Origin of the sequence: Flavobacterium sp. 3HN19-14 (genome assembly GCF_051373205.1) — a bacterium.
In the GTDB taxonomy this organism is placed as follows: domain Bacteria; phylum Bacteroidota; class Bacteroidia; order Flavobacteriales; family Flavobacteriaceae; genus Flavobacterium.
In genome coordinates this window covers 865073-922743 of the sequence record NZ_JBPPZT010000001.1, presented here as the reverse complement: position 1 = coordinate 922743, position 57671 = coordinate 865073, and the positions used below count along the sequence as shown (strand labels likewise).

Below are 57671 nucleotides of genomic sequence, written 5' to 3'. Positions count from 1 at the left end.
ACAGCACTTTTGTATGGCTTTTTATAAACCACTTTTCCGCTTTTATCAATTCGATCGTTTCCCAGGTTATCCTTTGCCGGTATTAATTCCCCGTAAACAGAAACATTTCTTTGCTCAAATGATAATAATTCGTTTCGCTCTAAAATTGAGGAGGACAACATTTGAACGATAAGTTTTATATAGTCGAGCAAAATTATATCTTTGAAATGTTTTGCAATGCTTTGTAAAACGAACTTTGAACACTCGGGGAGCGTGAACAACTCCCCTTTTTCATTTTTTTCATTTTCCAAATCATACGTTTAAAGGCTTCAAACTTTCTTCAATATCTGAGCGTAGAAAATAAACTCTTGAACCAAGTCCCAGGGGTTTAAGTTTTTTGTTTTTGCACCAATTGTGTATCGTTGACAAATCCACATTAAACATTTTCGCCACTTCTTGACGCGTTAAATATTCGTTTGGTTGCTTTGGCGTGAAGTTTTTTAGAAAGTCGTCCAGTTGACTTTTTATCCCGGCTGAAATTTCATTTTGTAGTTCCTCCGGGGTAGTTTGAATAAATTGTACAGTTGCCATATCTAATATTTTTTACAAATATTTAATTATGGTAGTACCGTTAGAAGTCCGAAATTGTACTGTTTACAATACAAGTTTATTTTTGTGATTTAAGCCAGTCTAATGCGTTAGAATAGTGTTTATCGCGATCTGCGTTTTTGATGTTGTCTAAAGTCTTGATTTGCCCTAAATCCTCATTATACACTTCGAAGAACCAAGTTGAAAAAGCTACCGGGCGAACAACAATATATTTATCGAGGTGCAATTTCCAGTAGTAAAATGCTATTTGGGTTAATCGCCCACGACCGCCAATTGGCTTAACATTATTTGTCAGCAAATATTCAAATAATTCAAACCCATCAGAACGAAAAATATGATTGTGTAAAGCGGACTTATTTTCACTCAACACTATTTTGCTCTCTATGCCAAAAACATAGCTAAAGAGTGAATCTATTTTCTTTTCAATCGCATTTAATTCAATCAATGTTTTGTTTGTGGCGACTAATTCACGCTGTAAATTTGCCATTTCTGCCAACTTTTCCAGTTTGTCTTTTATTTGCGCGAATGCTTTTATTTTGTCGTACTCTTTTTCAGTTGGTAAGAATATAGCATAGAAACCTTTATCATCATACCCTTGTGATATTACATAGCCATCTTTACGCTCATTGGGATATTGATATTTTGGGCTGTTTTTTAAAACTTCCTCACGATTTCCCCGAACTTCATAAGGCTTGTATAATTCTCTAAGGTAATCGGCTCTTTTTTGAACTGAAAATATTTTATATCTATTTTCAAAGGTCATTTCAACTTCCTGGTTTTCTTCATTTATCATTTGACTTCAATTAAAGTTATGCTTTCTTCAAAACAGTTAATTGAGGATCTTTTTTATGTATATCTTCATAAAACTTCATAAACAAATCGGCATTGCTGTCTTTGTCCTCACGCTTATTTATGTACGCCAAAAACAGGCTTTCTTTTGAATGTCCGGTAATATTTATCAGAATCGGGGTTGGAATCTTTTTATAATAATTCGTGGCAAAGGATCGCCTAAAACTATGGGTAGTGATTAATTCGTGCTTTGGATAAAATTTTAATTCCTTTCGATTTGTTTTAGCATTGAGTTTTTTGCCCTCAATAACCTCATCAATTTTAGCAATTTCACAAACCTTTTTTATGTACTCATTAAGTTTTTGAGTACTAATTTTATAAGGAAAATCATTTTCGATTATGTCTATAACGTGAGGTGCTATTATTCCAATTGTCACGCTCTTCTTTGTTTTTTGCTGTATAAGATCCAAATATATATTTCCCGACTTGTAGCGAATATTTTCTTTAGTTATATCTAATAAATCTCCGCCCCTTTGTCCAATCTCACAACCAATTAAAATCCATTTCCGCGCATTGTTATAAGCATCGGACTTTATTTCAGCCTCTTTAATCTTTTCTAACTCATCGAATGATAACGTAACAATAAATTTATCCTCCTCACTTTCTGAAAAACTTTGAATATGCTCAACAAAAGGGTTTGTTGGAATTTCATTCCTCTTTGCGTCAACGCAAACCGTTTTTAAATTATCAATATGTTTACCGGCGTAATTTGTCGCAAAGTTTTTAGTGTTAATAAGCCAATTGGTAAATCTATCTACAAAGGATTTATTCACATCTAAAAAGTGAATTTTCTTTTTTATTACTGCCTCATATTCTGCAATAACATTTTTAAAAGTAACATAACTTTTTACCCTGCTTTCAGATAACCCTAAACTTTTACGCCCTTTAATTTTACGGGTGTTTGCATTATCGATAATATATTGAATATGATTTGACAATAACCCAACATCATTTTTCTCAATGCGTCCAAAACAATCTGAAATTTGGGTTTCGAGCCAAAACGAATCGACCAGGATGCCTTTAGACAAATCTTTGTTGAGGTTATCAAAGACAAATGTTTCTAACTTTTTGAGGTTGTTATATAATTGTTTGTTTTCGGTCGCGTTTTGCTTTGGAAGATGGGTTTTGTCACTCCAACTATTCGGATTGATTGTAAAGCCTGTATTTAACTCTAAATCATTGTTTCGACCAAGAGAAACGCGAATTTTTACGGCAACATTTTTGTTTGCCTTACTTCTAATGCGGAATTGAACGGATGCCATTTTTTGAACTTTTGAACTTTGAACAATCCAAAGATAAATAAATTATGCACCACTTTTTAAAGTTGCCCAACATCTGCCCAACATTTATACTATATCATTCCACTTTAATCAATAATATTCAGTAAGTCATACCTACGCTAAAAACCCTCGTAATAGTTGAGTTTATTAATGAATTTGGTTTAAATATTCAATTTTAAGAACATTGCAAAAATCGTCAAATGGAGGGGTTTCAACTCCGGCTCCGGGTACTTGAAAAGCCTCTTCAAACGAAGAGGCTTTTTTTATTTCTATTTATAAAATTAATCCCGTATTTAAATTTTAGCCAAAAAAAACCCGTCGTAAACGGGCTTTCATTCGTGCTTGATTTTAAATCTTATAAACTCTCCAGTGTCGGCTCGCCTTTCGAGTCGAACCTCATGGTGTTCATTTCGCCATCAAGGCTAACTTTTACCTGATAACCGATTCCGTTACCACTGATTTCTTTGCTTACTGATCTTACCTGACGCATTGAGAAATTTTCTCTGATGTATTGTCTTGTAAATTTTGGCAATCTTGTGATTGTGATTTCCTCAGTATAGTAACCGCCTTTTTTAGCTGTTGCTTTTGTGGCTTTTGTAGCTTTCGCTTTTCCAACAATTGCAGTTTTGGTTACTTTTTTTACTGTGGTCGTTTTTACTTCTTTAGTGTAAGAAGTTCCATTGGTTACCGGAATATCGCCTATTCCTGAACCGTTTTCTGCCCAACCGAATGTCGATAGGCCGAAAATCATCGCGATGGTGAATAGCTTTTTCATTTTTTCAGGATTTTAAATTAATTACAAACTGTGTTTTGATATTTGTAAAATTACTTCAATCCTGAGCCGAACGTCTTATATAGTTTTCAGATTGTGTTGTAAGATTCCTATTGTAATGTTTTGGAAACCACTATAATGACTTTCTGATAATCAACGTCGATTTGTTCTCAACCTGCTTCTTCTCGCCTTTCCTGATCATCTGCGCGGTAATTTTTCCCATGGCGGTAAAGTCGGTTGATATGGTCGTGATGCCATTTGCCACTACTTTTTTCAATGGCGTTTCATTGTAGGAAATGATTCCGAAGTCTTCGCCCAGTTTTAACTGCTGTACTTTCGATTTTTCGATGACACACACCAGATCGCGGTCGTTCGGAATGACATAAACTTCGCCTTTGCTGATATCGCGTGATGTAAATTCTGTAATCACTTCATGTTCCATATTAAAGTCTGTACAAAATTTCAAAAATCCTTCTTTCATGCCCAAAGGCTCGCGGAAACCCGGAAAAATCATCACGAGTTTTTCGTATTCGCCAATCCTCGAAATGCCTTTTTTCATCGCATCATAAATATCATTAACGAAATTCTGGTAAACCGCAGGATATGATTTCAAATCGGGATTGGTCTGGTCTAAAATGAAAACGTCGCCAACCGGTAGGGTTTTAATGACGTTGGCCGCGCCGGTTAAATTGGTAGGCATGATGATATATTTGGTATAATCGCCGTTGGCTTCCTTAATCATCTTCCGAAACGTATCATTATTGAAGTGATGAAAGAAAATATCAACCTGCACATCATTGCCAATATGTTCCAAAAACGAATTATAAATGTCTTCTTTAAAGATATTGAGCTCGTCGAAAAGCAGGAAAATCTTCTGCCTGATAGAGACTTCTGTGCTTTTTACATAGTAACCTTTTCCGAGAATGGCGAAGATAATGCCGCGTTTTTTGAGTTCGTCATAAGCCAGCAAAACTGTGTCTCTTGACAGTGAAAACTTCAGGCACACTTTATTTACTGAAGGTAATCTGTCGCCTTTTCGCAGGATTTGCGTCTCGATTGCTTTTTCAACCGAAGCTATTATTTGCCGGTATTTCGGAATTCCGAGGTTATTTTGTATCGAAATGATTTTCATCGACAGGAAATTTTTGGCAATATACAAAAACCGGTAGGTACTGGTATGGGTTTGATGGAAATATTTTTACTTTTGAATTTCATATTTGATAAAAAAGCAGTGGAAATTAAGCACATATCGCATTTTAACGGTATTCCGAATGAGAATATATCGGGATTTTCACCAAACGATGAAGCGGTATTGCTATATCGCCTGACCAACAGAAATGGGTATTCCTTAGCAGTAACCAATTATGGCGCAACGGTAACTTCGCTGAAAGTCCCACTTGAAAACGGCAAAATGACCGACATCGTTTTGGGTTTTGACAGTCTCGAATCATATATCGACTCATTCAATCTTGAAAGTGCGCCTTATTTAGGAGCAACCGTCGGGCGATTTGCAGGACGTGTCAATAATGGCAATTTTTCCTTAAATGGCGAAAATATTCAGCTGCATCAAAACAATGGCAATCATTCGCTGCACGGCGGGAATATTGGATTCAGCCAAAAAATATGGAAAGTCATCAATATTAATGAATGCAAAAATCCCTCGATAACTTTAGCCTTGCTGAGTCCGGATAAAGACGAGAATTATCCGGGCGCGCTGGCTATCGAGCTCACCTATACCTTAACCGAAGAGAACGAATTCAAAGTTGAATATAAGGCAACAACTTCTGAAGATACAATCGTCAACCTGACGCACCACAGTTATTTCAACCTTGACGGCCATGAAAATAACATCTGCAATCAGGAACTTTTTATCAATGCATCTAAAATCCTGGAGATGACTGATGAAAATATCCCGACCGGAAGGTTTTTACATTTAGCTAATTTTCCATTCGATTTTACAATCCCGAAAAAATGTCCGCTTAAAATCGACAATACTTTTGTACTCGATAAAAAAACGGAACTTGCGGCTTCGTTATACAGCAAGAAAAATAACCTGAAAATGTTGGTTTACACCAATCAGCCTGCGGTTCACATTTATGTCGGCGGCAATTGCTTTAATCGTATCAAAGGGAAAGAAAACGTAAATTACCACACATTGAGTGGCATTTGTTTTGAGACGCAAAACTTTCCGGATGCCCCGAATCATGCGCATTTTCCGAGTGCAATTTTAAAGAAAGGTGAAGTTTACCACCATAAAACGATTTATAAATTTCAACCATTATGAAAAAATATGTATTGCTTGGCATTTTAGCACTTGCGGCGTTTGCTTTTTCCTGTTCGAAAGATGACAAGGAAACAACAGAACCACCGGCAGCAACCGATGATTTCCTGCGTGGCGCCGACGTTTCCTTCCTTCCTGAAATTGAAAGTGCCGGTACCATTTATTACAACAATGGTGCAGCAGAAGACGTACTGACAACGCTTAAAAATGCCGGTTGCAATGCCATCAGGATCCGACTATGGAAAGATCCTGCAACGCCGCATTCCGGTTTAGCAGAAGTAAAAGCATTGGCACAACGCGTAAAAGCTGCCGGAATGAAAGTTTGGCTGACCGTTCATTATTCAGACACCTGGGCCGATCCGGGCAATCAGACCACGCCCGCTGCATGGCAATCGCTTTCTTTTGCAAACCTGAAAACAGAGGTTGCCGCTTACACGACATCAGTCATCAACGAAATCCACCCCGATATTTACCAGATTGGCAACGAAACCAACGACGGTTTTCTGTGGCCACAGGGAAAAATCACAACCAATGAGGCGCAGTATTTAGAACTTGTAACAGCCGCAAGTGCAGCAATCCGAACAGCAGCACCAGAGACAAAAATCATGTTGCATTTTGCAGGAATGGAAGGCGCCGACTGGTTTTTCAACAAGGTAAGCAACATCGATTATGATTATATCGGACTATCGTATTATCCCGTTTGGCACGGAAAAAATCTCACAACAGTTAAAAATACAGTTGATGCTTTGGGCGCAGCTTACAACAAAAAAGTAATTATTGCAGAAACGGCGTATCCCTTCACTTTAGGCTGGGATGATTACACAGATAACATTGTCGGGTTAGACAGCCAACTGATTCCTGCATTTTCTGCCACTCCGGAAGGACAAAAAAGTTACCTCACAACCTTAAGAGCCGTTTTAAAAACAAGTACATCCAGCTACGGATTTTGCTATTGGGGAACGGAATGGCTGGCGTTCGAAAGGGCAGACTGCAACCGACGGTTCAAGTTTTGAAAACCAGGCTTTGTATGATTTTGACCATAAATCGCTTCCGGCTATGGATGCGTTTGAGAAGTAAACAGCAAAAATCAATCGCAATATCAATTTCAAAAAACAAATTATAATCAATACCAAGTAATTATTTAAAATATGGACTGGCCACTTTTGAATTTGAGCCTGATATTGAACTTGAAAATTTCCAAATGAACGACGTACTCATACACAAAACCATTGCACTTTTTGAGCAACAATTCAATCAGTCACCTGCAAAAGTGGTGCTTTCTCCAGGCAGGATTAACATCATCGGCGAACATATCGATTATAACGATGGCTACGTTTTGCCGGCGGCTATTGATAAAATCATCTGTTTCGCTTTCGAAAAAAACAATTCCGATACAGCGCAGATTGTCGCTATTGATCTGGATGACAGCATCGAAATAAACCTTAAAGAACCTGCACAACAACAGGAAAAAGTTTGGGCAAATTATCTTTTAGGCGTAATTAACGAACTTCAGAAAACCGGACTTCCATTTCAGGGATTCGACTGTGTTTTCAGCAGCAATATTCCGGTTGGCTCCGACTTTCATCGTCTGCAGCTTTGGAATGTGGCTTTTTATATGGCATCAATACGCTTTTCAATATCGGCATCCAGCCGCTTGATATCGCTTTAATGGGACAAAAAGCAGAACATTGGGTTGGTATCAATTGTGGCATCATCGAGCAGGTTTGCGAGCGTTTTCGGGTTTGAGAATAAAGTTATCAAAATTGATTGCCGGAGTTATGATTTTGAATACCACAACGCCGATTTCAGCGATTATTCATTAATTTTATTCGACAGTAACGTGAAGCATTCGCATTTCACATCTGCCTACAACACAAGGCGTAAGGAATGTGAAGCGGGTTTTTCGATGATACAATCGGCTTTTCCTGAAATCAAGAGTTTCCGCGACTGCGACGAAAGCCATATTCTTGCCTTAAAAGACAAAATGCCGGACAATGTTTTTCGCCGTTGTCATTTCGTGGTGAAGGAAATTGACCGCGTCAATAAAGCCTGCGATGCTTTAGACGAAGGCGATATTGAATTACTGGGACGATTACTTTTTGAAGGCCATGACGGCATTTCAAAAGAATACGAAATTTGCTGCCCTGAAACCGATTTTATTGTCGATTGGGGAAAAGCCAGGACGCCATTGTAGGCTCAAGGCAAATGGGCGGCGGTTTTGGCGGATGTGCAATCACATTGGTAAGAAAAGGAAAAGAAACCGAAACCAAAGAAAAATTATCATCGCTTTATTTCGAAAAATTCGGAATCGAATTGAAAATCTACGACGTAAAAATCGGCAACGGCACTTCGCTTTACACAGGAAAATGAAGAATTTCGACATCCATACAGATCCGCACAGGCGCTATAATCCTTTGACTGACGAATGGGTTTTGGTGTCGCCGCACCGCTCCAAACGTCCGTGGCAAGGGCAGACTGAAGCCGTTGTTAATATCGATTTGCCTGCTTACGACCCGGAATGTTATTTATGTCCGGGAAATATCCGCGCCAACGGAATGCAGAATCCTGATTACGAAAATGCATTTGTTTTTGAAAATGATTTCGCTGCTTTGAAACAGGAAGACATTTATTCTGAAGAAGAAAAAACGACGACTTTCTTTAAGTCGAAACCTGAAAGAGGGATTTCGCGAGTCGTTTGTTTTTCGCCGAATCATAACCTGACGTTGCCTGAAATGACGATTCCAGCAATCGAAAATGTCATTCACACATGGCAGAAAGAATATACAGATCTGGGCAATATCGATTACATCAACCATGTGCAGATTTTTGAAAATAAGGGCGCGATTATGGGTTGCAGCAATCCGCATCCTCATGGGCAGATTTGGGCGCAGTCGTCACTTCCAACCCAAATCGAAAAAACACAAAAAAGCCTCAAGGCCTATTTTGATAAGAACAACAGCAGTCTTTTGAAAGATTATCTTGCAGAAGAATTAAAAACCGGCGAGCGCATTGTTATTGAAAATGAACATTTTGTCGCGCTCGTGCCATTCTGGGCGATTTGGCCTTATGAAACGATGATTGTCAGTAAACGCCATTTCGGTAAAATTACTGATTTTACAGCAGAAGAGACTACGGCTTTTGCTGAAATCCTGAAGCAAATTACGATACGTTACGACAATCTTTTCAATACTTCATTCCCATATTCATCAGGAATTCACCAATCGCCGACCGACGGAAATCTGCATCCTGAATGGCATTTCCATATGCATTTTTATCCGCCGTTATTGCGTTCGGCTACGGTTAAGAAATTTATGGTCGGTTATGAGATGATGGCAGAATCCCAGCGCGATATTACACCTGAAAGCAGTGCTGCGGTTTTGCGGGAACTTTCGGATGTGCACTACAAAAGCTAATAGATTTTCATTAACTTCGTCAGGAACAAATCAAATCCGGGCATGATAAATCTATTTTTGAGGGCGAAGCATTGGCAGTTATTCCTGCTAACATTTGTATTGCCAATTGTATCGCACATCATCCTTATGGCAATGCTTTTTTCTGAGCTGATTAAATATCAGACGCCGCCCAATCCTGAAGTAATGGCACCTTTCTTTAAGATTTTTCCGTTGATAATGCTGCTTTTCACTATCTTTCAATTTGGTTGGATTTGGTCTGTTGTCATCGGATTGCAGAAAAAATTACCAGCCGGAATTATTATGAAAGTGAGGCGTTTTAAGATTTTGTTCTTTATTCCGCTTTTTTATATCGTATTTCTTTGTGTTTTCATGTCTTTTGTTTTTGATGGAATTTTACAGCTTCAACATTCTCAAATGCCCAACCCCGCACTTTTTATAGGCGTGTTCGTCATTTTCATTCCGCTGCATCTGGGTTCAATGTTCTGCATTTTCCACAACATTTATTTTGCGGCAAAAACGATTAAAATCGCAGAATTGCAAAGACAGCCAAAAGGCGATGAATTTATAGGAGAATTTTTCCTGACGTGGTTTTTTCCGGTTGGCGTTTGGTTTTTACAACCGAGAATCAATCGGTTGTCCGAAGAAATTCAAGAATAGGTTAACGAAGTTTCTTAACGACAAAAGTCACAATGCCCCAAATAGTAAACTGGTTGTCATCAGTGATTTTTATGGGTTCGTATTGTTCATTTTCGGGCATCAGGTAAATGCCGTCCTTCTTAATTTTCAGGCGTTTTACGGTAAAATCCCCATCAATAAAACAGATTGCAATATTGTTGTCTTCAGGCACGAGTGTTCGGTCAATGACAAGCAAATCATTGTTTCCGATACCGGCATTGATCATCGAATTCCCGCTTACACGCGCATAAAAAGTCGTCAGCGGATGTTTTACCAGCAGATCATTTGCATCAATTTTTGACTCCATGAAATCCATCGCCGGAGAAGGAAATCCAGCCGAAATTCCAGCATTTGCCAATGGCAGTTCCAGTTTATTCTCTGTCGATGCCTGAAAAAATTCCAAAGAGAGGGATGGTTTATTTACTGGCATTTGACAACAAGGAGTTCGTTAATATTGGTCGTATAACGCGGCGATTTAAGGTTTTGTTTCATGTTCCAGGTTTTCTCATCCTGCGCGCCGAGCCTGACTTTTCTTTCTCCTGCCTTTTTATTGATGGCGTCCATCGCTTTCATGATTGAAAGGTGGCGCGGATCTTCCTCTTCGAATAGGCTGAATTGCTTTTCGTCTTCGCGGATGAGTTGCGTAACGATTACACCTGCTTTATGAAAGCGCAGTCCTTTGTTGTGCCTGTATATCTTTTCGAGCAGGCCGATGGCTGTATGAGTGATGGTTAAGGTCGAATTGGTTGCAAACGAAATTGTTGCCGCATCCTGATAATACATTTTGGAATGGGCGGTCTTATGTTCCATCGTGCCGAGCATGACGATAATGGTCTGGCAGCAGTATTCCTGCTTGCGGAGTTTTTCGGCACAGACCGAGGCAAAAGTGGCTACTCTTTCGCGCAAGTCGTTGTATTCTGTTAGCTTCTTTGGAAAACTTCTGGTGATGGCGATGCTTTTTTTCTTTGGATTGTCTTCGAGTTTTAGTACCGGTTCGCCTTCGAGCTCCTTTTTCAATCGCAAACCAATAACACCCATCTGGCTTTTGATCCAGGCTTCGTGCATCGGGTCGATGAAGTCTAATGCCGTGTTGATCTTTCGCAGTTTCATTTTCTTTTTCATGCGGTAGCCGATACCCCAGACGGCTTCGATTGCCTGTCGATTTCAGGGCTTTGAGGCGCTTTTCATCGTTATCGATTACATAAACACCTTTGGTGTGGTCAGGAAATTTACGTGCGATTTTATTGGCGATTTTTGACAGTGCCTTTGTTGGTGCAATGCCGACGCAAACGGGAATACTCAGTCCTTTCTTGATTTGGGATTTCATTTGGATGCCACAATTGTAGAAATCGAAATCTTTACCTTTTTTAAATTCGAGGAAGGCTTCATCAATACTATATACTTCGACGTCGGGCGTGAATTCCCTGAGCGTATCCATCACGCGTTCGCTTAGATCGCCGTACAATTGGTAATTGGAGGAAAATACCGTGATTCCTTTTTGCTTCAGTTCATCGCGTACTTTGAATTCGGGTGCGCCCATTGCGATGCCGAGCGCTTTGGCTTCGTCGCTGCGGGAGATAATACAACCGTCGTTATTGGATAGCACCACGATAGGCTTGCCTTCCAGATCGGGGCGGAACAGGCGCTCACAGGAAGCGTAAAAATTATTACAGTCGACTAAGGCATACATGGTGTAAAATTACAAAAAACAAAATCCAAAAGACAAAACGCTACAGACTTTGGAACGAGTTTAACAAATAAGCTATGAGCAGAAATTTGTTTTTTTACTTTGGTATTTATTTGTAATTTGGAGATTGTATATTGGAATTTTAAACTATGGATGCAGTTTGTAAAAATTGCGAAGCTGAATTGCTTCCCGAATATAATTTCTGTCCGGCCTGCAGCCAGAAATCAAAATTGCACCGGCTCAGCATGCATGAGGTTTTGCAAGAGGCAGTTCATTATTTTACGCATGCCGATAAAGGTTTTTTTCAGCTGATAAGAGATTTAGCTTTGAAAAACGGGCGTGTCGCAAGAGAATATATGGATGGGAAGCGAAAGAAATATTTCCCGCCTTTGAATTTCTTTTTATTGTCGGCGGCGATTTATGTTTTCGTGGCTACATTCCACCAGCATGCACCGGAAGCGCTGACTAATAAAGACATTCCTGCTTCAATCCTTAAAATTAAAGATGCGGCTGAACGGAGCTATAACATTTTGGTTTACCAGCGCAAGCTCGAGGCTGACTGGTTTATGTATAAATACTCTAATATTGTAGCGCTGTTTGTCTTACCGCTGACTGCTTTCGTATTTTTTATATTTTACAGGAAAGCAAAATACAATTATACCGAGCATTTGGTCGCGAACATGTATCTGGGTGGGTTTACGATTTTGACAAGCGCAATTATAATCACGCCATTGACAAGGCTTTTGGGAATTACCGAAATTGGTATTGCAGGCGTTTATTATTTATTTGAGCTCGTTTTCTTTACTGCATTTTATTATAACTTTCTCTCTAAAACGAAAATCAGTCAAGGCCTGAAGGCATTTCTGGTGAGCTTTATGGCGATTTCTTCGTGGTATGTGATTTCATTTGTTGGGTTTTCTGTTTATATGTTTACAGGATTTTGGGGGATTTTTGGTTGATCTGAAAATGACCCTGCCATAGCCCGGATGGGCAGCGTATCCTTTTTCCCGCTTCTTTAGCGGGAAAAAGATAAAGCAGACAGCCGGATTAGCTTCCGAAAAGAAAACTTATTGCTTTATTGATAATTTGTCAATGCGGTGAAAATTACCTTTTTCGGTTGCATCCAGTAAATCAACATTCAATTTGATGGCAGCGGCAGCAGCAAATTGAAAAGCAGGTTCTTTTTCATCGAAAACAAACATTTTATAGTGTTTGCTGCCTTGATACCAAAGATTGACCTGATACCATTCCCGGGCATCCAGAAATACAGAAATATATTCAAGTTCGGGAACTTTTGATTTAATATCGCGTGAAAACGGTCAGTACAAAAAATCTGGAAATCAGAATATCTTTATCGACATCAATTAAAACTGTCTTCACGACCGAAAAAGAAATTCCCGCAGAAAGCGACAAGGCAATTAATTCGATATAATCAGCCAGTAGTTGGCCAGTGTAAACGCACATTCCGATAGTATAATACATGAGCGCAATACTGTAAATACAATAGCAGGTGACTGTAAAAAACATGGCTGCAAAAATTATCTGCCAGATAGCACGTTTTCCTTCAGAGACCACCAATTCATATTCATCTTTTACATCCATATCTCAAAAATAAAAAAAGCCCGACAATTACGTCAGGCTTTTCAAATTTATTTAGAATTGTCTTAGTCTGCTAAAACAATTACTTTGTTGTCTTTCATTTCGATAGTACCAGAATTGATCGGAAGAAGGTAGGTGTTGTTGTCGACTTTTGCGAAACGATGCGCTACTGTTGATCCGAAATTAAAGCTATTGGCTACAATCTTCACTTCGCCTTCTTTCAGGATAGAAACGATTGGCGCGTGGTGGTTCAATATCTGGAACGAACCGTCAACACCAGGCAAAGTAATCGAGGTTACTTCTCCTTTGAATAATGTTGCTTCGGGTGATACGATTTCTAATGTCATATTTATAAGTGTTCAGTGGTATGTAATCAGTGATCAGACCGAATGCTGAACACTGATTACTGCCAACTATTTTTAAGCTTCTGCCAACATTTTTTGTCCGGCTTCGATAGCGTCTTCTATGGTTCCTTTCAGGTTGAAAGCAGCCTCAGGAAGGTGGTCTAATTCTCCGTCGATAATCATGTTGAAACCTTTGATGGTATCTTTAATATCAACCAATACACCAGGAATACCTGTAAATTGCTCGGCTACGTGGAATGGCTGAGACAAGAAACGTTGTACACGACGGGCACGTGATACGGCGAGTTTGTCTTCTTCTGACAGTTCTTCCATACCCAAGATCGCGATGATATCCTGTAATTGTTTGTATTTCTGAAGGATTTCTTTTACTCTTTGTGCACAGTCGTAGTGCTCGTCGCCCAAGATGTGCGGCGTAAGGATTCTTGAAGTAGAATCGAGTGGATCTACCGCTGGGTAAATTCCAAGCTCGGCAATCTTACGTGACAATACGGTTGTTGCATCAAGGTGGGCAAATGTTGTTGCCGGTGCCGGATCCGTTAAGTCATCCGCAGGAACGTAAACCGCTTGTACAGATGTAATGGAACCTTTGTTTGTTGATGTAATACGCTCTTGCATCGCACCCATCTCTGTTGCCAATGTTGGCTGGTAACCTACCGCAGATGGCATACGACCTAAAAGTGCCGATACCTCAGAACCTGCTTGTGTAAAACGGAAGATGTTGTCAACGAAGAAAAGAACGTCTTTCCCTTGGTCTGAACCAGCTCCGTCACGGAAATACTCAGCGATAGAAAGTCCAGACAAAGCGACACGTGCACGTGCTCCAGGCGGCTCATTCATTTGTCCGAAAACGAAAGTCGCTTTTGAATCGCGCATTCCCATTTTGTCAACTTTGGTCAAATCCCATCCGCCTTCTTCCATAGAATGCATGAAAGCGTCTCCGTATTTGATAATTCCTGACTCCAACATCTCACGAAGCAAGTCATTTCCTTCACGTGTTCTTTCACCTACTCCAGCGAATACAGAAAGACCACCGTGACCTTTTGCAATATTGTTGATCAACTCCTGGAATCAATACGGTTTTACCTACACCTGCACCACCGAACAAACCGATTTTTCCTCCTTTTGCATAAGGCTCGATAAGGTCGATTACTTTGATACCTGTGAATAAAACCTCAGAAGAAGTTGAAAGATCTTCGAATTTTGGTGCCGGACGGTGGATTGAAATTCCGTTGTCGCCGTCTTTTGGCAATTCACCAAGACCGTCGATTGCATCTCCGATTACGTTGAACAAACGTCCGTAAACATCTGCACCGATTGGCATCTTGATAGGATTTCCTGTACCTGTTACTTCATAACCTCTGCTCAAACCATCAGTTGAGTCCATCGAAATGGTACGAACTGTGTTTTCACCGATGTGCGATTGTACTTCAAGTACAAGCATTGTTCCGTCTTTTTAGTGATTTCTAATGAATCATAAATTTTTGGAAGTTCAACATCCTTACCGTTGAATACTACGTCCACTACCTGGACTGATGATTTGCGCAACTTTTCCTATTACTTTTGACATTGCTTATGTATTTATTAAATAGCTATTTAGGTTCGAGAAATGACAGGCGAAAAACACCTCTTTTTCCGAGTGCAAAGATAATTTTTTAAAATATAAAATCAACAATATTTGAATAAAAAAATACTGAAATTTTGCAGAATTGTCTGTCACGCTAATCCGAATCCAAAGAATACGGCATAAAAACAAAAAAGCCAACACGTTTCCGTATTGGCTTTTTATCAATAATCTGGTTTATTTTAGAATGTAGTTGAATCCATCGGATATAAGATACGATAATCGCCCAGATTCACTTTTGGAAGGTTTGAACCGTATTTTGTATTGATGGCCTCTGCAAACATATTGGCGATGAATGCATACCCGCGCGGACTCGGATGCACGCCGTCAAGCGAGAAAGTACCGCCTGTTACGTAGGCTGATGTTAGCGTAAAACCGCTATCAACAATTCCGCCTGTGCCTAATTGACTCAAAATTGTTTTTGTGTCAACGAAAGCCAGTCCGTTTGCCTCAGCAACTGTCTGAATTGCTGCATTATAAGCATCTGTTGCTGTTTTAACCTCAGCAATTTCTTCTTTAGAAAGCACCCAGTTATCAGCCAAAGGCACAGAAACACCATTTATTTGAGCAGGATTGCCGCCTATCGCAGTTCCGATGAAGGCCCTTGCCGGTAAAACGATAAGATCTTCTGCGGTGGCTTGTCTGTAGGACGGATTCCGTAAGCGGTAAGATTTGTAAGATAACTGTCTACCATTACCACTGCGTTTCCTGCACCGGCGTGGAAGGTGATGGTTCTTTTTGCCGCTTCAGCCGGCGTAATCAAATTTAAAGAAGCCGCATAAAGCAATCCGTTATTATACGCTGTAAAACCGGCAGTCAATTGTCCAACCGCAGCGTCACTCAATGGAACCGGGTTATAAGGTACTGTTGTAAAAAACGGCAATGCCGTAATGTAAGGAAGATTGGCAACAACTCCTTTAGCACCTCCGCTCGTAAGTTGGGTCACCAATGCAGAATAAGCACCTGCAAAAACCTGCGGGTCAGTGATATCACTTGAGCCATAAGTCGCCGGATTTAAATTTCCGGTCTGGTTAACACCGCTTCCACCTGAAGTAGCATAACCCAACACGTCATTTCCGCCAATCCATAAAGAAAAGAAAGTTGGCGATTGTGCGGTAGCGTCTGCAATAACGGTAGCTGCCGGTGAAGAAGCGAATCTTCCGAAATACGGATTCAAAGTACCATAACCAGGTGCTTAACAAATGAAAACTTTTTGCGCCGGGAATTCCCATATTGTTGAATGGGCGGTCAATACTTCTCCATACACTGTTGCCGAAACACCCGATACGTTTACAGGCGTATTATTAGCAGTATTAAGATACAAACGTGTCGGGAATTGCGGGATTTGGTTGCCTGCTGCTGAAAATCCACCGATGTTGTCTGCCATAAAAGGAATCTTGAATTCGCCGCCGCCTGCCAAGGCAAATTGTTGTGCAAGGATATTTGGGTAAGAATTTTCCTGTCCGCCTTTAAAAAGTGCGTTGTCGCTGTAGCCTGCGGCAAAAGAATCTCCGAGCGCCACATATTTCGAGAAATCGGCAGAACCGGAAGTGATAGGCACTTCAGTCGATCCTGAATCATCGTCGCTGTTACATGCTGCAAAGGTCAACGAAACCAGTAACAGCCATTTGAAATTTTTTATCATCGTCTTATTTTTTATTTTTATTGACTATTAATTATGGATTAACTGTCCATGAAGCGAACCATTGTTGCCCGATTGCACCTGCTCCGATTACCTGGATATAATCTTTTCCTCCTAAGTTTGTTGCTCCTAATTTGAAAACAGATTTCATTGCAGGAACAGCGTAGTTGATCTGCGCATCGAAAACGGTATTTTCAGGAACGGTTCCGTCTGCGAAAGATGATTCCCAAAGATAGGCTGTGCTCCATCTTACGTTCATGTTGAAACCGAAGTTTTTGAAGAGTTTCGCATTTCCGAATGTCGCTTTGATTCTGTGTTTCGGCGTATTGAAACCAGGAATGAAGCTTGGATCTTTAGAAGCATCATACTTGAGTGTCAATCCGTCAAAATCATTTCCGAAAAAAGCGGCGTTGTAATTTACACCCAATTCGAAATCTTTGTATACCTTTTTAGAAACACCGATTCCGAAACCAATAGAAGTGATCTGCGCGCTTGAGTTCGAATAGATTTGGTAAACCCTTCTGTCTTTGTATTGAAGCGCATCAAGTACATCATCACCGCCAACTTTTACATCACCATAATAAGGTGTGTAAACTCTTGCCTGATTCAGGAAGTCATTGTAGATATTGTAGTAACCGTTGATGTCGATAGAAAGATCGTTGTTGATTACAGAACGATATCCTAATTCGAATGCCTGAACTCTTTCCGGTTTTACCAATGGAATTTTAGCTACTTCAAGTAATCCGGCAGCCTGGTCACGCGTCTGACCACTTGCGATAGCAGCGTCGAACGCTGTAACCGACGGAATTGTATAAGAATTGTTGTATGCTTCGACACCACTCAAACTTACTGTTGCCGGATGATTGTCAGCCTGTCCTTGCGCACTTACATTTCGAGTTTCAACAAAGCGCGACAAGTTATCCGGTGCAGAACCAATCAACGCGAAAGGCTGCCTAAATCCAGTCCGATGTATTGGTCTGGGTTGTTGGATTTCTGAAACCTGTCTGGTAAGAGACCCTGAAATTGTGTTTCTTTTCTGCTCCTGCAGAATAAACGAAAGAGATTCTTGGCGAAAAACTTCCATCAAAATTCTGTGATTTGTCATAACGTACAGAACCAGTAAATTTCAATCTGTCGTCGATGAATTTCTTCTGAACCTGGCCGTAAACGCCGAATTCGTCATAAGTAATTGGGCCGTCATAATCAGTAAAGATTGTTCCTTCTGAATTCATTTCGTATCTTCTGACAGAACCACCTAACTGAAATTCGGCCACTTTTATCAAATCCTTGAAATTATAGTTCAAATCTGAATGATACAATCTTGAATGGTCGATGAATTTCGCGCCTTGTGTCAAATCCGGATTGTTCGTCACGGTCTTCAAAGCGGCGATATATTCAGGTGAACCCGGCAAATACCTTCCTGTATCAGCAGTATTTCTTGCAATAGCGTGTGCCGTTGTCGGGTCTTGTCCGGCTAAAGTTGCCTGGATGTATGCGCCGGCGTATTGGCCGAACCAGGTGCTGTCGTCTTTCCAGGCACGGTTTACGTTCCATGCAGCGAAACGCATATCATAAGAATCTCCGGCGTCTTCGTCGGTCATATAAAATCTGGCGAAGAAATTCTTTCCTTTAAATTCTAATTTTGTCTGGTTCATCGAGAAATTTTTCAATGAATACCTGTTAGCGCCTTGGTAGATTGTATTTCCAAAGCCTAATTTATGCTGAAGGATGATTTCAAACTCACTTTTGAATGGACGGAAGTGCAAAGAAAAATCGGCTTTTACACTTGAAATCTTATTGTCAGTCAAATCCTGCTCCCTGTAGCCTGTCCTTGCTACATTGTAATCCGGTAATAAATTAACCGCACTTGCAGGAATAAGTCCTAAATTGGCAAGGCTTACACCAACGCCTTTTAGGTTTGTTGAAACTTCGTCTCCGTATAAATTCAATCCGTCATAATTCGGGCTTGGGTTAAGTCCCTGAACGTTTGTTCCGGTATCTCTTGTATCAGAAGCAATCCATTCGTAGCCTTCCATATAGGTGAAATTGGCTTTTGCAGCGAAAACATCGCTGAATTTGTATGCGGCTCTTACGCCCCAATCCCAGAATGCGTGGGCTCCGGCAGTTTCCTGATACGTTTTTCCTCCTTTACATAAGCGCTGATACCAGGGCTTGTAAACGGGTTTTTACTGTTCATGAACAATATTCCGTTGAAGGCATTCGCGCCATAAAGTGCAGAAGATGCTCCCGGCAGCAACTCAACATTTGAAACATCAAGCTCGGATAATCCGATAAGGTTACCAAGCACAAAATTCAGTGCCGGTGAGGAGTTGTCCATACCGTCTACCAATTGCATGAAACGGGTGTTGGCAACGGTCGCAAAACCACGGGTGTTGATTGATTTGAACGAGGCGCTACTGGTATTAAAATGCACCTCTTTTAAATTTTCGAGTCCGTCATAATAAGTCGCAGCCGTTGTGTTTTTAATGTCCTGAAGCCCCATTCTCTCAATGGTCACAGGCGATTCGATTACACGCTCCGGCGTTCTCGAGGCAGAAACCACGATTTCATTGAGTTTGGTTTCTTCTTCTGAAAGCTTTACACTAATAACCTGATTCTGGCTTGTGACCGAAACTGTTTGTGAAGTAAAGCCCACCATCGAAAACTGCAGCGAATAAGGTGGCTTTTTAGATGTTGACAGGGTAAATTTACCATCAGCATCTGTTACTGTCCCGGCAGTTTCACCTGCGATGCTAACATTTACACCCGGAAGCGGTAATGTATTGGCATCTGTGACTTTTCCGGAAATTGAATTCTGGGCAAAAGTTATACCGCAGAAAAGCAATGACAAAATAAATAAATAGAGTCTCATTTTTGGTTTGATTTTGTTAGTTTATCAAGCCAATGTACAAATATTTTTGACATTTATAAAAATGCCCAATAAAATTCAGGATTAATACAATCTGCCACAGCTATAACGTTATAGTAGAATATTGCTTTTTTTTAAACTTTTATTAACGTTTTAGGAAGTAATTCATATTAAATACTATGCATACATATAAAATTGAGGAATCGTTGAATTTTTTACAAAAAGAACTTTTTAAAAAAAATCTCACTTTATCACATAAAAAAAGCGGGGTACAACCCCGCTTTGGTATATAATGAGTAAAATCTTAGCTTATTCTACCGTAACTGATTTGGCCAGATTTCTGGGTTGATCAACATTACAGCTACGCATCACGGCAATGTGATATGAAAGCAATTGAAGCGGAATTGTAGTCAACAAAGGCGATAATGCATCGGCAGTATCCGGAATCTCAATTACATAATCTGCAAGGTCGCGAACCTGTGTATCCCCTTTGGTTACAACCGCGATGATTTTCCCGCTTCTCGATTTGATTTCCTGAATATTGCTCACTACTTTGTCATAATGGCCTTGTTTTGGCGCAATTACGATACATGGCATCAATTCATCGATAAGCGCTATCGGACCGTGTTTCATTTCTGCAGCAGGGTAGCCTTCAGCGTGTATGTAAGAAATCTCTTTTAATTTTAAAGCGCCTTCCAAAGCTACAGGAAAATTATAACCACGGCCTAAATAGAGGCAATTCGGCGCATCTTTGAAAACAGCAGCGATTTCTTTGGCCTTATCATTCGTTAATAAAGCTTCAGCAACTTTTTCAGGAATAATCGTCAATTCCTGTAAATAACGGTGGAAATCTGTATGCGAAAGCGTTCCTTTTGCTTTAGCCAAACGAAGCGCGATCAAGGTCAGGATTGTAATCTGTGTTGTAAATGCTTTAGTCGATGCAACTCCAATTTCAGACCAGCATGCGTGTATGCACCCGCGTGCGTTTCCCTTGAAATCGAAGAACCAACGACATTACATACACCAAAAACAAAAGCGCCATTCTCTTTTGCCAATTTGATTGCGGCCAATGTATCTGCAGTTTCACCTGATTGGGAAATTGCGATTACGATATCTTTTTTGTTGATGATCGGGTTTCTGTAGCGGAATTCAGAAGCATATTCAACTTCAACCGGAATGCGCGTGAATTCTTCAAGGATATATTCTGCCACCAATCCGGCGTGCCATGAAGTACCGCAAGCGACAATTAGAATCCTGTCGGCATTGAGGAATTTCTCTAAATTATCTTCAATTCCGGCCATTTTGATAATGCCTTCATTGGCCAAAAGCCTTCCGCGGTAAGTATCTCTGATTACGTTCGGTTGCTCGTAGATTTCTTTCAGCATGAAATGGTCGTAACCGCCTTTTTCAATCTGCTCGAGATTCATCTGCAATTCCTGTACATAAGGATCTACTAATGAATCGTCTTTTATTTTTCTGATTTTCAAAGGTTTTGTAAGACTCACAACGGCCATCTCCTCATCTTCGAGATAAATCGCATTGGAAGTATACTCGATGAAAGGCGACGCATCAGAAGCGATGAAAAATTCGTCAACACCAACGCCAATCGCTAATGGACTTCCCAAACGGCCGCCACAATTTCGTCTGGTTTTTGTTTGTCGAAAACAGCAATCGCATAGGCGCCAATTACTTGGTTAAGTGCTACCTGAACGGCTTTTCCTAACTTCAGGTTTTCTTTTTTCTGGATTTCTTCAATCAGGTTGACCAATACTTCGGTATCTGTATCAGATTTGAAAGTATAGCCTCGTTTGATCAATTCTTTTTTCAGCGGCTCATAATTTTCGATGATGCCGTTATGGATAATCGCCAGATTTCCTGAATTGGAAACGTGCGGGTGAGAATTAATATCATTCGGAACACCATGCGTTGCCCATCTTGTATGGCCAATACCAATGGTACCATTTGTTGAAATTTCTGAAACCCTTGACTCAAGGTCAGTAACTTTTCCTTTGGTTTTTGAGACTTTAAGATGCTCTCCGTCATAAAGCATCACGCCGGCACTGTCATAACCTCTGTATTCAAGCCTTTTGAGGCCTTTAATTACAATTGGATAAGCCTCTCTGTGTCCTATATATCCTACAATTCCACACATAATATAAATGATTTAGTCTTCGGGTTGATAATCAGTATAGTATATTTCCAGTTTCAATCTTCTTACGTCGTTCTCGGGCAGATTGGTTCCATACAATGAAAGCCCAAACGGATGCATCACAGATGCAGTTGGTATCTTTTTAACCTGTACCGTTTCAAATTCAGGTATTACAAGATTAAACGGTGTCTGAATTGCCGACGCGTTACTATCAGAAATCGCTTCCGTAACCACAAGGCCCAATGTTACGTTTTCTTCATTTTCCCTGAGAATTCTGCGAATATGGTTGGTAATCCTTAATTTATATTTTATGCTGTCGTTAATTCTTCTGTCTATACTGCCGCCAAAAGTATATTGGTTGAACTTTGATTTTTTATAAGTCGAGGCATCCGCTGAATAATCATATAAAACCCTGTTGTTAGTAGCGTCATACAAATAGATACGACGCGGTCTTAAAACGGTATCCAGAGGATTTGAAGTTTGAAATTGTTCATTATCCAAATAAAAGGTAAGGCTCGCCTCATTAATAAGCCATTGTTTTTTCTTCAGCAGCTCGAGCTCTCCCGGTCTTGTGAAAAGATTGATGAATGCCATAGAACCCTCACCGCCTTTAAGATACAACTTGCTGTCGCCTGTGGTTATATTCGGAGTTGCCGGGATATTTGCCAGATAGGGCGCATTAGCTGAATTGCTCAATAAATTTACGGTATTTCCCGTTAAATTCAGTGCTAATGTTTTATTGACACGCGTAGTGACAGGAACGCCGCCAGCCGGTGTCGTCGTTAAATCTTCCTTATAATATATTGTAATTACACCTTTTGCAAAATTGAGCTGCGCCAGGTTGGTCACCCCAGCATCAGGATCGGTTACCTTGAAATACAATCCTCTGAAATAGTCCCTGAATGCAGCATTGCTCGCCAGCTTTTCAGCCGGTGCATTGAATATTTTTTTCATGAAAAAATCATTGTCCAATTTAATGCGCATTCCCGGAACGGTACGTGTCCTTACGGTTTCGTTATCATCACCTGTAGTTTTTGTAACAATTTCATCCTGGTCAATAAAAAAACCATCATTTTGCGGCCAGTTGTTAATAACGGCGGCGCCATTGTTTAGTCTTGTTCCATTGTCAACAGAAGTACCTCCCGGACCAATTCCTTTTTTGCGGCTGTCAAAATCACTGTCCTGCGTGTTGTAAAAACGCTGTGCCTGTTCAAATCCGCTTGCCGGATCGAAATCATTCAGGTAATACCCGTTTTCATAGATGCTAAGGTTGAACTTCGCAGCCGGCGCAGTCCTTTGTACAGAATCAAGCACATAAGTTACCACTCCGTCAGAAGTCGTAGCTACGGCCGCGTTCTTATGATTAAAATAAGGCAATGAAAAATACACACTATCGATGGCGACATTAGCTCCGAAGGCCGGCGCTACGTTCACCAATGTCAACTGGCTTACAAAATTGGCGGTCGTATTTCCAAAAACCGGATTTGATATATAGCCAAGCTGATTGAGCGCAAGGTTGTTGGTTTGTACCGGGCAGGTAAGCTTGTTGTAGGCAATGATTCCGGCATCCGTATATTTGTCAAAATCAAAGTGATCTTCCCCTACAATTCCAGTTCCAATCTGGTCATAATCTTTGTCACAAGAGGCGAAAAATAGCACAAAAACAGCTGCAATGACAGCCTTCAAAACGAATTTATTATTCATGTTAATCATTAAAAATTATTACAGCACCTTTGTTTTATAGAAGTCCGTATACACTTCGGCGAACTTCTCTTTCGGCGTGAAAGGTAAAAAAGGTTTTCCTGATGATTCTATAAATTTTGTTAAACTTGGAGACACGCTTTCAGAGGCGATAATCACAGCGTCAGAGTGCTTTATAGAAGCTTTCATGAGGTTTTCGTAGTTCGGAATTTCGAGGTCAGCAACCGCGTCTTCCGGAACACCGTCGAATTTGACTTTATTGATCATTTCTGCATTTAAAGTCTCATCAAAAGACTGGCTGTAAACAGAAGTTACGATTTTGGTATCGGCAAATAAGGCTTCATTTTTGTAAAAATGCTTCATATAAACCGGAAGCATTCCGGCCAGCCAGCCGTGAACGTGGATGATATCCGGAAACCCAGTTGAGTTTCTTTACGGTTTCGACTACGCCTTTAGCAAAGAAAATCGCGCGTTCGTCATTATCAGGATACAAAGTACCGTCTTCGTCGGCAAAAGTGGCTTTCCTTTTAAAGTAATCGTCATTATCGATGAAGTAAACCTGAATGCGTTCTTTCGGGATCGAAGCTACTTTGATAATCAGCGGCATATCGAGGTCATTGACAACCAGATTCATTCCCGAAAGCCTGATCACCTCGTGCAATTGGTGCCTTCTTTCGTTGATGTTGCCGTATCTAGGCATGAAAATCCTGATCTGTCCGCCCTGATCATTTATCATTTTGGGAACATCGTAGGACATCGAAGAAACTTCATTTTCAGCCAGATAAGGCACTACTTCAGATGATACGAATAATATCCTCTTTTCCTCCATATAGAATTGTACTTTACTTATTGTCAATAAAAAACAGGCAAAAGTACAAAAATTTATGGATTTATTGTCGAATATCTTAAGTTTGCACCTCAATTTAATACGCGCTTAATGCTTATTTTCACAAGACAGGCCGATTTAACAGCACATTTGAAATCTGCAACGACGGCAAAATCAACGATTGGTTTCGTGCCGACGATGGGTGCTTTACATGCCGGGCACTTGTCTTTGATTGCAGAATCGCTGCGAGAGAACGACTTTACCGTGATGAGTATTTTCGTCAATCCGACGCAGTTCAACAATCCGGAAGATTTGAAGAAATACCCGCGAACACTCGAAGCCGACGTTGAAAAGATCAGGACTTTGAGCGAAGATGTCATCATTTATGCACCAACTGTAGAAGATATTTACGAAGGCAATACCGTTTCGCAGCATTTCGATTACGACGGACTCGAAAACCAGATGGAAGGCAAGCACCGTCCCGGGCATTTTGACGGTGTCGGTACGATTGTAAAGCGATTGTTTGAAATAGTAATGCCAACGAATGCGTATTTTGGCGAGAAAGATTTCCAGCAATTGCAGATTGTGAAGAAGCTCGCTTCGAAATATAATTTGCCGGTGAATGTTATCGGAAGACCGATTTTCCGCGAAGCTAACGGACTTGCTATGAGTTCCCGCAACGAAAGATTGTCGGCTTCAGAAAAAGAAAAATCAGCTTTTATCTATAAGACATTGAATGCCGCGAAAGCGTTATTCGAAAATAAATCTGCCGAAGAAGTGAAGCAATGGGTTGAAAATGAATTCCTTTCGCAACCCGATTTCAAACTTGAATATTTCGAAATTGCCGAAGAATCGACCTTATTGCCTGTAATTCAGCAAGAAAAAGACAAAAAATACCGCGCATTTATCGCTGTTTTTGTTAACGAAATCCGATTGATAGATACCATTTCATTAAATTAATTACCTTTGCGCCATGCAAATTCAAGTTGTAAAATCCAAGATTCACCGCGTTAAGGTGACCGGAGCAGATTTAAATTATATTGGCAGCATTACCATTGACGAAGCTTTGATGGAAGCCTCGAATATTATCGAAGGCGAAAAAGTATCAATCGTTAATATCAACAACGGCGAGCGTCTTGAAACTTACGCCATCAAAGGCAACCGCAACAGCGGCGAGATTACGCTCAACGGCCGTGCCGCCAGAAAAGTGCAGAAAGGCGATATCATCATCATCATTTCTTACGGAATCCTCGATTTTGAAGAAGCCAAATCATTCAGGCCATCTTTGGTGTTCCCGAATGAAAACGACAATTCCCTGACGTAAATCCTTGAAAACAAAACTCAAATCTTTTGCCGGCATCTTTATCCCAATTTTGATCGGACTGGGTTTGATGTGGTATTCCTACGATTCGTTTACGCCGCAACAGCTCGACCAGATGAAATCGTATTTCAGGACGGCTGATTATAACTATGTATTACTTTCGTTGGTTTTTGCCGTTGCCGGATATGTTTTACGCGCTTACCGCTGGAAATATACGCTTTCACATATTGGTTGCCAGCCTGATTTCAAGCTGAATTTTTTAGCCGTGAGCATTGGTTATTTCATCAATTTATCGATTCCGCGTTCGGGCGAAGTATCGCGTGCTTTGATTTTAAAGAAGTATCAGGATGTTCCGTTTGATAAGGCTTTCGGAACAATAATCGCAGAGCGCATTGTTGATTTGGTCGTGCTGGTTTTGTTCATTTTAACCGCATTGGTTGTCGAATACCACACGCTGCGCGATTTGCTTTTGTATTACATTCCGGTTGAAAAACTCGCTATTTTAATGGGAATAGGCATTTTTGGATTGATGGTTTCGGCTTACCTTTACTTTTATTCCCAATGGAAACTCATCCTTTTGCTAAAATCGAAAGTTGAAGGCTTGAAAGATGGCGCATTGAGCGTATTGCGAATGCCCGACAAATGGCCATTTTTAATCTACACTTTCCTGATTTGGTTTTCGTATGTATTGATGTTTTATGCAACAACTTTTGCGTTGAAAGAAACAACCTCAATCACTATTGGCAGCGTCTTAGTTGCTTTTGTGATAGGAAGTCTCGTTATCGCTTTTACCAATGGCGGCTTTGGCTTCTTCCCGATTTTAATTGCGAAAATACTGCTTTTATATGGCATTCCTGATGAAGCCGGAAACGCCTTTGGCTGGATTGTCTGGACTTCCCAACTCATCATAACCGTTGTCCTGGGAATTCTCTCCTTTTTAGTTTTGCCGCTTTATTACAAAAAAACAAATAATTCCTTATCTTAGTCAGCTATTTTAATTTCGTTTAAAAATTAAATCTGCTGCAGGTCATGAAAAACATTTACTTATTGCTGCTGTTGCTTGGGGGCTTCACGGCATTTTCACAAAGAGCCAGAGATACGATTACTTCAGTACATCTTAAAGGAGACCGCACTTTTACGGTGTCGCTGCCCCATTCCTATAACAAAGACAAGTCAAAAAAATATCCTTTATTAGTACTTTTAGACGGCGATTATTTGTTCGACGCCTTCAATGGTGCGATGTCCTATGCCAATTATTGGGATGATTTGCCTGAAATGATCATTGTCGGAATTGACCAGAGCGGCACGCGAGAAGACGATTCTACGATGGATGCCGAAGGTCTCCCGGAAGAACAAGGCGCCCATTTTTTCGACTTTATTGCAACAGAACTCATGCCGGCCTTGCAAAAAAAATACCGCGTCGCACCTTTTAAAATCATTGCCGGACACGATGTCACAGCAGGATTTCTCAACTTGTTTTTATACAAAGAAGATCCGCTTTTCGACGCTTATATCGCCATGGCGCCGGAGCTTGAAGATCAAATGATTGAAAGGATTCCGACCAGACTGCAAGCCGTTAAAAAGCCTGTTTTTTATTACCTTTCGGGTGCCGATGGCGATCTGAAAAAAATCTTAAAGACGTGCACGACCTCAACCAGAATATCAGTACGGTAAAAAACAGCAGCCTGTATTATAATTATGACGAATTTAAAGGTGCTACGCATTATTCTGTGGTGTTATTTTCTGTTCCTGATGCATTGTACCATATATTTTCGGCGTATCAGCCCATTTCTACAGAGGAATTCAACACCAAAATCGTCACGCTCCCAAACGATTATGTGGGTTATCTTACCAAAAAATATGACATCATTGAAAAATCTTACGGCATGAAAATGCCAATCAGGCTCACTGATTTCAAAGCTATTGAAGCCGCCATACTGAAAAATAAAGCTTACGCAGAATTTGAAAAGTTGTCTGCCATAGCGAAAAAGAATTATCCGAAAGCAATGTTAGGCAATTATGAGCTCGCTATGTTTTATGAAAAAACAGGCGATACAAAAAAAGCCGCAAAAACCTACATGAGCGCTTATCTTCAAGATGAAATCGGTGATCTGACAAAAGACATGATGCTTGAAAAAGCTGACGAAATGAAAGGCACCGCCGCAAAACCAAAAGAAATTCCTGAAGAAACGCCCGCAGAAACCCCAACCGAAACGCCGACGGAAGAAAAAAAACCTTAAAATGTCAAAAGTAAAGACTACGTTCTTTTGCCAGAATTGTGGTGCGCAATATGCAAAATGGCAGGGACAGTGCAATTCCTGCAAAGAATGGAATACCATCGCAGAGGAAATCATCCAAAAGGAAGAAAAATCAGCATGGAAACCAAGTTCCGCCGAAACAAAAAAAGCGCCGAAACCGCTTCGCATCAACGAGATCGATTCGGCGCAGGAAATGCGGATGGATACTACCGACGGCGAGCTTAACCGCGTGCTTGGCGGCGGCATCGTTCCAGGCTCGTTAACCCTTTTAGGCGGCGAACCCGGCATTGGAAAAAGTACGCTTTTATTGCAGATTTCACTCAAATTACCTTATCGTACCTTATACGTTTCGGGCGAAGAAAGCCAGAAGCAAATCAAGATGCGCTCCGAAAGGATTACGCCCAACGGTGACAATTGTTATATCCTCACGGAAACAAAAACGCAAAATATCTTCCGTCAGGTCGAAGCGATTGATCCTGAAATTATCATTATCGATTCGATACAGACGCTGCATACTGACTATATCGAATCATCTCCGGGAAGCATTTCGCAAATCCGTGAATGTACCGCTGAGCTGATTAAATATGCGAAGGAAACCAACGTTCCTGTTATATTAATTGGGCATATCACGAAAGACGGCAGCATCGCCTGCGAAATCCTCGAGCACATGGTGGATACGGTTTTGCAATTTGAGGGCGACCGAAATCATGTTTACCGAATTCTGCGCGCGTTAAAAAACCGTTTTGGATCTACATCTGAACTCGGGATTTATGAAATGCAGGGTTCAGGTTTAAGGGAAGTTTCAAATCCGTCAGAAATATTGATTTCGCACCGTGAAGAAGAATTATCAGGAACGGCAATTGCGTCAACTTTAGAAGGCATGCGCCCACTCATGATTGAAATCCAGGCACTTGTAAGCACTGCAGTTTACGGAACACCGCAACGCAGCACAACCGGCTACAATGCCAAAAGACTCAATATGATTCTGGCCGTTTTGGAAAAGAGAGCCGGTTTCCGATTAGGAACAAAAGACGTTTTCCTGAATGTTACGGGCGGGATTTCTGTAGACGATCCGGCGATAGATTTGGCCGTTGTCGCAGCAATTTTATCCTCAAATGAAGATATTCCGGTTGGGAAAGATTTTTGTTTTGCTGGAGAAGTCGGTCTTTCGGGAGAAATTCGTCCGGTGAATCGCGTTGATCAGCGCATACAGGAAGCAGAGAAATTAGGCTTTTCGACAATTTTCGTTTCAAAGTACAATAAGATTTCGATTAAAAATTCCATTATAAAAATCCGGCAGGTCACTCGAATCGAAGATGTCGCGGGCGAACTTTTCGGGTAACGTAAAAAAATTTAGCCACGAATTTCACGAAGTTACACAAACCGATTCGTGAAAATTCGTGAAATTCGTGGTTAATAATTCCCCAAATCAATGAGAACCAGAAAACAAAAAATATACTTATCCCTTAAAATTTTCGCAGTCGTTTTGGTGGCTTTGGTCATCGCATTCTTTATTTTCAGGGAATCGCTGCTGCAAACAGCCATTTCGCGTGTTTCGGCTAAGATTGAACGCGATTACGACAGCGATTTTAATATCAAGGAAGCCCATTTTCAGGGACTTTTAGGCGTTGATTTAACTGAAATTTCCCTTGTTCCCAAGGGCGCAGATACCCTTTTCAAAATCCGGAAAATGAAAACGAGCGTCAATTTCTGGCACTTGTTTGTTGGTGATATCCAGCTCGGAACGCTCGACATTCGTGACGGTTATGTACAAATCGTAAAAAACGAAAGAGGAAAAAACTATGAAAATTTCATCCGGAAAGATAGTACGCAAACCACTTCTGCTTCTAATGAAAAACGTGATTACGCCGAATTCGCGTATCGCATCCTCTCAAAAGCACTGAACCTCGTTCCTACCGACATGAGTATTGAGAATCTTTCGTTTTTCATCAATGATTTCGGGAAAAAAGCGCGCGTCGATTTCCAGAAATTACGCCTGGCTGATGAAAATCTTGAGAGTTCAATTAAAGTCCAGACGAATACATTTACGCAGCGCTGGCGCATAGCAGGTTATACCGATCCGCGGGATAAAAAAGCCGATATCCGGTTTTTCAACCTAGATACGGGCGCCATCAGAATGCCTTATATCGATGAACGGTTCAATGTGAAATCGAGTTTTGATTCTGTTCGCCTGAAAATTGACAACATCGATATGGATGGCGACGAACTGCACATCGACGGGTTTTCGTCAATCGCAGACCTGAAAGTCAACCATCCGAAAATCGCAAGCAAAGACGTTATTATCAAAAACGCGCGATTTGATTATCATTTATTGCTCGGCCCTGATTTTGTTTCGGTAGACAGCAGTTCAACGGTGCAATTGAACAAGATAAAATTCCACCCTTACTTGGCTTATAATACAGCAGCCGATACGATCTATTCAATGAAAGTCGATATCCCGAAAATGAAGGCGCAGGATTTTATTTCGTCTCTGCCTGACGGACTTTTCACGCATTTTCAAGGCATGGAAGCTGAAGGAAATTTCAGTTATAACCTCAACTTCATGTTCAACAAGAACAAGCCGAATACTTTGGTTTTTGATAGCAAACTCGACAAGGAAAACCTCAAAATCACGAAATATGGCGAGGCCGACCTGAATAAACTCAACGGTGATTTCGTTTACCACGCGATTGATAAGGGAAAAGTGCAACGCGGCGTACTTGTTGGCCAGGCCAATCCTGATTATACACCTTTGAATCAGATTTCGCCTTATCTGCGAAAAGCCGTTTTGACAACAGAAGACCCGTCATTTTTTACGCACCGCGGCTTCATTAGCGAAGCTTTCAAGCAATCCATCATCAAAAACATCAAGACGAAGAAATTCTCTCGTGGCGCCAGTACCATCAGCATGCAACTCATCAAAAATGTTTTTTTGACGCGTGAAAAGACGCTTTCGCGGAAATTAGAGGAAATCCTGCTCGTTTATATACTTGAAAATAACCGCATCGCCAGTAAGGAAAGGATGCTTGAAGTTTATTTCAACATTATCGAATGGGTCCGAATGTTTACGGAATCGGAGAAGCCAGCCGTTTTTATTTCGGCAAGATGCCGTCGGCACTTTCATTAAATGAATGCATTTACCTGGCGACAATCATTCCGCGCCCGAAAGGATTTATGTACCAGTTTAACGATCAGGGCAGCCTGAAAGGTTACGCCGTAAAGCAGCAGTCGTTCCTTACCAACATCATGATGCGCCGCGGATTATTGGCAGCCGATGACACTTTGTACACAAGGCTTCCGGTGTTTATTTCCGGGCAGGCGAAATCGTATATCAGGATTCGGGAACGCGATACGATTCCGGCTGATTCTTTGCAATTGGAAGAGGAATTTAATTTTTAAATCCAACCTTTTTGTCTTTTCTATGCTCTTTTATGATATAATCCCATAAGAGATACCACATGAAAAGATTCACTTTGTTATTTTTGTTTTTGCCGACATTGTTGTTGGCGCAAAAGCCAATTTTTACAACTGCTAAAGTAAAAGGCGCTACTGTATATTTCAGTGGTGCAGAAATGTCGCAGTCTACTTCGGTAAACCTTCCAAAAGGAACAAGCGAAATTGTAGTAAAAATGTCGCCGATTATTTAAATGAAAATACAATTCAAATTGGCACGAATGCTGAGGTAACAGTACTTTCGGTGCAATTTACGAGTAATTATATCAGCGAATATGATGTCGATGAGAGTTCGCCAGCAATCAAAGTCGTTCGCGATAGTATTTCCTTGATTGACAAGGAAATACAAAAACTCCGAAATGCTGCCAGTTCTGAAGTAAAATCTTTGGAGTTATTGGATAAAAACCAGCAGGTTTCGGGAACCAATACCGGGTTGAACCTTACTGAACTTGCAAAAGTAGTCGAATATTATAAAGTGAAACGTACAGAGCTGAGCAACAATAATGATGCATTGAATGCCAAAATTCTCAGCCTATATGAAGTTCAGGCAAAACTCCGTAATAAACTTGAAATCAAAACCAAAGACGAGGAAAAAACGGCTAAAGGAAAATTGATTCTTCAGGTTATGAATGATGTTGCAGGTGTGGTAAACTTCGATATCAATTACATCACGCCATACGCTTCGTGGAAACCATTCTATGACCTGCGTGCCAATAGCATTCTGGAGCCTATTAATATGATGTACAAAGGCCAGATTTTCCAGACTACGGGAATCGACTGGAAGCAGGTAAAACTCACGCTTTCGAGTGGCAATCCGAATCAGGATAATCAGGCACCGCTACTTAGTTCCTGGTTTCTCAGATACCAACAACAAAACAATTATGATGGCGTTGCTGATACTGCAGATTTTAAAGAAAACACTTTACAGGAAGTCGTCGTTGCAGGTTACGGCAGCCGAAAAGACAAGCAAAAAATTGAAGCCTCATCTGTTACAGATGCAACAACAATTACTGAAAACCAGTTGAATGTATCTTTCGATATCGACATCCTATACGACATTTATTCCAACGGAAAAGCGCATAGCGTAAGCCTGAAAGAAATCAAATTACCGGCTTCCTACAAATATTATGCAGTGCCAAAAGTGGAGAAGAAGCATTTTTACTTGCGGAAATAGGCGACTATTCCCAATATAACTTATTGCAGGGCGAAGCCAATATCATTTTTGAAGGCTTGTATGTCGGCAAAACGTTCATCAATCCGAACCAGACTTCAGACACGCTTAATTTGAGCATGGGAAGGGATAAAAAAATTTCCATCAAGCGCGAAAAAATCGTGGATAAATCGGGAACGAAATTCCTTTCTTCTTACAAAGTACAGCATTTTACATACGAAACCACCGTCCGCAACAATAAAAAAGAAGCAGCGCATTTAATGCTCAAAGACCAGTATCCATTGAGTCCGGACAAAGAAATCGAGATTGAACTGCTGGACAAAGACGGCGCAAAAGTCAACCCCGAAACCGGCATTTTAACCTGGAAACTTGACCTGAAGCCAAACGAGACCAAAAAAATCCGGATCAGCTATAAAGTAAAATATCCAAAAGACAAGACTATCGATAATTTATAAAAACCTTAACCCCGGCTGCACAAGTTGGGGTTTTTTGTTGTCGGAAAAAACACTAACTTTACACTATAAACCTACATAAATATTTAGCTATGAGAAATTTATACTCTTTAATTTTACTGTTATCCTGCTTCTTTTCGTTTGCGCAAACCATCGGAATCCAGCAATTTGCCACCGGGCTTTCCGATGCTGTCGAGCTTGTAAACGCTGGCGATGAAAGATTGTTCGCCGTGCAACAACGCGGCCTTATCAGAATTATCAATACCGATGGAACCATCAAGGCAACGCCCTTTCTGAACCTTTCTGCAATTGTCAACCAGGCGGATAACGAAGGTGGTTTGCTTGGTCTGGCTTTCCACCCGAATTATGCCACCAATGGTTTCTTCTATGTGAATTACACCAATAATTCAGGGAATACCGTTATCGCAAGATATTCTGTAAGCGCCGGAAATGTTGATGTTGCCAATACAACGGCGACGGTTTTGATGACCATCACACAGCCATTTTCAAACCACAATGGAGGTACAATCAAATTTGGTCCCGACGGCTATCTGTATATTGGAATGGGCGATGGAGGAAGCAGCGGCGACCCAAACGGCAATGCGCAGAACAAGAATGTTTTACTGGGAAAAATGCTGCGTATTGATGTTGACAACGGAACGCCTTACGGAATTCCGGCCGACAACCCGTATGTTGGTATAGCCGGGGCAGATGAAATCTGGTCGATTGGCCTCAGGAATCCCTGGAAATTTTCTTTTCGATAATGCCGACAGCAAATTATGGATTGCCGATGTTGGCCAGGAAAATGTAGAGGAAATCAACAAAGTCGATGCCGCAACTGCCGGATTAAATTTCGGATGGAAATGTTATGAAGGCAATGATGTTTTTAGTACGAGTGGTTGTCCGGCTTCGGGCGTGACTTACACTTTTCCATTTGCAACTTATTCCTCTGCGAGCGGAAGCGGTGCGTGTTCTGTAACGGGCGGTTATGTGTATCGCGGCAGCACTTATCCGAATATGGTTGGAAAATATTTCTTCGCTGATTATTGTTCGAATAAAATCGGAATGATCAATGACTCCGGAACTTTGACATTTACGACTGCATTTGCAGGTACAAACTTTGTCACTTTTGGTGTTGATATGAATAATGAATTGTATATTTCGGCTTCCTCGAACGGAAAGATTTACAAAGTTATCGATACTGCATTGGGTGTCGAAAGCTTAAATAAAGGCAGTTTCGCTTTGACTCCGAATCCGGCGAAGGACATCATAAAAATCACCACGACAAATATTGATTTCCCTTTACAAATGCAGATTTTTGACATTACGGGAAAAAGGCTGATGAACCAGCAAATTAAAGCTGATGGTGAAAATGTAAATATCAGCAATTTGCAAAGCGGAATTTATATGGTAAACATCGAAGATAATTCCGGCGTTTCTTCTAACTCGAAATTGGTGATTAATTAGATAATTGGTCAATTAGAAAATGAGATAATTTTCGGGATAATCTTGCAAAAAATTATCTCATTTTCTAATTATCTAATTTTTAAGGTGCCGGATTCGGATACCTTTTATGCACACCATCAATCGCCTTTAAAACTTCTTCTGAAAGCGAAATATTGATGGTTTCAATATTTTCTTTTAGTTGTTCCAATGTTGTGGCGCCAATGATCATGCTGGCTAAAAACGGTTGTGCCAATACAAATCCGAGTGATAATTCGACCAAAGTCAAGCCGTTGCCAATTGCAATTTCATGATACAAATCTGTGGCCTTTCTTGCTTCTTCAGAATTGTATCGTGTGAAATTTTGAAAAAGCGTTAGCCGTGCATCGGCAGGTTTCTGGCCATTCCTGAATTTTCCTGACAAGAGTCCGAAAGCCATTGGAGAATAGGCCAGCAATCCGACATTTTCGCGGTAAACGGTTTCTGTAAGGCCAGCTTCAAAACTGCGATTTAGCAGCGAAAACGGGTTTTGGATAGTAATTGCTTTCGGCAAATGGTGTTTTTTACTTTCATCGAGGAAACGCATCAGTCCCCACGGCGTTTCGTTGGAAACTCCAAACTGGCGGATTTTTCCCTGCTGAACCAAACCCTGCATCGTTTCAAGCACTTCTTTTGTATTGTCTTCCCAGCGGTCTTCCTGGATTTTAAAGCCGAGTTGCCCGAACATATTAGATTTGCGTTGGGCCAGTGCAATTGGTAAATATCGATGTAATCGGTCTGTAAACGCTTCAGGCTTTTCTCGACAGAAAGTACAACCGCAGCAGGATTATATCGAAGATCTTCACGGATATATTCGAGTCCGCGATTAGCGCCCGCAATTTTTGAAGCGAGTACGATTTCATTTCTTTTTCCTGATTTTTTTATCCAGGAACCAATGATTTCTTCTGTTCTCCCATAGGTTTTTTCGCGCGCCGGAACCGGATACATTTCGGCTGTATCGATAAAATTGATGCCTTTTTCAATCGCAAAATCAATTTGAGAATGGCCTTGTTCTTCGGTGTTCTGTTGCCCGAAAGTCATCGTGCCGAGACAAATTTTACTTACTTTGATGTCGGTATCGCTGAGTGTGGTGTATTGCATTTTCGTAGATTGAGGTGCAAAGGTAGTTTCAATTTCTTTAACCGCAAAGGCGCAAAGATTTTCGCAAAGTTCGCAAAGCTTACGAACTTTAAAAAACTTTGCGCCCTCGTATCTTCGTGCCTTCGCGGTTTTAAAAATCAAACTTCAACTGCACCACCACCGTTTTCTTCACTTCCGTATTAAGATTATTGAGTGAAATGCCGAGCAGGCGTACAGAATCTTTCATTCGTTCCTGATATAATAATTCTTTGGCGTTTTCGAGCAGCAGCGATTTATCAGAAATAAAATAAGGCAAAGTCTTGCTGCGTGTCTGCAGCGTAAAATCGCTGTATTTGATTTTTAAGGTGACGGTTTTTCCGGCAATGTTATATCGTTTGAGGCGGCGTTCGAGTTCACCTGCAATCCTGTCGAGCTTTTCCTCCATAAAAACCTCTGAAGTCAGGTTTTCATCAAAAGTATGTTCTGTTGCGACAGATTTTGCGATACGTTCGGGCTTGACTTCGCTGTTGTGAATACCGCGAACGATGTGATAATAGTAAGTACCTGATTTTCCGAAATGCTTTTCAAGGAAATCAAGCGGTTTGTTCTTTAAATCCAGGCCGGTGAAAATGCCAAGCTGGTACATTTTTTCGGTGGTGACTTTTCCGACGCCGTAAAATTTCCGGATGGGTAATTCCTCTAAAAAAGGAATCACTTCATCAGGATTGACGGTTTTCTGCCCGTTTGGCTTGTTGAAATCTGATGCAATTTTGGCTACGAATTTATTGACGGAAATTCCGGCAGAAGCGGTCAATCCGGTTTCTTCAAGAATGCGTTTACGGATTTCCTTCGCAATCAAAGTCGCACTCGGATTGCCTTTTTTATTCTGTGTGACATCGAGATAAGCCTCATCAAGCGAAAGCGGTTCGACCAGATCGGTATATTCAAAAAAAATATTGCGGATTTTCTGGGAAATTTCTTTGTAGCGCTCGAATCTCGGTTTTACGAAAATCAAATCCGAACAGTTTTTTTTAGCCAGATAGCCGCTGATGGCGCTTCGAACGCCGAATTTCCTTGCTTCATAACTTGCTGCCGAAACGACGCCTCGGTTTTCGCCGCCGCCAACTGCCACAGGTTTTCCACGCAGTTCGGGATTATCAAGCTGTTCTACAGAAGCGTAAAATGCATCCATATCGACGTGGATGATTTTGCGCTGGCGAACCGGTTCTGGTGTTTCCTCCACAATTTTGACTTTGCTTTTCTTCTGTAAAAATACAAATTGACGTTCATAATTTGAGTAACTTTAGCACAAATAAACTTTATGAAATGATTGAAATTGAACGCAAATTTCTTGTGAATTCTGATGCTTTTAAAGCCCAGGCATCCGCCAAAAACCATATCGCACAAGGTTATCTGAATGCTGATCCGGAACGTACAGTCCGCGTCCGCATTAAAGGCGAAATGGGTTTCCTGACCGTTAAAGGCAAAGGCAGCGAAAGCGGCACAACACGTTTTGAATGGGAAACGGAACTTTCGCTAATGGAAGCGAAACCGTTACTTGCGCTATGTGAGAAAGGTACAATTAATAAAATGAGGTATGAAGTAGAAGCCGGCAACCATATTTATGAAATTGATGAATTTTTTGGTGACAACGAAGGACTCATTATCGCCGAAATAGAACTTCGTTCTGAAGATGAAATGTTCGACAAACCCGACTGGGTTGGAAAGGAAGTGACTGGCGATCAGCGCTATTACAATGCCTATCTTAGTAAAAGACCTTATAAAGAGTGGAAATAATCTTTGTAAACGTAATATTAGCAATTTTATAACCTGCAAAACATAAATTATTCATAAAAAAGCTGGTTTATAAACGTTAAAGATTCAATTGTTTAATATAAAAACGATTAAAAATCATATATTCGCTACCTATTTAATAATCCTTATCTATTTAATATGAAAAAAATTACTTTATTAATGCTGATGCTTGGGTTCACTTCCTTCGTATCGGCGCAATGTCTAACCCTTTTCGAGGATAACACTCAGTGGCCTACCGCTACCTACACACCCACTAATTGTGACGGTATAACTGCCAACGGTCTTGCCTTTAACTGTTATGCCGGTGAGTACTCTAAGGTGAATGTTACCTCTGGAGAAACGTATGTATTTACCAGTTCTGTTGCTACTGATTATATCACTATTAGTGACGAAAATGGAGAAAATGCAATTGCTTTCGGAGAAAATGCTTATGTAATGTGGGTTGCCGATTTCACAGGTGTAATCAGATTCTGGACACACCTTTCATCAAACTGCGATGGAGATACTGCAAACAGATACAGATATGTTACCTGCGGCACGCCGCCAACTTGTTTGCCTGTTAGCGGGCTTACGCTTGATGAGGTAACATTAAACACGGCAGCTATTTCATGGACTGAGTCTATGTCTGCTCCTACCGGTGGATATGACTATTTCTTTTCTCAAGGCGAAGTAGCATCTGCTGATATTACAGATCCTACTGCAACTTTAGCTGCCGGAACAACAACCATTTCTTTTGACAGTTTAACTGACAGTACAATTTACAGCTTTTATGTAAGAGCAAATTGTGGCGGTGGTGATACAAGTGCATGGGCAGGTGGTACATTCAACACATTAGTTCCTCCGCCAGATTGTACTACTGCTGTTGTGATTCCTGAATGTGGTACAGAAGTTACTGCAGATATTTTGCCTGGTGACGGAGCATGGAATCCTTTTTCATGTTTTTATGACACACCCGGAACAGAAAGACTTTTCTCTTACACACCTCCTGTAACAGGAGAATATTCTCTTACCATTACTGCCGCAACTGGCGGTTACATTGATTATTTCTACAAAGAAGCATCGGGTACTTGTGATGAGACAGGATGGAACTGTATTGATGACAATAACGGACAGGGTACTGACCTGATTGGTAACTTAGAAGCTGGTACTGAGTACTGGTTTTTGCTTGACAGCGAAGGTGATACTGCAAGATCGGCTACTTTCATGATTGCTTGTGCGCCAACTTGTACTAATGGTGTTGCCAATTATGTACGTACAGCAGATTGCTCTAACGGAAATGAGCAATTCTCAGTTGACGTAAACCTTACTGATATGGGAACTGCTGTTTCTTACACTGTATCTGATGACCAGGGAAGTGCTACACAACCATTAACCGCTATCGGAACAGTTACTTTCGGCCGATATGCAATTGGTACTTCAGTAATTTTCACAATTGCAAATGATGACGACGCGACTTGCGTTATAACAAGCCCTGCGCAAACTGTAGCTAACTGTCCTCCAACGAACGATACTTGTGCGACAGCTTTCGACCTTACAAATGAAACATCACCGATCAACGGAACTACAGTAGATTCGATGAACGATAATACAGAAGTTTGCAACAATTCCGGAAATACGGTTGCTAACAATTACGGAGACGTTTACTATTCTATCTCTGTTCCTAGCGGTTCTACTTTAACTATGGGAACAACTGTAGCTTCTTATGATACTGCAAACGTTGTTTTCTATGGCGATTGTGACAACAGGACACAAATTGCTTGTTTTGATGACCCTAACTACACTTCTGTAGTATGGAGCAATGACACAGGATCTGACCAAACTGTTTACTGGGTTCAGGATGGATGGTCTGGCACAGGAACTTTCACATTAGCATGGTCTGTTATCGCTTGTACAAATGCTACGGCAACTTATGCTGTTGTATCTGGTTGTGGTGATGGCAACGAACAATTTAATGTTGATGTAACAATTTCTGACCTTGGATCTGCAACTGAATTATTAGTTAGTGACAGACCAGGGAAGTGCTACACAGACTACTTCTGCTACAGGAACACTTACTTTTGGTCAGTTACGCAAACAATACGCCTGTAATTATTACGATAGCCAATTCGGCTGATTCAGATTGTACGCTTACAAGTCCGGTTCAGAATCAGGTTGCTTGTCCGCCTGCAAATGATTCATGTGATGCACCTATAGCCGTAACTGCTGCCGGCGATTTTGAAACAGCTGCTATAGTTGCTTCCAATGTTGGTGCAACACATGTTGATCCGTCAATTATTCCTGCTCCATCTTGTGCTGCAAATGGTTTCCCTGCAAACGGAAAAGATGTTTGGTTCAGCGTAGTGGTTCCTGAATCAGGAACATTAACTTTGGAAACAGGCAATGATGATGGTACCATGACTGACACAGGTCTTGAGGTTTTCAGCGGTACTTGTGATGCATTAACAGTTATAGGTTGTAACGATGATATCCAGATTTTCGTTGACAGCTTCTCAAGAGTGGCATTAACAGGTTTAACACCTGGAGATACTTTACTTGCAAGAGTTTACGGATACAATACGGCAGTAGGATCTTTCAGATTCGGTGCTTATGACGCTTCATTATTAGGTGTTTCATCATTTGATGGTGCTACCTTCAAAGCTTATCCAAACCCTGTTACTAATGTATTGAACCTTTCTTACTCGAAAAATATTTCTAACGTAGAAATTTTCAATATTCTTGGTCAGCAAATGACAACTAAAACCATCAACGCTAATCAGGCGCAGGTTGACATGTCTATGCTTGCAGCCGGAACTTATTTAGTAAAAGTAACTTCTGACAATCAGGTTAAAACAATCAAAGTTGTAAAACAATAATATTGTAACACACTTGATTTATATCATAAAGCCTCCGGTCATTATCGGAGGCTTTTTTATTGTGAATTGCTTATATTAGCACTATGAATATTAAAAATAAATTCCTGGTTTTATCCCTTTTACTTTTTGTGTCTGCCAATGCGCAGAAAATGCAAACCATCACTTATTTTCAAAATGACACTTTAAAACTCGACCTCGATTTATTTCTTCCTGAAAAAACTCCAAACACAAAATTACCATTGCTGTTGTATGTTCATGGCGGAGGATTTTCAATCGGCGAAAGACAATCCGAACATTCAATTTGTAAATACCTTGCACAAAACGGCTACGCAACGGCAACAATCACTTATACTTTGTATATGAAAGATAAGAAATTCAGTTGCGACGGCGTTTTACCTGAAAAAGTAAAGGCTTTCCAATATGCTGTTAACGATTTGTGGCTGGCGACTTCATTCTTCATCCGCAACAGCGAAAAATACAACATTGATACTTCAAAAATCTTCATTTCAGGATCAAGTGCCGGGGGTGAAACCGTTTTGCAAGCAGCTTATTGGGATTTCAATTTGATGAATATGTATGGCACGCAATTGCCAAAAGATTTCAAATATGCCGGAATCGTTTCAGGTTCAGGCGCGATAATGGATTTAAACCTCATCACAAAAGACAACCTCATTCCGATGATGTTCTTCCACGGCAATGGCGATTCCACTGTCCCTTACGGAACTGCAGCGCATCATTATTGCAAAACGAATGCAAGCGGCTGGCTGATGTTGTTCGGCTCTTATTCAATTTTCAATTATGTGAAAGCACTCGATGGAACAACCGCGCTTTACACCTATTGCGGTGGTGGCCACGAATACAGCGGTGCACTATTCGAAAAAGACCAGCAAATCATGCTTGGGTTTTTAAACGATGTATTGGCGAAGAAAAAATTCCAAACCCATGTAATGATTCCAACCGGGAAAAAGAATGAAAAATCTGCGGTTTATGGGTTCTGCGATTAAATCAAAACCACCGAACGAAATCATCCGGTGGTTTCACATAAAAAATCTAAAAGCCATAATAATGTCACTCCTTTAGAGTTCACAGTGTTGTTTATTTAATGACTGAACACTGATTACCGAACACTACTATTGCCAGCCTCCGCCAAGTGCTTTGTACAGCATTATAATCGCATTGTACTGCCTGAATTTATTATCAATTAAATCCAATTGTGTACTCAATGCCTGGTCTTTCGCGGTCAGAACTTCATAATAATTTACCAGTCCATAATTCAGCAATTCATCAGAATAGCCGGCTGCTTTCTGCAAAGCGTCGACTTGTTTTACCCTGATATCAAGTTTCGTGGTTTCGTTATTATAATCCTGAAGCGCATCCGAAACTTCCTTTCCTGCATTTAATAAAGATTGCTGGAATTGCAGATATGCTTTCTGCTGATTCGATTGTGCCACCTCATAACGCGTCCTGATTTGGCGCTTATTGAAAATCGGTTGTGCCAATCCGGTTACGATGTTGGCAAATAATGAATTAGCGCTGAACCACTGGTCGATATCCGTACTTTGAAAACCGCCAGTCGCATTGATCGTCAATGTCGGGTAAAACTGGCTTCTCGCGACATTCGTCAATTCGAAGTAATTGATCAGGTTGTATTCGGCAGCGATTACATCCGGAACGTTTTCGCAAAGCCAGCGCCGGAACGCCCAATTTAATCACAGCAGTAACTGACTGAGTATCGAATGAACTGCGATTCACTTGCTTTGGTGCTTCGCCTAATAAAATATTGAACGTATTTTCGAGCAGGACGATATTGCTTTTTAAATCTTCGCGGATAAGTTGCGTGGTGTATAATTGTGCTTCGGTTTGCTTTACGCCTACTTCATTCACATTTCCGGCATCTTTTAGCGATTTGATGACATCGACACTCTTTTCACGATTTCCCAAAGTCGAATCAACAACTTTCAGCTGTGCATCCAAAGCCAATAATTGGAAATAAGTCGAAGCAATATTGGCAACCAATTGTGTCTGAACCGCCTGTTGGGCAGCGATAGTCTGCAGATAAGAAGCATTCGTCGCGCGTTTATTGCTGCGGATTTTCCCCAGATATCGGCTTCCCAGGAAACTGTCCCGGTCAATTGAAATTGGTCGATACTTCTGTCGCCCGTCAAAGCACCAAGCTGGTTATTTTTGGAAAGTTGCTGGTGTGTCCAATCGGCGCCGGCATTTACACTTGGCAAATAGCCAGCTTTTCCTTGTTTCATATTGGCTTCCGCAGCATTGATATTCTGAATTGCAATGCGGATATCGAGGTTATTCTGCAATCCGGTTTTGATATAACCCTGCAAAATCGGATCGGTGAACAATTTATCCCATGACAAATCTGCCATCGAAGTGCTGTCTGCATCAGACAAATTTGTACGGTAAAGATTGTCCGTCTTCACATCTGGCCTCGTGTAATCTTTGGCAGAAAAACACGCCTGCACTATCACGGCAATTACCGCCAATACTGCAATTTTATATAATGATTTGTTTTTCATGATGTTGTTTTTAGTGAATTTCTTCTTCTGATGAAGTGTTGATTACAGGAATTGGTTTTCCCGTAATTTTCTCCTGTAAATGCTGGAACACGACGAACAATACCGGAATCACGAATACCCCGAAAACGGTTCCAATGAGCATTCCGCCCACAGCGCCCATTCCAATAGAACGGTTCCCGACGGCTCCGACGCCACTTGCAAAAGCCAATGGCACCAATCCGAAAATAAAGGCAAAAGACGTCATTAAAATCGGACGCAAACGCGCACGTGCACCGTCAATTGCGGCTTCGTATAATGTCATGCCTTCGCGTCTTCTTTGCAGGGCAAATTCGACGATAAGGATAGCATTTTTCGCCAATAATCCAATCAACATGATTAAGGCAACCTGGAAATAAATGTTGTTTTCGAGTCCGGCCATTTTTACGAAACCAATCGCGCCGGCAATTCCGACAGGAAGCGACAGGATTACCGATAACGGCACGAGATAACTTTCATATTGCGCGCTCAAAAGGAAGTACACGAAAATCAAACTGAGTAAAAACACCCCGATTGCCTGATTTCCCGAAAGGATTTCCTCACGTGACATTCCGGAGAATTCGTAGCCGTACGTTTTCGGCAAATGCTGCGCGGCAACTTCCTGAATTGCTTTGATGGCGTCTCCGGAACTGAATCCCGGTTTCGCTTTTCCATTAATATTCACCGATTTCAATAAGTTGAAACGACTCACGGCTTCCGGCCATAAACGCGTTTGATATCAACGAATTGACTGATGGCAACCATTTCTCCTGCAGCATTCTTAATATAAATCGAGTTCAGGGATTCCGGTGTGGCACGTGCTTCAGCTTTTGCCTGCACCATGACGCGATATTGCTTTCCAAATCTGTTGAAATCGGTCGTGTACAATCCACCGTAATAACCTTGTAGAGTGTTGAAAATATCACTTACGGAAATGCCGGCATTCTTCGTTTTTTCCACATTAATATCCAATTGATATTGCGGGAAAGTCGGATTGAAATTCGTCATCGCATACTGGATTTCCGGGCGTTTGTTGAGCGCCTGAAGGAATTCTCCCGTCACCTGACTTACTTTCAGCCAGCTGTCGTCGCCTTTGTCCTGTAATTTAAATTCGAATCCATCAGCAGTTCCAAAACCCTGGACGCTCGGCGGCGTAAAGAAAATCATTTTGGCATCTTTAAAATGGGCAGTCCTCCCGAAAAGCTCGCCGACGACGGCATCTACTTTTTGGTTGGCTTCTTTTCTTTGGTTCCAAGGTTTTAATTTAATAACAGAGAACGCATAAGAACCTCCGTTTACGCCATTCAGCAAACTAAATCCGACGATATTCATTCGCGCCTCGACAATATCCATCGAAGCCAGAATTTTATCAAATTCATCAACGGATTTTTTGGTCTGTTCCAAAGTCGTTCCCGGCGGCATGGTCAAATCGGCCATGATGATGCCGCGGTCTTCATTCGGGATAAATCCGGCCGGCGTGGTTTTGAAAAGCAATCCCGCGATGCCGACAAATACCAGAAGTATTATGACCGTTATCCATTTTCTTTTCACCAGAAATTGAAGGGAACGCGTATATTTTGTGGTCAATCTGTCAAATGAAGTGTTGAAAGCGGTATAAAAACGTTGTTTTAGTCCTTTTTTATGTTCTTCTGTCGGGTCGTGAGGTTTGAGGAAAAGCGCACATAACGCCGGACTCAATGTCAAAGCGTTGATGGCAGAAATCAAAATCGCAATCGCTAGTGTGATGGCAAATTGCTGGTAAAACACACCCGAAGGCCGTTTCAGGAAAGATACCGGGATAAATACTGCCGCCATAACGAGCGTTATCGAAACAATCGCGCCGGTAATCTCACTCATCGCAGATTCTGTCGCAATTTTAGCAGATTTTGCGCCCTTGTCAAGCTTTGCGTGGACGGCCTCGACGACAACAATCGCATCATCGACTACGATCCCAATGGCGAGAATCATAGCGAAAAGTGTTAACATATTAATCGAAAATCCGAAAATCTGCAGGAAGAAGAACGTACCGATAATCGCAACCGGCACGGCAATTGCCGGAATCAGCGTCGAACGTAAATCCTGTAAAAAAATAAAAACAACCAGGAATACAAGTAAAAATGCCTCGACCAAAGTACGTACAACTTTTTCAATCGATGCATCAAGAAATGTTTTGGTATTAAACGGAATGATATAATCGACACCTTTGGGAAAGTCGGTTTTGCATCGCTCAGGATTCCCATGATTTCGGTTACGATATCCTGTGCATTCGAGCCTGAAGTCTGGAAAACCCCGACTACAACACCATCTTTTCCCATTGCGATGTTTTTGGTGCCGTAGTTGAAACCGCCCAATTCTACCGTTGCGACGTCTTTTAAACGAAGATAATTCCCGTTTCCTAAAGCCTTGATGATGATATTTTCATATTCTGAAGGCTGAGACAAACGACCTTTATATTTGATGGCATATTCGTAAATTCCTTTGGCATTCTCGCCGAATTTCCCGGGCGCAGCTTCAAGATTTTGCTCGCGCAAAGCATTCTGGACATCAGCCGGAACGATTTTATAACTCGCCATTTTCGCAGGATCTATCCAGATTCTCATCGAATAATCACGCGCGCCGAATACATTGACCTGACCAACGCCTTTTACACGCTGGAGTTTTGGCACCAAATTGATTTTGGCGTAATTCTGCATGAAATTCTCATCATAATCTTTATTCTTCGAATACAAAGCAAAAAACATCAATGCCGAGGTCTGGCTTTTTAAAGTCGTCACGCCGGTTTGGATAACGGCTTGCGGCAATTTGCTCGTCGCACGCGAAACGCGGTTCTGCACGTTTACCGCAGCGATATCGGGATTGACGCCCAATTCAAAAAACACACTGATTTTCGCGGTTCCGTCGTTGGCGGCAGATGAAGTCATGTAAGTCATTCCTTCGACACCATTAATTTCTTCTTCGAGCGGCACGACAACGCTGTTGAGTACCGTTTCGGCATTGGCCCGGTATATGTCGCGTTGACCTGAACGGTTGGCGGTGCGATTTCCGGGTATTGTTCAACCGGAAGCGACGTGAGCCCCAAAATTCCCAAAATGACGATGAGAATAGAGATTACCGTCGATAAAACCGGCCTGTTTATAAACATTTTGATCATGATTGCTTCTTATTTGGATTGGGTTTGTGTGGTATCTTTTGCAGTCGCTGAAACTTCCTGCGGAACGATTTGCGTGCCGTCTTGTAATTTTGAAGCGCCTTCGCTTACAAAAAGTTCGCCTTCTTCTAGTCCTTTGGTGACGATGAAATTCAGTTCTGAAGTTCCGCCTGTTTCGATGATGCGGCTTTCGACTTTATTATCTTTTCCGACTACGTAAATGATTTGTTTACCTTGCATTTCAAAAACGGCGTTTTGCGGAACGAGTACAACATTTTTCTGGATTACAGGCAAACGAACGGTTCCGCTGCTGCCGCTTCTTAAAAGGCCTTGCGGATTGGCAAATTGTGCACGGAAATCAGTGCTTCCGGTTTGCGGATTCATAATACCGTTAATGGTTTCGATTTTTCCTTTTTGGTCGTAAACGGAACCATCAACCAAAACCAATTCTACAGGCGGCACGACTTTTAGTTTTTCAGCAGTCGTCGCGCCTTTGAAAGTTCTGTTGAAATTGAGCAGTTCTTTTTCGTTCAAAGAAAAGTAAGCGCGCATATTTTTAGTGTCTGAAACTGTTGTCAAAGGTTCTGCAGATGCAGCGCTGACAAGACTTCCGGCTTTAAATGGCAAACTTCCGACAACGCCGTCAACCGGACTCGTAATCGTTCCGAAATTGATGGTCGCATTGATGCCGTTGTAGACACTTTTCGCCTGGGCGAGTTTCGCTTTGGCAGTTTCCAATTGAACCACGCTGATGATTTTGCGGTCAACCAACGGCTGTAACCTGTCGACTTCGACCTGTGCGGCCTGGACGGCAGCTTTTGCACCTGAAGCGTCCTGGTTTTGCGTGTTGGTTTCAAGCTTGAAAAGCAGTTGCCCTTTCCTGACAACCTGGCCTTCGTCGACGAAAATCTTCTGGATATAACCGTCGACTTTCGGGCGTATTTCTACATTCTGCTGGCCTTCAAGATTGGCGGCATAACCTGGTATGTAGTGGCGTCCTGGCGCACGACTTTTAGTACCGGAAATGGCATCGGCCCGGACGGCGCAGCTGCCTGCTCTTCTTTCTTCCCGCAGGAAAAAATGACAAGAGCAATGAGTGTGGCGAATAATGATTGTTTGATGTGCATATTATTGGATTTTAATTGGGTTTGTGGTTATTTGTTTTTTTCTATTTCCTTGAATTTACTGATGGTTTTGAGCAGTAATTGTTCTACTTCGAGTATGTGTGACTTATAGGCCTTTGTATTTTCAAGACTGCATTTTTCAGCCGGACAGGAAGCCGTTTTTTCACGGTAGGACAGCATCATTTCGATGATTTTCTTCTCAAATTCGAGCGTTTGCAGATAATTGTCGAGTCGTTCACTGAGTGGCGCTGCTTTAAAATATTTCTTGCGATCTCCGGAAATATTGTAATAGTTGATTTTTCCGAGTTTTAGCAAAAGATTGAGGTTGGTGGAGACAGAACTCTTGCTGGCATCGAGTCTTTCCACCAAAGATTCAAACGTGATTCCGGTATTGCAACTGTCTAAAATAAGGATGCCGAGAATCCTCGCACCCAATGGCGGCAGGTTATACAGTTTTTCGAAATGAATCACGAACATTTCAATCAACGCATCTTTTTCCTTCTGGGTATCCATAATAGCGAATTATGATTCAAAGGTAAATCTTAGTTCGGTGAGTGCCGAACCAGCCGGATTAAAGTTTTGTTAATTTAAAGAAAACGATTTCGACAGAAGAATTGCCGCGAAGTCACGAAATATGGTTGGGGAAGTTACTTAATGATTTCGATATTGACTTTTAAAGTACCGTGGTTTTTGTTGTCGGTAATTTCCATAAAAGCGCGTTTGGTGATGTCGAGTTCGCGGCTTTTCTTTTGCGGGCCGCGATCGTTGACTTTTACAATAACCGATTTATTATTGGCGACATTAGTTACCTTCAATTTTGTACCGAAAGCTAAAGTCCTGTGAGCGGCAGTGAGGTTGCTGTTATTGAATTTTTCTCCGCTTGAAGTTTTATTGCCGTTGAATTTATCCGCATAGTAAGAAACTTCTGCATCCTTTTTATAGGTTTTGCCCGAAACATTTTTGGTCGAAGAACAGCTCGCCAAAAGGCTGAAAAAAGCAATCAATGCTATAAATCCCGATACTTTTTTCATAAATTTTTATTTAACAACTTCAATTTTGACTTTCAACGAACCTCCATATTTTGAAGAAGCGATTTCCATAAATGCCTTTTTGGTAAGGTCGATTTCGCGTCCTTTGGTAAACGGGCCACGGTCGGTAACTTCAACGATTACTGATTTTCCGTTGGCTTCATTGGTGACTTTTAGTTTTGTCCCGAAAGGAAATTTTTTATGGGCTGCCGTATACTTATTGTTATCGAAACGTTTTCCGCTGGCGGTACGCCTTCCATTAAGTTTATCAGCATAATAAGAAGCATGTGCTTCTTTTTTATAGAGCTTCCAGGCATAATTGGCTGTATCTTTTAGCGCCGATTTCTTTAATGTATCCTGAAGTTTTTTCTCCTGCTCAGGTTTTTGAAAAGGCATTGATTCGTAAGAAAAACTACTAAAAAAGATAGCCGAAATGACCGACAACAGTATCAATGTGGTTTTATATTTCATGATAAATTTTTTCATTTTGGAAGTATCGGTTGAACAAATACCATACCCAAGTATAAGAAAATTCTGCTTTTACAGACTTTTCGGGTATCAGAACCATAGTTTCCACGGAATCCTGCTCAATATCAGCAATAATCCCAAACCGTAAAATATAAGGAAAGTCTTGAATTTTGATGCTGAAGTCTGTAATCTTTTGTGTTTCGACCAGCCGATTGTGATTAATGTAAGCGCCATCAAATTAACCAGCGGATGCTCTAAAGAAGTCAGTCGTGCGGTAGCATCATGCATTTCGCCGAGCAAAGCTTTTCCGAGGGGCGAAACGAAATATAACACCAATCCGACCAGTAATTGTATGTGGGAAGCGATTAATCCAAACAGTGCGATTTTGCGGTCTTTTGAGGTAAATTCTTTTTTCCGGTGAATCCGATTAATGCGTTAACTACCGCGAATAGCAATAATGCGAGTGCAATATAAGCCCAACCGGAATGGAATTTTTGTATAAATGCGTACATACTTTTAGTTTTTAGAATTTCAAATATAAGCAAAAACAATAAAAAAAGCCTCACAAATCAGTGAGGCCTTTGGTGTATTTCAAGCCAATTTTAGAAATTATAGCTCAGTGTAAAGTTCCATGTCCTGCCAAAACCAAAATAAACCTGTTGGAAGTATCGAGACCTTTGTAAAGCGGAATCGCCTGATAAGCCTCATATGCCGCAACGTTTGGTATAAAAACGCCGTTACTATCTGTCGTTCCGAAATCTGCTTGTGTTTTTACGAAATTGTTAGTTCTTGATTCTGAAATATACAATTTGTTCAATACGTTATTTACATTCAATCTAAACTTTAAAGACTGTTTTCCGGTTGTTCCCAAATCGAGTTTATAGCTGGCACCGGCATCCATCAGTCCGTAACTTGGTAACTGCAAAGAGCCCCTGTTATTGGCTGCGCTGAAATTAGCCGGCGAAATGGCCGCATACAATTTGTCGTTGTAAACATAGCCAGCATCAACGAACAAGCTTCTCAGGATTTCATAAGATGCGGTAATCGAAGCGGTATTTTGCGCCGCGTCACCCACTTTTACGCCGTCAAGGTACAAGGTTGAATTTGTTTCGGAGATTGGATTATTCAACACATCATAACGGTTACTCGTGCTGTTGCCGTCGTATTTCCAGTTTCCGACAGACACCATTCCGGTTAATTTTAACGCGTCTGTTACTCTTGCATTCATCTCCAATTCGATTCCGAAGTGGATTTCGGTAATTCCGGAGAAGTCAAAATAACCACCCACATTATCAGTCGCCGCGTCATTCGCCCTTTGGTAGCGGTCTTTCCATGTCGTATAATAGACGTTTACATTCGCTGTAAAAATCGAAGAACGGAATCCGTAACCCGCTTCAAATCCGGTAATTTTTTCATTCGTAAGATTGCCGTTTACAACTGATGCGTTGTTCGGATAAACCGCATTGAAAAACGGTTGTTTAGAGTAATAACCGGCGTTGACAAAAACATTGTGGCGGTTGTTGAAGTTGTAATTTACGCCTCCTTTGATGTTTCCGCCGTTGATGTTTTCATAATCCGTATCTGCCAAAGCATCTGTCGACAGGTATTTAAAGTGGTCAACCCTGCTGAAGCCTTGTTTAGAATAAGCGCCTTGTACGAAAGCAGTCAGCTTTTCTGTTGCATACTCTAATTGCGTAAAACCGCCAATCCAGTTGACTTTTCCGTCATTGGCGTAACTTATTTTTTGCTGGTAGCTTGTACTTACGAATGGGTTTCCGCTTGGCTCTGCGGCATATTCTCCGGTCAATAAACGGTTTGGATTGTTGACGTCAGAATTATCTGCATACACATCCGCACCTAATAAATCATTTACGTTCTGATAGTGGATTCCTTTGTAGGTACGCACATCGGCGCCCAAATCGAAAGTGAAATTTTTACCAAATTTCTTATTAAGACTGATAACGCCACCGTACCAATCGTGTGAATTTACCGAAGCGATTTTCGAAATTCCGTTCGTTAAGTTGGCTGATGAAGAAGATGAATTCACATATTGGCCATTAATTTGCGTTCTCGTCGTCTGAACACCAAGCAAATCAATAGTCTGTCCTGAATTATAGGCTGCAATTTTATCAACATCCAAAAATCCCTGAGGCGTTCTGAGTGCATTATTAGCTGAATAAAGATTATTGCCATTGATAGCGCCAATGCTAGTAGAACCACCGCCACGACCCCAAGAACCGTATAGAACCGTACTTAATTTAGTCGTTTCATTAATCTTGAAATCCCAGTTTAAAGACGCTACAGGCTTGTGGTAATAATTGGTTTTGAAACTGTATTCTTCTCCGTTGCGCATTCCCCAATCGCGGTTGTAGCGTTTGTTAGGGTCACCGCCGTTTGCAGCCGTGATGTATTGTGCGATTGTAGGCGAAGTCGATCTCTGGTTGTGCCATTGCGGCGCACCTGTGAAAGTCAATTGTAAATTATGTTTCGGATTGATTTCATAACCGAATCCGATGAAATAATTATGCCCTTCAAATTTTGTTCCGTCAACGTAACCGTCACCAGTTGTGCGGCTTAAAAGTACAGATGCTGAAAGTCCGTTTTTCATTTTTCCTGTAGAATAAGTGGCGAGAAATTTGATGTATTTGTCATTTCCGGTACTTGTTGAAAGCATTCCGCCTTCTTTTTTATCTGCCGGATTGGTGACGATATTGACCGTTCCTCCGACTGAAGAAATAGCCAATTTAGAAGAACCCAATCCGCGTTGCACCTGCATAAAAGTGGTCACATCGGAAATTCCGGCCCAATTGCTCCAGAAAACTGCGCTGTTCTCCATATCATTCACCGGAACACCATTGACCATGATGGCTATGTTTTTCTGGTCGAATCCACGAATGTTGATTCTTGAATCTCCAAAACCGCCTGAGCCTTTAGTTACATAAACCGATGGTGTGTTTTTAAGGATTTCAGGAAATTCCTGATTACCGAGTTTTTGCTGGATTTCTGAAGCTTTGACTGTGGAAACTGCAACAGGCGTTTTCTGTCTTTCGCCAAATCGACAACTCCGGCTCCTACGATTACCACTTCTTCCAATTGCGTATCATCGGATGCAAGTACGATTTTGCCCAAATCGAGCGTTTGGTTTTGCTCTACTTTAAAATTGACAGTTTTGGTTGTGTACCCGATATAAGAAATGACAATCTCTCCATTAGTAAGCGAAGTTGTCAATGTAAATTTCCCGTCGATGTCTGTAGCTGTTGCATCGGATGTTCCTTTTACTACAAGATTTACTGCCGGAATTCCGGTCTTTAAGTCATTTTCCTGAATGGTACCTGTAATCGTTTGTTGTGCCGACACCGACGAAAAGACGAATAACAGCAGTCCCAAAAGCAATAGGTTTTTAATTGTTCTCATGGTTTTGTTTTTTTGTTTTGGCAAAATTGCCTCATATAAAAACGTTGCCTGTTAAGTAAAGGTTAAAACAGGATTTGGCAAAGCAATGATAACATTTTCGAAAAAATAGCTTAAGAAACCCGATGAAATGCAGTAGCAAAATTTACTTTTTTATAACCTTCTTGAACGCACAAAATATAAAAAACCTTATCCGGATGAATAAGGTTTTGTTTTTATTTGTTGTCTAAAAAGTGCTTCAGCAGGAATTTTGTAGAGCTGTCATGCTGCTTAATTTCCTTTGAATTGATTTCCTCAAGGATTGAATTCGCCAGTTGTTTGCCGAGTTCAACGCCCCATTGGTCATAACTGAAAATATTCCAGATGACACCCTGAACGAAGATTTTGTGTTCGTATAAGGCAACTAAACTTCCCAGATTTTCGGGTGTCAGTTTTTGGATTAAAAGCGTGTTTGTCGGTTTGTTGCCTGTAAAAACTTTGAATGGAAGCAAAAAGTCAGCATTCGGAATATTCTGAACTTTAAATTCTGACCAAACCTGCCCTTCCGTTTTTCCGTTCAGAAGCGCTTCGGTCTGCGCGAAGAAATTCGACATCAATTTATCGTGGTGGTCTTCGTCGCCGTAAAGTGGTTTCACAAATCCGATAAAATCTGTCGGAATCATCTTGGTTCCCTGGTGGATTAACTGGAAAAATGCGTGCTGTGAATTGGTTCCCGGCTCGCCCCAGATGATGGTCACGGTTTGGTAATTGACGGTTTTTCCATCGCGACCGACACTTTTGCCGTTACTTTCCATGATGCCTTGTTGCAAATAAGGTGCGAGTTTTTGCAGGTATTGTGTGTATGGAATCAACGCTTCGCTTTCAGCACCGAAGAAATTGTTGTACCAAATGCTCAATAAAGCCAGTACAACAGGAATATTTTTATCGAATGAAGCAGTTTTGAAATGCTCGTCCATTGCATTGGCGCCTTTCAATAATTGGTCGAAATTATCATACCCAACGGCCAGGCTTATAGACAAGCCAACGGCGCTCCAAAGAGAAAATCTTCCGCCAACCCAATCCCACATCGGGAAAATGTTGTCAGGATTGATGCCGAATTCGGTTACTTTTTTGATGTTGGTCGAAACGGCAACGAAGTGTTTCGCGACATCTTCCTGTTTTGCCGATTGTAAAAACCATTTTCTGATGGTTTCAGCATTCGAAAGCGTTTCCTGCGTTGTAAATGTTTTGGAAGCGACAACGAAAAGCGTCGTTTCAGGATTTAATTTCTTGATGATTTCGTTCACATGATCGCCATCAACGTTAGAAACAAAATGAACGTTCAATTGGTTTTTGTAGAATTGAAGCGCCTCAACGACCATCGCCGGGACTGAAATCTGAACCACCGATACCGATGTTGACAACATCTGTAAATGGTTTTCCCGTGAAGCCTTTCCTTTGGCCGCTTACGACTTCATTCGTAAAAACTTTGATTTTATTTTTAACGGAATAGACTTCCGGAATTACGTTTTCTCCTTCAAATTTAATGTCAGCAGTTTCCGGAGCACGTAAAGCGGTGTGCAACACTGCACGGTTTTCGGTCTGGTTAATAGCGTCGCCGTCGAAGTATTTTGCGATGGCATCTTTCAAGTTGACTTCTTCAGCGAGTTGTAAAAGCAAACCGATAGTTTCCTGCGATATGATGTTTTTGGAATAATCAACCAGAAAATCCTGCCATTGCAGATTGAATTTTGAAGTGCGGCCGGTATCTTCTTGAAACATCTGTTTCATCGAAGCCGATTGCATTGTATTGAAATGCTGTTGTAGTTTTTGCCACGCAGCGGTATTGGTCGGATTGGTGTTTTGTAAAGCCATGATTTATTTTGAAAGTGCAAATTTACAAAAAGATGGCCGCTGATTCACAGATTACTGTCAGATTTAATGAATTGATAACGGTTTCACGGACGAGATGATTTTTAGTAAATTATAAACTCGGATTTTTTCGGTTTCGCACATTTTTAGCCCGGATAGTAGCGGTTATCCTTTTTGTTTTTTCTTTAAAAACAAAAAGATATGAGCGAATAGCCGGATCGGCTTCTAAAAATAAAAACTTTGCGACTTCGCGCCTTTGCGAGCAAAAAAATATTCTCGCAAAGGCGCGAAGCCGCAAAGAAAAGTTATTATAGTTTTGTTATTTCTTAAACTTCAAAGCCGCAACACTGTCGAGTTCGCGTTTGAGTGGTGTCATTTCCTGTATAAAGCGCGGTTTGAATTTCGCGTTCATCGGTTCTGAATTAGGTAGTTTGAGGCGCAGCGGATCGACCTGCGTACCGTTGACCCAAAAGCGATAACACACGTGCAGGGCCGGTTGCGAGTCCGGTACTGCCGACGCGCCCGATGACATCACCTTGTGAAACGCGCTGGCCGCGACGCACCAAAATTTTCGACATGTGCAGGTATTGGGTTTCATAAGTACCGTTGTGGCGCACTTTTACAAAGTTGCCGTTTCCGGCGGTGTAACCTGTATTTTCAATAGTTCCCGAGGCGGTCGTCATGATCGGCGTTCCGGTTGGCGCGGCATAATCGGTGCCTTTGTGTGCCTTCCAGATTTGCTGCACGGGATGGAAACGGTTTTTGGAGAATTTCGAGGTAATGTTGATGAATTTCAGCGGCGCTTTAAGGAACATGTTTTTCAATACTTTTCCTTCTTCATCGTAATAATCGACTCTGTTTTTGGTCGTGTCCTGGCGGAACGGAAATGCATAAATCATCTTTCCTTTGTATTCAAAAAAAGCGGCTTCAAGATTATCAACGCCGTCGTAAACCGTGTCGTTGATGTATCTTTCAGTGAAAGTGATGGCGAATTTATCGCCTTTCTGCAATTTGAAGAAATCGATAGACCAGGCGTAAATTTTGGCGATTTCTGATGCCAACGCCGGATCTACTTTTTCATTTTCGAGCGTTTCGGACAAGGAACCGTTTAATGCATCAGCAATCGTCCTTCTTTTTAAAGTGATTGGTTTTGATTTTTTGTAAGCGATGGCCGTACAATCCCGCAGATCGACTACATAATAATTGATCTGGTCGGGCTGGTAAATGAAAAGTTGTAGTTTTTTGGAAGCGTCTTTCGAACGCAGCATCGTATAAGGTTTTCCGATGCGGATTTTGCGGACATCAAATGAATCTTTGACTTTTTCGACGATTTCGTGTACTTTTTTGTCGCCAATGTTTTGTTTTTCGAGAATACTTCCGAAAGTGTCGCCACTAATGATGGTGTCCTGGACAACGTCGAAATCGTTGAATTTAAATCCGAATTCTATGACAATCGGTTCCGGGTTTTTAACCGCTGCGGGTTTTGTCTTTTCAGTCTTATCGCACGAAATAAGCGAAATGAAGATTATTAAAATCAGGGATAATCGTTTCAAATTGTGGGGGTTTGTGCAATTAGACTATTTTTCTTCGCCCAATTGGCTAATTCTTCTGCAGACCATAATTCGGGAAAGAAAATACGCCTTTGGTATTTCGGGTGCATGTATCTTTTCCAGTCGCTTCCGCCGGTTGCTTCGCCGGTTCCGCGGCCGCTTTCGATGTATTTTTTGGCAGAATTCAGATGCCCCAACGTCCAGGTAATGTTGACGGTGTGGTCGTAATGGCGCATGGCTTTTACGAGTTCAGGATTGTTCTGGTCGGCTACAGGAAGCTGCTTGAATTTTTGCCAGAGGTTGATGGTGTTGTATTCCTTCATGTTGCGAAGGAACAAATCTTTGTACTTTCTTTCGAATTCCTCAATCAGGAATGATTTTTTTCCGGTGTGGTAATCTTTGCCTGCGGCCTGCCAATACAAGTGCTCAAAGGCATGCTCATAAGGTGTATTCCTGTCGATTGTCGCACGAAAACGATAATCGATTAAGTTGATTAAATCGGTAGAAGCGAATTCTATAAGGCGGTATTGTGCGCTTTGGAAACCGCTTGCGGGCGTTAATGTATTGCGGAATTTCATATACTGCTCGACTTCCATTCCTTCTTTCATGATGTCGAAAGAAGTGGTGAGCATGTCGAAATAACGGCTTATGCGCATCAATCTTTCAGTAAAAAATTCGGTTTCAGGCTTTTCGGTATGTGCGATTTGCTGGATTTCCCACAGGATCATTTTGAACAACAGTTCATTGACCTGATGGTACATGATGAACACCATTTCATCCGGCAAAGTACTGCGCTGCGTTTGCAGGTTCAGCAAAACATCGGTTTGAATATAATCCCAATAAGTTATAGGTTTTGACCAAAGCAAGCCTTCAAGGTGTGTTTCGGTTTTTTGGTTGATTGCCTGAAATTTATCTTCAATCTGGTTTAATAACTCGTCGGTATGGGTCGTGTTCATTATGGTTTTGCTTTTACTGTAAAAGGATATTTTAGTCCTTTGAATCCGTCAATATCTGCTTTCAGGGAACCAACGGCGAGGCTGGCTTTGATGCGGATTGGTATTTTATTATCGTCGTCTGAAATCCAGACGGTTAAGCTTTCCTGTTCTTTGAAAACCCTTCCGGCCTGAACATACGGGCGAAAAATCATACACGCAATCGTGCCAAATTTAGTGGATATATCTTCTTTACCCATATATTTTAACTTAAACTTCGTGGTTTCATCGTCAAAAAACATATCAACTGCTACCGATTCGCCGACTTTTAATTTATCAATCGTCGGGTAATTACGCAAGTAATAAAAGGTCGAAACGATGTCTTGCACGTTATTCGGAACGGCAAAAGTTTTTTCAGTTTTATTCTTGTAATCCTTAACCGTTATTTTATCGGAAGTCTGGTTGAAAAATCCTTCCTGGTTTTTGATGTAACCCCCTTCGTTTATTTTCCTGACATATTGGTACGGATTGCCTGTCTCTTTGTCAAAATAGGATTCGTAATTGTCTTCTACCTTGAAGAAAAATTTGGTCATTCCGGTCGTAAAACCCTGTCCGATGGCGTGATACACTTTTTTGTTGTTTCGTGTCGCTTCTTTGACTTCGAGTGTGGCGTAACCGGCGTTCACAAGCCCGTAATGTATTCGGAATTTGAACCATTCGCCTACATCAAAAGCGCGCTCCTTCTGTGAAGAAGTGAAGCTCATCATGCCCAAAAACAATATAAATATAAGTATCTTTTTCATTTCAATTTAATTTTCAGTGGCATTATACAATTTCTGTACCAATTGTTACAAAACAAAAAAACCCAGCCAAACGAATGACTGAGTTTTTATGCTATTAACCAACCAAAACTATAAATTATGAAAATTTATATCAAAAAGAGGAAACCACCCCTCTGATTTGCGAGTGCAAAGGTACACATGTTTTTCAGCTTTACAAACCAAAAACAAACTTTAACACAATATTCACAACAAACAGCCTGATATCAGGTTTTATTTTGCATTATTTTCAATCAATTCTTTAAAACTATAAAGTTCCTCTTTTCGCCTGCTCTCTTTCGATAGACTCAAATAGGGCTTTAAAGTTGCCTGCACCAAATCCGCGTGCGCCCATTCTCTGGATAATTTCAAAGAACAGCGTCGGACGGTCAGTGTACTGGCTTTGTAAAAATCTGAAGCAAATAGCCTTCTTCGTCGGCGTCAACCATGATGGCAAGGCTTTCGATTACGGATAAATCTTCCTTCATCATGCTCATGTGCTCGCCCAGCCTTTCGGGAACTGCTTCATAATAGGCGTGCGGCGGTGCAGATAAAAACTCTACGCCTCTCGCCCTTAATTCTGTAACGGTT

General features: G+C 41.2%; 47 protein-coding genes and 14 pseudogenes (2 of these 61 running past the window's edge). 23 read left to right on the top strand and 38 right to left on the bottom strand.

The window, feature by feature from the left end:
• From ACSLFW_RS04815 to ACSLFW_RS04790, 6 genes are all read right to left on the bottom strand, one after another.
• Window positions 1–290, bottom strand: partial view of a hypothetical protein gene (locus tag ACSLFW_RS04815; RefSeq protein ID WP_436554855.1) — the 5' end (the start) only. 745 nt of this gene lie to the left of the window's left edge; only the first 290 of its 1035 coding nucleotides appear in the window; it begins with the start codon at window positions 288–290; its stop codon lies off the left edge, out of view.
• Between the two features lies 1 nt (window position 291).
• Complete coding sequence (locus tag ACSLFW_RS04810) at window positions 292–570, bottom strand: helix-turn-helix domain-containing protein (protein WP_436554854.1); 279 nt, start codon at window positions 568–570, stop codon at window positions 292–294.
• 76 nt (window positions 571–646) lie between these two features.
• Window positions 647–1381, bottom strand: a complete 735-nt coding sequence (locus tag ACSLFW_RS04805; RefSeq protein WP_436554853.1) for a hypothetical protein — start codon at window positions 1379–1381, stop codon at window positions 647–649.
• Between the two features lie 16 nt (window positions 1382–1397).
• On the bottom strand, window positions 1398–2699 hold the full coding sequence (locus tag ACSLFW_RS04800; RefSeq protein ID WP_436554852.1) for a tyrosine-type recombinase/integrase: 1302 nt from the start codon (window positions 2697–2699) through the stop codon (window positions 1398–1400).
• A gap of 373 nt (window positions 2700–3072) precedes the next feature.
• Window positions 3073–3492, bottom strand: a complete 420-nt coding sequence (locus tag ACSLFW_RS04795) for a hypothetical protein (protein ID WP_436554851.1) — start codon at window positions 3490–3492, stop codon at window positions 3073–3075.
• A gap of 130 nt (window positions 3493–3622) precedes the next feature.
• Window positions 3623–4621, bottom strand: a complete 999-nt coding sequence (locus tag ACSLFW_RS04790) for a GntR family transcriptional regulator (protein WP_436554850.1) — start codon at window positions 4619–4621, stop codon at window positions 3623–3625.
• 72 nt (window positions 4622–4693) lie between these two features.
• Here ACSLFW_RS04790 and ACSLFW_RS04785 point away from each other — a divergent pair, with 72 nt between their 5' ends.
• The 8 genes from ACSLFW_RS04785 (at window position 4694) to ACSLFW_RS04750 (ending at window position 9840) form a co-directional block, all read left to right on the top strand.
• Window positions 4694–5773 carry an aldose epimerase family protein gene (locus ACSLFW_RS04785; RefSeq protein WP_436554849.1) on the top strand — a complete coding sequence of 360 codons (1080 nt, stop codon included), beginning with the start codon at window positions 4694–4696 and terminating at the stop codon, window positions 5771–5773.
• Window positions 5770–6783, top strand: a complete 1014-nt coding sequence (locus tag ACSLFW_RS04780; protein WP_436554848.1) for a glycoside hydrolase family 53 protein — start codon at window positions 5770–5772, stop codon at window positions 6781–6783. The genes ACSLFW_RS04785 and ACSLFW_RS04780 overlap by 4 nt, the downstream gene beginning before the upstream one ends.
• Before the next feature lie 188 nt (window positions 6784–6971).
• Window positions 6972–7439, top strand: a complete 468-nt coding sequence (locus ACSLFW_RS04775) for a galactokinase family protein (protein ID WP_436554847.1) — start codon at window positions 6972–6974, stop codon at window positions 7437–7439.
• Window positions 7391–7516 (top strand): hypothetical protein, encoded by a 126-nt coding sequence (locus tag ACSLFW_RS04770; protein ID WP_436557372.1) that lies wholly within the window; start codon window positions 7391–7393, stop codon window positions 7514–7516. Before ACSLFW_RS04775 ends, ACSLFW_RS04770 begins: the two co-directional genes overlap by 49 nt.
• Window positions 7476–7964: a hypothetical protein gene (locus ACSLFW_RS04765; protein ID WP_436554846.1), complete on the top strand. Its 489-nt coding sequence runs from the start codon at window positions 7476–7478 to the stop codon at window positions 7962–7964. Before ACSLFW_RS04770 ends, ACSLFW_RS04765 begins: the two co-directional genes overlap by 41 nt.
• Window positions 7937–8140: a hypothetical protein gene (locus ACSLFW_RS04760; protein WP_436554845.1), complete on the top strand. Its 204-nt coding sequence runs from the start codon at window positions 7937–7939 to the stop codon at window positions 8138–8140. Before ACSLFW_RS04765 ends, ACSLFW_RS04760 begins: the two co-directional genes overlap by 28 nt.
• A complete protein-coding gene (locus ACSLFW_RS04755; protein ID WP_436554844.1) occupies window positions 8137–9183 on the top strand; it encodes a UDP-glucose--hexose-1-phosphate uridylyltransferase in 1047 nt (348 codons plus the stop codon). The genes ACSLFW_RS04760 and ACSLFW_RS04755 overlap by 4 nt, the downstream gene beginning before the upstream one ends.
• A 42-nt stretch (window positions 9184–9225) precedes the next feature.
• Entirely contained in the window at window positions 9226–9840 is a 615-nt protein-coding gene (locus ACSLFW_RS04750; protein ID WP_436554843.1) for a hypothetical protein, read from the top strand.
• A gap of 1 nt (window position 9841) precedes the next feature.
• Here the strand turns inward: ACSLFW_RS04750 and ACSLFW_RS04745 are convergent, their stop codons facing one another.
• The 3 genes and pseudogenes from ACSLFW_RS04745 to ACSLFW_RS04735 all read right to left on the bottom strand — a co-directional run.
• Window positions 9842–10261, bottom strand: a complete 420-nt coding sequence (locus ACSLFW_RS04745) for a LexA family protein (RefSeq protein ID WP_436554842.1) — start codon at window positions 10259–10261, stop codon at window positions 9842–9844.
• 17 nt (window positions 10262–10278) lie between these two features.
• Window positions 10279–10968 (bottom strand): DinB/UmuC family translesion DNA polymerase, encoded by a 690-nt coding sequence (locus ACSLFW_RS04740; protein WP_436554841.1) that lies wholly within the window; start codon window positions 10966–10968, stop codon window positions 10279–10281.
• 193 nt (window positions 10969–11161) lie between these two features.
• A pseudogene (locus tag ACSLFW_RS04735) lies at window positions 11162–11548 on the bottom strand (SOS mutagenesis and repair protein UmuC); the annotation flags it as partial.
• A 146-nt stretch (window positions 11549–11694) separates the two neighbouring features.
• On the opposite strand from ACSLFW_RS04735, the gene ACSLFW_RS04730 reads away from it, so the two are divergent.
• Window positions 11695–12504, top strand: coding sequence for a DUF3667 domain-containing protein (locus tag ACSLFW_RS04730; RefSeq protein WP_436554840.1), 810 nt, complete (start codon window positions 11695–11697; stop codon window positions 12502–12504).
• Between the two features lie 108 nt (window positions 12505–12612).
• Here ACSLFW_RS04730 and ACSLFW_RS04725 read toward each other — a convergent pair whose 3' ends face one another.
• From ACSLFW_RS04725 to ACSLFW_RS04675, 11 genes and pseudogenes are all read right to left on the bottom strand, one after another.
• Complete coding sequence (locus tag ACSLFW_RS04725) at window positions 12613–12747, bottom strand: hypothetical protein (protein WP_436554839.1); 135 nt, start codon at window positions 12745–12747, stop codon at window positions 12613–12615.
• A gap of 97 nt (window positions 12748–12844) precedes the next feature.
• Window positions 12845–13147, bottom strand: coding sequence for a hypothetical protein (locus ACSLFW_RS04720; protein WP_436554838.1), 303 nt, complete (start codon window positions 13145–13147; stop codon window positions 12845–12847).
• Between the two features lie 62 nt (window positions 13148–13209).
• Entirely contained in the window at window positions 13210–13491 is a 282-nt protein-coding gene (locus ACSLFW_RS04715) for a F0F1 ATP synthase subunit epsilon (protein WP_436554837.1), read from the bottom strand.
• A 72-nt stretch (window positions 13492–13563) separates the two neighbouring features.
• Window positions 13564–15076, bottom strand: a pseudogene (atpD, locus tag ACSLFW_RS04710) (F0F1 ATP synthase subunit beta).
• Window positions 15077–15312: 236 nt separating this feature from the next.
• Window positions 15313–15678, bottom strand: coding sequence for an SGNH/GDSL hydrolase family protein (locus ACSLFW_RS04705; RefSeq protein ID WP_436554836.1), 366 nt, complete (start codon window positions 15676–15678; stop codon window positions 15313–15315).
• Window positions 15679–15710: 32 nt separating this feature from the next.
• Window positions 15711–16307 carry a hypothetical protein gene (locus ACSLFW_RS04700; RefSeq protein WP_436554835.1) on the bottom strand — a complete coding sequence of 199 codons (597 nt, stop codon included), beginning with the start codon at window positions 16305–16307 and terminating at the stop codon, window positions 15711–15713.
• 18 nt (window positions 16308–16325) lie between these two features.
• Complete coding sequence (locus ACSLFW_RS04695; RefSeq protein WP_436554834.1) at window positions 16326–16775, bottom strand: hypothetical protein; 450 nt, start codon at window positions 16773–16775, stop codon at window positions 16326–16328.
• A 31-nt stretch (window positions 16776–16806) separates the two neighbouring features.
• A pseudogene (locus ACSLFW_RS04690) lies at window positions 16807–19644 on the bottom strand (TonB-dependent receptor domain-containing protein).
• 306 nt (window positions 19645–19950) lie between these two features.
• A pseudogene (gene glmS / locus ACSLFW_RS04685) lies at window positions 19951–21793 on the bottom strand (glutamine--fructose-6-phosphate transaminase (isomerizing)).
• Between the two features lie 12 nt (window positions 21794–21805).
• On the bottom strand, window positions 21806–23494 hold the full coding sequence (locus ACSLFW_RS04680; RefSeq protein WP_436554833.1) for a DUF4270 domain-containing protein: 1689 nt from the start codon (window positions 23492–23494) through the stop codon (window positions 21806–21808).
• An 18-nt stretch (window positions 23495–23512) separates the two neighbouring features.
• Window positions 23513–24320, bottom strand: a pseudogene (locus tag ACSLFW_RS04675) (glycogen/starch synthase).
• A gap of 108 nt (window positions 24321–24428) precedes the next feature.
• On the opposite strand from ACSLFW_RS04675, the gene panC reads away from it, so the two are divergent.
• The 10 genes and pseudogenes from panC to ACSLFW_RS04625 all read left to right on the top strand — a co-directional run bounded on the left by panC (window position 24429) and on the right by ACSLFW_RS04625 (window position 34439).
• Window positions 24429–25277, top strand: coding sequence for a pantoate--beta-alanine ligase (gene panC / locus ACSLFW_RS04670; RefSeq protein ID WP_436554832.1), 849 nt, complete (start codon window positions 24429–24431; stop codon window positions 25275–25277).
• A 13-nt stretch (window positions 25278–25290) separates the two neighbouring features.
• Window positions 25291–25641, top strand: a complete 351-nt coding sequence (gene panD, locus ACSLFW_RS04665) for an aspartate 1-decarboxylase (protein WP_436554831.1) — start codon at window positions 25291–25293, stop codon at window positions 25639–25641.
• 4 nt (window positions 25642–25645) lie between these two features.
• Window positions 25646–26623, top strand: coding sequence for a lysylphosphatidylglycerol synthase transmembrane domain-containing protein (locus ACSLFW_RS04660; protein ID WP_436554830.1), 978 nt, complete (start codon window positions 25646–25648; stop codon window positions 26621–26623).
• A 44-nt stretch (window positions 26624–26667) separates the two neighbouring features.
• Window positions 26668–27312: an alpha/beta hydrolase gene (locus ACSLFW_RS04655; protein WP_436554829.1), complete on the top strand. Its 645-nt coding sequence runs from the start codon at window positions 26668–26670 to the stop codon at window positions 27310–27312.
• Complete coding sequence (locus tag ACSLFW_RS04650; protein ID WP_436554828.1) at window positions 27279–27878, top strand: hypothetical protein; 600 nt, start codon at window positions 27279–27281, stop codon at window positions 27876–27878. Before ACSLFW_RS04655 ends, ACSLFW_RS04650 begins: the two co-directional genes overlap by 34 nt.
• 1 nt (window position 27879) lies before the next feature.
• A complete protein-coding gene (radA, locus tag ACSLFW_RS04645; RefSeq protein ID WP_436554827.1) occupies window positions 27880–29238 on the top strand; it encodes a DNA repair protein RadA in 1359 nt (452 codons plus the stop codon).
• Between the two features lie 90 nt (window positions 29239–29328).
• Window positions 29329–31295: pseudogene (locus ACSLFW_RS04640) on the top strand (transglycosylase domain-containing protein).
• A gap of 59 nt (window positions 31296–31354) precedes the next feature.
• A pseudogene (locus ACSLFW_RS04635) lies at window positions 31355–32975 on the top strand (DUF4139 domain-containing protein).
• A gap of 89 nt (window positions 32976–33064) precedes the next feature.
• Complete coding sequence (locus ACSLFW_RS04630; protein WP_436554826.1) at window positions 33065–33736, top strand: PQQ-dependent sugar dehydrogenase; 672 nt, start codon at window positions 33065–33067, stop codon at window positions 33734–33736.
• On the top strand, window positions 33699–34439 hold the full coding sequence (locus tag ACSLFW_RS04625) for a T9SS type A sorting domain-containing protein (protein WP_436554825.1): 741 nt from the start codon (window positions 33699–33701) through the stop codon (window positions 34437–34439). Before ACSLFW_RS04630 ends, ACSLFW_RS04625 begins: the two co-directional genes overlap by 38 nt.
• A 79-nt stretch (window positions 34440–34518) precedes the next feature.
• On the opposite strand, the pseudogene ACSLFW_RS04620 reads toward ACSLFW_RS04625, so the two are convergent.
• A pseudogene (locus tag ACSLFW_RS04620) lies at window positions 34519–35555 on the bottom strand (aldo/keto reductase).
• A gap of 130 nt (window positions 35556–35685) precedes the next feature.
• Window positions 35686–36777: a DNA polymerase IV gene (gene dinB, locus ACSLFW_RS04615; RefSeq protein WP_436554824.1), complete on the bottom strand. Its 1092-nt coding sequence runs from the start codon at window positions 36775–36777 to the stop codon at window positions 35686–35688.
• Between the two features lie 83 nt (window positions 36778–36860).
• Between dinB and ACSLFW_RS04610 the strand changes: the two genes are divergently transcribed.
• From ACSLFW_RS04610 to ACSLFW_RS04595, 4 genes are all read left to right on the top strand, one after another.
• A complete protein-coding gene (locus ACSLFW_RS04610) occupies window positions 36861–37331 on the top strand; it encodes a CYTH domain-containing protein (protein ID WP_436554823.1) in 471 nt (156 codons plus the stop codon).
• Window positions 37332–37487: 156 nt separating this feature from the next.
• Window positions 37488–39437: a hypothetical protein gene (locus tag ACSLFW_RS04605; protein ID WP_436554822.1), complete on the top strand. Its 1950-nt coding sequence runs from the start codon at window positions 37488–37490 to the stop codon at window positions 39435–39437.
• The gene (locus ACSLFW_RS04600; RefSeq protein ID WP_436554821.1) at window positions 39407–40201 is read left to right on the top strand and encodes a T9SS type A sorting domain-containing protein; all 795 of its coding nucleotides are present in this window, start codon (window positions 39407–39409) and stop codon (window positions 40199–40201) included. Before ACSLFW_RS04605 ends, ACSLFW_RS04600 begins: the two co-directional genes overlap by 31 nt.
• Before the next feature lie 83 nt (window positions 40202–40284).
• On the top strand, window positions 40285–41205 hold the full coding sequence (locus ACSLFW_RS04595; protein WP_436554820.1) for an alpha/beta hydrolase: 921 nt from the start codon (window positions 40285–40287) through the stop codon (window positions 41203–41205).
• 126 nt (window positions 41206–41331) lie between these two features.
• Here ACSLFW_RS04595 and ACSLFW_RS04590 read toward each other — a convergent pair whose 3' ends face one another.
• The 16 genes and pseudogenes from ACSLFW_RS04590 to hppD form a co-directional block, all read right to left on the bottom strand.
• Window positions 41332–41826, bottom strand: coding sequence for a TolC family protein (locus tag ACSLFW_RS04590; protein ID WP_436554819.1), 495 nt, complete (start codon window positions 41824–41826; stop codon window positions 41332–41334).
• Window positions 41729–42247, bottom strand: coding sequence for a TolC family protein (locus ACSLFW_RS04585; RefSeq protein ID WP_436557371.1), 519 nt, complete (start codon window positions 42245–42247; stop codon window positions 41729–41731). The genes ACSLFW_RS04590 and ACSLFW_RS04585 overlap by 98 nt, the downstream gene beginning before the upstream one ends.
• Window positions 42160–42735: a TolC family protein gene (locus ACSLFW_RS04580; protein WP_436554818.1), complete on the bottom strand. Its 576-nt coding sequence runs from the start codon at window positions 42733–42735 to the stop codon at window positions 42160–42162. Before ACSLFW_RS04580 ends, ACSLFW_RS04585 begins: the two co-directional genes overlap by 88 nt.
• A gap of 10 nt (window positions 42736–42745) precedes the next feature.
• A pseudogene (locus ACSLFW_RS04575) lies at window positions 42746–45901 on the bottom strand (efflux RND transporter permease subunit).
• A 9-nt stretch (window positions 45902–45910) separates the two neighbouring features.
• Window positions 45911–46816 (bottom strand): efflux RND transporter periplasmic adaptor subunit, encoded by a 906-nt coding sequence (locus ACSLFW_RS04570; protein ID WP_436557370.1) that lies wholly within the window; start codon window positions 46814–46816, stop codon window positions 45911–45913.
• 26 nt (window positions 46817–46842) lie between these two features.
• Window positions 46843–47025 carry a hypothetical protein gene (locus ACSLFW_RS04565; protein ID WP_436554817.1) on the bottom strand — a complete coding sequence of 61 codons (183 nt, stop codon included), beginning with the start codon at window positions 47023–47025 and terminating at the stop codon, window positions 46843–46845.
• 27 nt (window positions 47026–47052) lie between these two features.
• Window positions 47053–47535, bottom strand: coding sequence for a GbsR/MarR family transcriptional regulator (locus ACSLFW_RS04560; RefSeq protein WP_436554816.1), 483 nt, complete (start codon window positions 47533–47535; stop codon window positions 47053–47055).
• A gap of 134 nt (window positions 47536–47669) precedes the next feature.
• Entirely contained in the window at window positions 47670–48053 is a 384-nt protein-coding gene (locus ACSLFW_RS04555) for a septal ring lytic transglycosylase RlpA family protein (protein ID WP_436554815.1), read from the bottom strand.
• Between the two features lie 6 nt (window positions 48054–48059).
• Window positions 48060–48536: a septal ring lytic transglycosylase RlpA family protein gene (locus ACSLFW_RS04550; protein ID WP_436554814.1), complete on the bottom strand. Its 477-nt coding sequence runs from the start codon at window positions 48534–48536 to the stop codon at window positions 48060–48062.
• 72 nt (window positions 48537–48608) lie between these two features.
• Window positions 48609–49030, bottom strand: a pseudogene (locus tag ACSLFW_RS04545) (hypothetical protein).
• 90 nt (window positions 49031–49120) lie between these two features.
• Window positions 49121–51932, bottom strand: a pseudogene (locus tag ACSLFW_RS04540) (TonB-dependent receptor).
• A gap of 212 nt (window positions 51933–52144) precedes the next feature.
• Window positions 52145–53783, bottom strand: a pseudogene (gene pgi, locus ACSLFW_RS04535) (glucose-6-phosphate isomerase).
• A gap of 316 nt (window positions 53784–54099) precedes the next feature.
• A pseudogene (locus tag ACSLFW_RS04530) lies at window positions 54100–55333 on the bottom strand (peptidoglycan DD-metalloendopeptidase family protein).
• Complete coding sequence (locus tag ACSLFW_RS04525; RefSeq protein ID WP_436554813.1) at window positions 55330–56286, bottom strand: tryptophan 2,3-dioxygenase family protein; 957 nt, start codon at window positions 56284–56286, stop codon at window positions 55330–55332. Before ACSLFW_RS04525 ends, ACSLFW_RS04530 begins: the two are co-directional and overlap by 4 nt.
• Complete coding sequence (locus tag ACSLFW_RS04520; protein ID WP_436554812.1) at window positions 56286–57065, bottom strand: DUF3108 domain-containing protein; 780 nt, start codon at window positions 57063–57065, stop codon at window positions 56286–56288. The genes ACSLFW_RS04525 and ACSLFW_RS04520 overlap by 1 nt, the downstream gene beginning before the upstream one ends.
• 283 nt (window positions 57066–57348) lie before the next feature.
• Window positions 57349–57671 (bottom strand): annotated as a pseudogene (gene hppD, locus ACSLFW_RS04515) (4-hydroxyphenylpyruvate dioxygenase) (it continues 833 nt past the right edge of the window).

Coding starts and splice junctions, on each gene's coding strand:
- ACSLFW_RS04810 (WP_436554854.1), bottom strand. CDS start 570: ATGGCAACTGTACAATTTATTCAAACTACCCCGGAGGAACTACAAAAT.
- ACSLFW_RS04805 (WP_436554853.1), bottom strand. CDS start 1,381: ATGATAAATGAAGAAAACCAGGAAGTTGAAATGACCTTTGAAAATAGA.
- ACSLFW_RS04800 (WP_436554852.1), bottom strand. CDS start 2,699: ATGGCATCCGTTCAATTCCGCATTAGAAGTAAGGCAAACAAAAATGTT.
- ACSLFW_RS04795 (WP_436554851.1), bottom strand. CDS start 3,492: ATGAAAAAGCTATTCACCATCGCGATGATTTTCGGCCTATCGACATTC.
- ACSLFW_RS04790 (WP_436554850.1), bottom strand. CDS start 4,621: ATGAAAATCATTTCGATACAAAATAACCTCGGAATTCCGAAATACCGG.
- ACSLFW_RS04780 (WP_436554848.1), top strand. CDS start 5,770: ATGAAAAAATATGTATTGCTTGGCATTTTAGCACTTGCGGCGTTTGCT.
- ACSLFW_RS04775 (WP_436554847.1), top strand. CDS start 6,972: ATGAACGACGTACTCATACACAAAACCATTGCACTTTTTGAGCAACAA.
- ACSLFW_RS04755 (WP_436554844.1), top strand. CDS start 8,137: ATGAAGAATTTCGACATCCATACAGATCCGCACAGGCGCTATAATCCT.
- ACSLFW_RS04750 (WP_436554843.1), top strand. CDS start 9,226: ATGATAAATCTATTTTTGAGGGCGAAGCATTGGCAGTTATTCCTGCTA.
- ACSLFW_RS04740 (WP_436554841.1), bottom strand. CDS start 10,968: ATGAAACTGCGAAAGATCAACACGGCATTAGACTTCATCGACCCGATG.
- ACSLFW_RS04730 (WP_436554840.1), top strand. CDS start 11,695: ATGGATGCAGTTTGTAAAAATTGCGAAGCTGAATTGCTTCCCGAATAT.
- ACSLFW_RS04725 (WP_436554839.1), bottom strand. CDS start 12,747: ATGTTTGTTTTCGATGAAAAAGAACCTGCTTTTCAATTTGCTGCTGCC.
- ACSLFW_RS04720 (WP_436554838.1), bottom strand. CDS start 13,147: ATGGATGTAAAAGATGAATATGAATTGGTGGTCTCTGAAGGAAAACGT.
- ACSLFW_RS04715 (WP_436554837.1), bottom strand. CDS start 13,491: ATGACATTAGAAATCGTATCACCCGAAGCAACATTATTCAAAGGAGAA.
- ACSLFW_RS04695 (WP_436554834.1), bottom strand. CDS start 16,775: ATGATAAAAAATTTCAAATGGCTGTTACTGGTTTCGTTGACCTTTGCA.
- ACSLFW_RS04680 (WP_436554833.1), bottom strand. CDS start 23,494: ATGAATAATAAATTCGTTTTGAAGGCTGTCATTGCAGCTGTTTTTGTG.
- panC (WP_436554832.1), top strand. CDS start 24,429: ATGCTTATTTTCACAAGACAGGCCGATTTAACAGCACATTTGAAATCT.
- panD (WP_436554831.1), top strand. CDS start 25,291: ATGCAAATTCAAGTTGTAAAATCCAAGATTCACCGCGTTAAGGTGACC.
- ACSLFW_RS04655 (WP_436554829.1), top strand. CDS start 26,668: ATGAAAAACATTTACTTATTGCTGCTGTTGCTTGGGGGCTTCACGGCA.
- radA (WP_436554827.1), top strand. CDS start 27,880: ATGTCAAAAGTAAAGACTACGTTCTTTTGCCAGAATTGTGGTGCGCAA.
- ACSLFW_RS04630 (WP_436554826.1), top strand. CDS start 33,065: ATGAGAAATTTATACTCTTTAATTTTACTGTTATCCTGCTTCTTTTCG.
- ACSLFW_RS04610 (WP_436554823.1), top strand. CDS start 36,861: ATGATTGAAATTGAACGCAAATTTCTTGTGAATTCTGATGCTTTTAAA.
- ACSLFW_RS04605 (WP_436554822.1), top strand. CDS start 37,488: ATGAAAAAAATTACTTTATTAATGCTGATGCTTGGGTTCACTTCCTTC.
- ACSLFW_RS04595 (WP_436554820.1), top strand. CDS start 40,285: ATGAATATTAAAAATAAATTCCTGGTTTTATCCCTTTTACTTTTTGTG.
- ACSLFW_RS04580 (WP_436554818.1), bottom strand. CDS start 42,735: ATGAAAAACAAATCATTATATAAAATTGCAGTATTGGCGGTAATTGCC.
- ACSLFW_RS04565 (WP_436554817.1), bottom strand. CDS start 47,025: ATGCACATCAAACAATCATTATTCGCCACACTCATTGCTCTTGTCATT.
- ACSLFW_RS04560 (WP_436554816.1), bottom strand. CDS start 47,535: ATGGATACCCAGAAGGAAAAAGATGCGTTGATTGAAATGTTCGTGATT.
- ACSLFW_RS04555 (WP_436554815.1), bottom strand. CDS start 48,053: ATGAAAAAAGTATCGGGATTTATAGCATTGATTGCTTTTTTCAGCCTT.
- ACSLFW_RS04550 (WP_436554814.1), bottom strand. CDS start 48,536: ATGAAAAAATTTATCATGAAATATAAAACCACATTGATACTGTTGTCG.
- ACSLFW_RS04525 (WP_436554813.1), bottom strand. CDS start 56,286: ATGAACACGACCCATACCGACGAGTTATTAAACCAGATTGAAGATAAA.
- ACSLFW_RS04520 (WP_436554812.1), bottom strand. CDS start 57,065: ATGAAAAAGATACTTATATTTATATTGTTTTTGGGCATGATGAGCTTC.